Source organism: Microbacterium sp. OR21 (assembly GCF_047306785.1).
Lineage (GTDB): Bacteria > Actinomycetota > Actinomycetes > Actinomycetales > Microbacteriaceae > Microbacterium > Microbacterium esteraromaticum_E.
Genome location: NZ_JAZEXJ010000001.1, coordinates 841,904 through 898,303, shown reverse-complemented (window position 1 = coordinate 898,303; position 56,400 = coordinate 841,904). Strand labels below are relative to the sequence as shown.

The following is a 56,400-nucleotide window of genomic DNA, read 5'->3' as shown; positions in this document are numbered from 1 at the left end:
GCCTGCAGCCGCGACAGGCTGAGGATGCGCCCGGTGAGCTGGCCGAGCCGGGCGGCCTCGGCCGAGATCCGCGCGGCGAAGATGCGCACCTGCTCGGCGTCGTCGGCCGCGGATTCGATCGCCTCGGCGAGAAGACTGACCGACGCGACCGGCGTCTTCAGCTCGTGGCTCGTGTTCGAGACGAAGTCGGTGCGCATCTGATCGAGTCTCTCGCGCTCGGTGACGTCGCGGATGATCAGCAGGGTCAGCTGCGGCCCGACCGAACTGGCGCGTGCCGATACCAGACGAGGATCCAAGGACGCGCCGCCGGTGAGCCGGATCGTCTCGGTCGTGCTGGCGCCGCCGTCGCGCACCGCACGCACCAGCCGTCGCAGATCGATGTTGTCGAGCACGGCCCCGTCCCGGATGCCGAAGCGCGCCGCCGCGTTGGAGCTTGCGACCACCAGGCCGGAGGCATCGAGGACGCAGGCGGCGTCGTCCATGCTCGCGAGCACGTCCGCGACGCCCGGCGGGACCGCCGCGGACGTCTCCTGCAGGGCGATCGCGCGCACCCGGTAGGCCCAGTTGACCAGCAGCACGGCGCCCGCTCCGATCAGCGCTCCCACGGCGAGGGCGAACAGCGCGAGCTGGGCGGGATCCATGCCTCCACAGTAGAGGCCCGCCCGCTCACTGACCGCCGCACACCGCGCCGTGACGCGACGAAGAGGTTAGTATTCACGTTCCCGGCACCGTTCGTTAACCTTCACCGCGGACAATCGTTCCGGCCGCGCGAGCGTGTGCCCTCGGCATGCCGTGCCGAACCCCCGACGAAAGGTTGCGCCGATATGCGCGAAGTCTTCCATCAGTCCCTCGAAGAGCTGCAGTCGCGTCTCGTCGAGATCGCCGACCTGGTCACCGTCGCGATCCAGAAGGCCACCACGGCGTTCGCCGAGAGCGACGTGGCGCTGGCCGAGGAGGTGATCGCCGACGACGCGAAGATCGACGAGCTCGCGGTCGCGCTCGATGAGCAGGCGATCGAGATCCTCGCCAGGCAGCAGCCGGTCGCCCGAGACCTGCGCATCGTGATCACCGCGCTGCGCGTGAGCGCGTCGCTGGAGCGCATGGGCGATATGGCCGAGCACATCGCCCAGCTCGCTCGCCTGCGCTTCCCCGAGCGCGCCGTGCCGAAGGGCCTGAAGGGCACCTTCCGGCGGATGGGCGAGCTCGACGTGCAGATCTCCGGCACCCTCGCCGACCTGCTGCGCACGCAGGACCTGCGCTTCGCCGACGAGATCCGCAACGCCGACGACGACGTCGACGAGCTGCACGCCAGCGTGTTCGAGAAGGTGCTCAGCGACAACTGGAAGGGCGAGGCGACCGCGACCGTCGATGCGACGCTCGCCAGCCGCTACCACGAGCGCTTCGCCGACCACGCCGTCGCCGTCGCGAAGAAGGTCGTCTACCTCGCCACCGGCGACTGGGCGGTGCAGGAGGAGGACATCGCGCTGGCAGCCTCCGCCCAGTCGACGCAGTCCGGCCCGGCGGCGTCCTGATCGGCTCGTCGGGCGTCTGATCGCCGACACCCCGTGACATCGCCGAGACCCCGTGCTGCAGACGTCAGCAGCACGGGGTCTCGGCGGTGAGTCGGGGTGTCGGCGTTACTTCTTGCCCTGCGCGGCGACGGCCGCGGCGCCGGCCGCGGCGGCCTCGGGGTCGAGGTAGCGGCTCGGTCCCGTGGGGACGTTGTTCTCGTCGAGCTCGTACACCAGCGGAATGCCCGTGGGGATGTTCAGCCCGGCGATGTCGTCGTCGCTGATCCCGTCGAGGTGCTTGACCAGACCGCGCAGCGAGTTGCCGTGCGCGGTGACCAGCACCGTCTTGCCCGCCTCGAGGTCGGGCACGATCGAGTCGTTCCAATACGGCAGCAGACGGTCGATGACGAGCTTGAGGGATTCGGTGCGGGGCACCTCGCCGTCGATGTCGGCGTAGCGCGCGTCGCCCACCTGACTGAACTCGCTGTCGTCGTCGAGCGGGGGCGGCGGCACGTCGAACGAGCGACGCCACAGCTGGAACTGCTCAGGCCCGAACTCCTCGAGCGTCTGCGCCTTGTCCTTGCCCTGCAGCGCGCCGTAGTGGCGCTCGTTGAGGCGCCACGAGCGGGTCACCGGGATCCACAGGCGATCGGCGGCGTCGAGGGCGATGTTCGCAGTCTGGATCGCGCGGCTGAGCAGCGACGTGTGCAGCACATCGGGCAGCAGACCCGACTCGGCCAGCAGTTCGCCGCCGCGGCGGGCCTCGGCCTTGCCCTGATCGGTCAGGCGGACGTCCACCCATCCGGTGAAGAGGTTGAGCTGGTTCCATTCGCTCTGGCCGTGGCGGAGCAGGATCAGGGTGCGCGTCATGGCTTCCACTTTATCGATCCTGGCGGTGGGTGACGGGCTGCGTGACCTTGTCTTCATTCGCAGAGTGGGGCCCCTCCGCTTCGCTCCTCCCCAATGCTCATTCCGACAAGGCCACTCCGCCCTTGACTGCTTGCGTGAGGCACGAGCGAGGAGGAGGGAGTGAGGAAGAATGAGGGAGATGAGCGCACCTGTGGGGAATCCGACGCGAGGTACGACGGGGACGAACCGGCTGCGGCGCAACGATCGGTGGATCGCGGCGTCGGAGGCCCTCCGCAGGGCATCCGATCCGCTCGTCGTCGACCTCGGCTACGGCGCCAGCGGCGTCACGGCATTTGAACTCGCGACCAGGCTGCGGCGGGCGCGAGCGGATGCCGAGGTGCTGGGCCTCGAGATCGACCCGCAGCGGGTCGCGACGGCCCGCGCCCAGCTCGACGAGCTGCGGGCGGGCCGCACCCCCTTCGCCGCCGACCTGCCGGTCGCGTTCGCCCACGGCGGTTTCGAGGTGCCGCTGGGCGGTGGACGACGGCCCTCGGTGATCCGGGCGATGAACGTGCTGCGCCAGTACGACGAAGCCGACGTGCACGACGCGTGGCAGCGCGTCGCATCCCGACTCGCACCGGGCGGAATGCTCGTCGAGGGCACCTGCGACGAGATCGGCCGCATCGCCAGCTGGATCGATGTCACGAGCCAGGGCCAGCCTGTCAGGTTCACGATCTCACTCCGGCTGGCTCAGCTCGAGCATCCGGGGGTCGTCGCCGAGCGACTGCCGAAGGCTCTCATCCATCGCAACGTGCCCGGCGAGCGGATCCACGACCTTCTCTCCGCGCTGGATCGCGAGTGGGACCGCGCAGCCGCACTGTCGACCTTCGGGCCGGTGCAGCGATGGCTCGCCGCCGTGTCGGCGCTGCGTGCGCAGGGGGTACCCGTGCAGGGCGCGAAGCACCGTTGGCGTCTCGGTGAGCTCACCGTCCCCTGGTCGGCCGTCGCCCCGGTCGACTGACCTGCTCCCCTGCTCCCCTCTCCCCTCTCCCGTTGTCGATCGACGTGCAGAGGAAGGGGAGCTGCGGGTCAGCGGGGTTTGCGCGGGTCCTCGCCGGCGGGGCGGCGAGAGAGGCGGGTCAGACGCGGCACCTCGGCGGTGGCGCCCGCGTCGGCGGGCACGATCACCTGCTGGGCCGCCGCGATCAGGGTCTCCCCCGCACGCACGATCAGCTCGCCGGCGGGCGCACGACGCGACAGGATCGCGAGCGCGATCGGCCCGTCCTCGTGGTGCATGGCGACGGACGTGATGTGGCCGACCTCGGCATCCCCCGCCAGCACGACGTCGCCGGGCGAGGGCATGACCACGTCGCTGCCGTCGAGCAGAAGCGCGGCGAGGCGGCGAGGCGGGTGCCCGAGGTTGTGCACCTTGGCGACCGTCTCCTGCCCGCGATAGCAGCCCTTGCTCAGGTGCACGGCACTGCGGATCCAGTCGGACTCGTGCGGGATGCTGCGATCGTCGACCTCGCGAGCCCAGCGCGGCCGCCAGGCGGCGATGCGCAGCGCCTCCGCGGCGAGCGCACCGGCGAATGGCGCGGTGACGGAGCGGGCGTCGTCGACGACGGCGACGCTCCAGGCCCAGTCGGCCGCGGGATGCTCGGGGGTGACGGCGTACTGGTGACCGCCGGGCTGCACGCGCGCCCACGGATCGCGCCAGATGAGCGGCACGCCGTGCGGAGCGGCTGCCGTGATCCGCGCCTCGGCGTCGCCGCCGGCGAAGAAGCCGACCAGCGCCGCATCCGCCCGCACGGTCACCGTGACCCGCGAGCGGAAGACCATGCGCTGCAGCCAGGTCGCCAGCTTCTCGGCATCCCCGTCGTCGGCGATCAGCCAGACCGATGAGCCGTCCTCGAAGACCCCCGCGGCATGCTCGACACGGCCCTGCGGGTCGAGCACGAGCAGCTCGGTGCTCTCGCCGGCGCGCAACCGCGCCACCGACTGGGAGGTGATCGAGTCGAGCCAGGTCAGCCGGTCGTCGCCCGCGACCTCGATGAGAACCCGGTCGACGAGCGGGGCGAGCGCATCACCGGACACCAGGCGGCGCTGCTCGACGAGCGGGTTGCCGAAGTGCACGATCAGCTCGCCCTCGCGCACGGCGCCCGGGATGCCGTCGAACGTCGCCATGTCAGGCCTTCGCCAGTCGCGCCGACGCATGCGACTTCAGCTTCTCGCCGAGGGCGGTGATGTCCCACGCCCACAGCAGATGGCCGTCGACCAGACCGTACATGCGGCTCGCCGCCGAGTACGCCCTGCTGCCCGCAGGGCGCACGACGGCATCGGTGGCGATGTCGATGCGCGGGCCGGAGATGCGGCCGAGATACAGCTCGAGCGTGCCGTCGGAGTGCGCCACCGACACCTGCAGCGGGAACCCGTCGTCGGTGCGCAGAGCCTCGACGTCGTCGACCGTCCGCGGCTCGGCCGACGCGACCGGCGGCAGCAGAGCCGGGCCGGGATCGGCATCGGTGACGGGGCGCGCGAGACGCCAGAAGCCCGTCTCGGCGAGGAGGGCCACCGGCTCGTCGGCCCCCTCGGCGCCGAGGAAGGAGGCGGAGGCGGCGTAGTTCAGGAACGGTCCGCCGTCATGGCTGAAGCTCACGCGGTGCGAGAACTCGCCCTGGTAGCGCCGCTCGCCCGCGGTGTACTCGATGACGCCGGTGCCCTCCCAGACACCGAGCAGCCACGACAGCGGTGCGAGGTCGGCCGGAAGATCGGTGGGCAGCTCGATCACGACGACGTCGGGTCAGCGCTGGCCGCGGAACAGGTTGACGAGCACGACGCCCGAGACGAACACGATCGCGAGGCTCGCAAGCCCCAGCAGACCGAGGAAGAAGAATTCGAGCGCGACGAGGTCCATGCGTCCACTCTACCTCGCGGCAGGCGGTGCGGTCAGATGGCCGAGGCGAGCGTGGCGATGCCGAACGCCGCCGACACCAGGCCCATCACCACCAGCGCGCCGACCACGCTGCCGGCGACGCGCACGATGAACCCCTGCGCGCGCCCGTAGGCCAGCTGCACGGCGAACGACAGCAGCACGACGCCGCCGAAGGCGATCAGCAGCCAGCCGACCCTGACCTCGTCGGGCAGGACGATGCCGAGCGTCACCGCGATGACCAGCGACGCGATCCAGACCGCGACGACGCCGTGGAAGGCGTTGCGCGGGGCGATGGCCGGTTCAGACATGGTGCCATCGTAGTGGCCGTGTTCTGCGCCACCTGGGAAGCCCGTCATCAGCTGCGGGCTCGCCGCTAGCATTGACGCGTGGTCCTCGTGCTGGCACTCACCTCCGCTCCCGAAGGGGATCCCGCCCTGCCCGCGCTCGAGCTGCTGTCGCACGGCATCCGCCGCCACCCGCTGGACGCTGCCCGCCTGCTGGACCTCCCCGACTGCGACGCCGTGCTCGTCGACGCGCGCGGTGATCTCGTCGCGGCGCGCGCCGCCTGCCGACTGCTGCGCACGGCCGGCACCGAGGCGCCGGTGCTGCTGGTCGTGACCGAGGGCGGCATGAGCGCGATCGCCGCGGACTGGGGCTTCGACGACGTCCTCCTGAACACGGCCGGACCGGCCGAGATCGACGCGCGACTCCGGCTCGCCCTGGCGCGGGTGGATGCCGCGGCGCCCGTCCACGTGCAGGCCTCCGGCATCACCATCGACGAGCAGTCGTACAGCGCCCGGCTGCACGGGCGCCCGCTGGATCTCACGTACAAGGAGTTCCAGCTGCTGCACTTCCTCGCCACGCACCCCTCGCGGGTGTTCACCCGCGAGCAGCTGCTGAGCGACGTGTGGGGATACGACTACTTCGGCGGCACGCGCACGGTCGACGTGCACGTGCGACGCCTGCGCGCCAAGCTCGGCGAGGCGGAGCAGATCATCGGAACCGTGCGCAACGTCGGCTACCGCTTCAATCTGCACGACGAGCAGTCCACATCGGCCGGCTGAGTTCGCTTATCCGTCACCGACGGGTGCAAAGATGTACCCCATGATGGAACCCGCCCTTGTCGACACCGGCCTCGGAGATGCAGAGGACGACGACTTCGATGCGCATGAAGCCCCTGACGCGGTGCTCCCCGACCACCGCTACCACGACCGCGAGCTGAGCTGGCTGGCGTTCAACCAGCGCGTGCTCGAGCTCGCCGAGGACCCGTCGCTGCCGGAGCTCGAGCGGGCGAACTTCCTCGCGATCTTCGCGAGCAACCTCGACGAGTTCTTCATGGTCAGGGTCGCAGGGCTCAAGCGGCGCATCCTGACGGGCCTGGCGGTGCCGACGAACGTCGGACGCGCTCCCAGCGACGTGCTCGCCGACATCTCCCGAGACGCGCACGCTCTGCAGTTGCGGCACGCCGCGGCGTGGAATGACCTCGTGAGACCTGCTCTCGCCGACGCCGGCATCGAGATCACCGAGTGGGACGACCTCACCGATGCCGAGCGCGGTGCGCTCGGGGAGTACTTCCAAGCGCAGGTCTTCCCCGTGCTGATGCCGCTCGCCGTCGACCCGGCACACCCGTTCCCCTACATCTCGGGCCTGTCGCTGAACCTCGCGATCCGCATCCGCAACGCGCGCACCGGCAGGCAGGACTTCGCGCGTCTGAAGGTGCCGACCATGCTGCCGCGCTTCGTCGAGGTGCCGGGTGTCAGCGCGATCACCCGGTTCATCCGCCTCGAGGAGCTCATCGCCAATCACCTCGACGACCTGTTCCCCGGCATGGAGGTGCTCGACCACCACGCGTTCCGCCTCACCCGCAACGAGGACGTCGAGATCGAGGAGGACGAGAGCGAGAACCTCATCCAGGCGCTCGAGGCCGAGTTGCTGCGCCGGCGCTTCGGCCCGCCGATCCGCCTCGAGATCACCGACGACATGGACGAGGTGACGCTCGAGCTGCTGATCAAGGAGCTCGACATCACCGATCAGGAGGTCTACCGACTGCCCGGACCGCTCGACCTGCGCGGACTGTTCGACCTGGGCCGTCTCGATCGTCCCGATCTGCGCTATCCGCCGCATCTGCCCACCACCGCGGTGGCGTTCCAGCCCGGCGACAGCAACGAGCGCGCCGACATCTTCCAGTCGATCCGCAAGGCGGATGTGCTCGTGCACCACCCGTACGAGTCGTTCGCGACCAGCGTGCAGGCGTTCCTCGAGCAGGCCGCCCGCGACCCGCATGTGCTCGCCATCAAGCAGACCCTGTACCGCACGTCGGGCGACAGCCCGATCGTGCAGGCGCTCATCGATGCGGCCGAAGCGGGCAAGCAGGTGCTCGCGCTGGTCGAGGTGAAGGCGCGATTCGACGAGGCGAACAACATCGTCTGGGCGCGCAAGCTCGAGAAGGCCGGCGTGCACGTGGTCTACGGGCTGGTCGGGCTCAAGACGCACTGCAAGCTGGCGCTGATCATCCGCGAGGAGGACGGCGTGCTGCGCCACTACTCGCACATCGGCACCGGCAACTACAACCCGAAGACCAGCCGCATCTACGAGGACTTCGGCCTGTTCACCGCCGACCCGCAGGTGGGCAAGGATCTGACCCGGCTGTTCAACGAGCTGAGCGGCTACGCGATCGAGAAGAAGTTCAAGCACCTGCTCGTCGCACCGCGCCACCTCCGCAAGGGGCTGCTGCGGCACATCGACGCCGAGCGGCGCAACGCCGAGGCCGGCAAGCCGGCGCGCATCCGCATCAAGGTCAACTCGATGGTCGACGAGGAGATCATCGACGGCCTGTACCGCGCCAGCATGGCCGGCGTGAAGGTCGACGTGTGGGTGCGCGGCATCTGCAGCCTGCGCGTCGACCTGCCCGGCGTCAGCGACAACATCACGGTGCGCAGCATCCTGGGCCGCTATCTCGAGCACTCCCGGCTGTTCATGTTCGAGAACGACGGCGCGCCGATCGTCTACATCGGAAGCGCCGACATGATGCACCGAAATCTCGACCGCCGCGTCGAGGCGCTGGTGCGCCTCCGCGATCCGGCGCACCTGCAGGAGCTGCATGCGCTGTTCGACCTGGCGATGGACCCGCACACGAACTCCTGGCATCTCGGCGAGGGCGGTGAGTGGAAGCGCGTCGCCGAGGTCGACGGAGCACCGCTGGTCGACCTGCAGGATCTGACCATGGCGGCCGTGCAGGGTCGGCGGCGTCGCAGCAAGCGCACGATCCGATGAGCGACTCGGCGGTCTACGCGGCCGGCGCCGTCGTCTGGCGCCTCGTCGACGACAAGATCCGGGTGCTGCTGATCCATCGGACGAAGTACCGGGACGTGACGCTGCCCAAGGGCAAGGTCGACCCCGGCGAGATGCTCGCCGAGACCGCCGTGCGCGAGGTGCGCGAGGAGACCGGCATCCGGGTCTCGCTGGGGGTGCCGGTCGGCGTCAGCAAGTACTGGATGCGCCCGAAGCGGCAGAAGGTCGTGCACTACTGGGCCGCCGAGGCGACCGACGACGCGATCCGCGCCTCGACGTTCGTGCCCAACGGCGAGATCTCCGGCGTCGAGTGGGTGAGCCTGAAGAAGGCGCGCAAGCACCTCAGCTACCCCGTCGACGTCGAGATCCTCGACAACTTCATCCGGCTCGTCGACGACGGCGTGCTGCGCACCTTCCCCGTCATCGCGCTGCGGCATGCGAAGGCCGTCTCGCGCTCGGACTGGCATGAGGCGGATGCCGCGCGCCCGCTCACCGACAAGGGACTGCTGCAGGCCAAGGCGATCGTCGGCCCGCTGCGGGCCTTCGGCGTGCGGCGGATCGTCACCAGCGACGCGGTGCGCTGCACGCAGACGGTCGCACCGCTGGAGCGCAAGCTCGGCCGGATGGCGCGGGTGACCGCGAAGCTCAGCCAGGACGCCTGGGAGGCAAATGCCGCCGACGTACGCTCGGTGGTCGGACGCCGGGTGCGCGCACGCAAGGCGACCGTGCTGTGCAGCCACGGACCGGTGCTGCCCGGCATCCTGTCGGAACTCGCGCTCGCCACCGGGACCGTGCACGGCTCGTACGTCGAGAGCGCCAGCGCCCTGAACGTCGCGGCGTTCAGCGTGGTGCACCTCTCCGCCACCAACCCCGGCTCGGGGATCATCTCCATCGAGACGCACGAGCCGAAGATCTGACACCCGCGCGGGCGGACGCCGTGCCGACTGTCCGCACCTCGTTCACCTGCCGTTCACCTGTCGGGGAGAGTCTCGTTAACCGAGGCTTCTAGCGTCACTGTGTGCCCTGCACCGGGCCGTACACATTCCCCGATCGAACGGATCCACAGTGAAGATCACCCGCATCGCTCGTATCAGCGCCGTCGGCGCTGTCGCCGCCCTCGCACTCGCCGGCTGCGCCGCGAACGAAGCCCCCGCCGGCGACTCCGACGCCGCCGTGGCCTCGAACCTCGAGGGCACGCTGAAGGCCACCGGCGCATCGTCCCAGGGCGCCGCACAGGAGGCCTGGGTCGCCGCCTTCCAGACCGCGAACACCGGCGTCACCATCAACTACGAGCCGACCGGGTCGGGAACGGGCCGTGAGAACTTCATCGCCGGCGCGAGCGACTTCATCGGCTCGGATCGCGCGTTCAAGCTCGACGAGTTCGCCGACGGCTTCAAGACCTGCTCGTCCGAGGGCATCGTCGAGGTGCCGCTGTACATCTCCCCCGTCGCCGTCGCGTTCAACCTCGAGGGCGTCGACGAGCTGAACCTCGACGCGAAGACGATCGCCGGCATCTTCGCGGGCTCGATCACCAACTGGAACGACGAGGCGATCGCCGCGCAGAACGAGGGCGTCGAGCTGCCTGACCTGGCGATCTCGCCCGTGCACCGCTCCGACGACTCGGGCACCACCGAGACGTTCACCGCATACCTGAACGCGACCGCTCCCGATGTGTGGACCGCCGAGGCCGACGGCGTGTGGCCTCTCCAGGGCGGCGAGGCCGCACAGGGCACGTCGGGTGTCGTGCAGGCGATCAAGGCCGGCAACGGCGCGATCGGCTACGCCGACGCCTCGCAGACCACCGGTCTCGGCCAGGTGAAGGTGGGCGTCGAGGGCGAGTACGTGGCGTACTCGGCCGAGGCCGCAGCCGCGCTCGTGGAGGCCTCGCCGCTGGAGGAGGGCCGCGGCGACGCCGACCTGGTGTTCGACGTCGACCCCGCCGCAGCCCCCGCCGGCTCGTACCCGATCGCACTGGTCAGCTACCTGATCGCCTGCGAGCAGTACGAGGACCAGAACAAGGCCGAGCTCGTGAAGACGTACCTCGAGTACGTCGCGAGCGAGGAGGGCCAGCAGGCCGCTGCCGACAACGCCGGCAGCGCCCCGATCTCGGACGGGCTGCGCGAGAAGGTCCTCGCCGCCATCGACACGATCAAGGTCGGCTGACCGATCACGACCAGCTGACCCCGGTGCCCCCGCGTCCGATCCGGCGCGGGGGCATCAGAGAGTCCGCCTCATTCGACCTTCGACCCGAAACGGAGACCATGAGCACGACGACCAGGCAGGCACCCCCTGCCCCGATCAGAGCCAAGCAGCGCCTCGGCGACCGGGTGTTCTCGGGCAGCGCGCTGGGCGCCGGCATCATCATCCTCGTCGTGCTCGCCGCGGTGGCCGCATTCCTCCTGGTGCAGAGCCTGCCGGCGTTCGCCCCCGACACGACCGACAACCACATCCTCGAGGGCCGCTCCTTCTGGGAGTACGTCGGACCGCTCGCGTTCGGCACCGTCTGGGCATCCTTCCTCGCCCTGCTGATGGCCACACCCGTCGCGATCGGCATCGCCCTGTTCATCTCGCACTACGCCCCGCGTCGCCTGGCCGGCGTGCTCGGGTACGTGATCGACCTGCTCGCGGCCGTGCCCTCGGTCGTGTTCGGCCTCTGGGGCGGACTGGTGCTCGCGCCACTGCTGCAGCCGGTGTACGCCTGGCTGAACGAGAACGCCGGGTGGATCCCGATCTTCGGCGGCCAGGTCTCCTCGACCGGCAAGACCATCATGACCGCCGCCGTGGTGCTCGCCGTCATGGTCATCCCGATCATGACCGCCATCTGCCGCGAGGTGTTCCTGCAGACCCCGAAGCTGCATGAGGAGGCCGCGCTCGCGCTCGGCGCCACCCGCTGGGAGATGGTGCGCATGGCCGTGCTGCCCTTCGCCCGCGGCGGAATGGTCTCGGCGGTCATGCTCGCCCTCGGCCGTGCGCTCGGCGAGACCATGGCCGTGACCATGGTGCTCTCCCCCGCCGCCGTCTACAGCTTCCTGGTGCTCACCGCCACCAACCCCACCCCGATCCCCGCGAACATCGCCCTGGCGTTCCCCGAGGCGCACGACACCGGCGTGAACACCCTGATCGCCACCGGCCTGGTGCTGTTCGTCGTGACCTTCGCGGTGAACGCGCTGGCCCGCTGGATCGTGGCCCGTCGCGCCGAGTTCTCTGGAGCGAACTGACATGACCACGCTCACCGCCGCCCCTGCCTCGACCTCCCTCACCGCCGGCCGGCTCGCCCCGTGGGCGCCGTGGGCGCTGCTCGGGGCATCCCTCGCCATCTCGTTCACCGTCTTCGCCCTCGGCGCCATCGGCGCCGACCCGGCCGACTTCAACATCGCCGGCGCCGTCGTCGTCGGGGTGCTGATCTACATGGTTCTCATCACGGTCGTCTCGTCGATCGCCGAGAGCCGGCGCAAGGCCGTCGACCGCCTCATGACGGCGCTCGTCAGCTCGGCGTTCGTCGTCGCGCTGCTGCCGCTCATCTCGCTGCTGTGGACCGTCATCGCCAACGGCATCGGCCGCTTCGACGTCGAGTTCTTCACCTTCTCGATGCGCAACATCGTCGGCGAGGGCGGCGGCATCGTGCACGCCATCTGGGGAACCGTGCTCGTCACGCTGGCTGCGACGCTGATCGCCGTCCCGATCGGCCTGATGACCTCCATCTACCTCGTCGAGTACGGCCGCGGCCGCATCGCCAAGGGCATCACGTTCCTCGTCGACGTGATGACGGGCATCCCGTCGATCGTCGCCGGTCTGTTCGTCTACTCGGTCTTCGCGCTGCTCGTGCGACCGGGCATCTCGATGGGGTTGATGGGTGCTCTCGCGCTGGCGGTGCTGATGGTGCCGGTCGTCGTGCGCGGCAGCGAGGAGCTGCTGCGCATCGTGCCGAACGAGCTGCGCGAGGCCTCGTACGCCCTGGGCGTGCCGAAGTGGCTGACGATCCTGAAGATCGTGCTGCCCACCTCGATCGCCGGCATCACCACCTCGGTGATGCTCGCCATCTCGCGCGTCATCGGCGAGACCGCGCCGCTGCTGCTGACCGCGGGGTACACCGCGAGCCTGAACACGAACCTCGTGAACGGCCAGATGATGACCCTCCCGGTGTTCGTCTACAACTCCTACATGAATCAGGGAACTGCGGCCGATGCCTCCGTCGCACGCGCCTGGGCGGGCGCGCTCACCCTGATCCTCATCGTCATGCTGCTGAACCTGCTGGCGCGTCTGATCGCGAAGCTGTTCGCCCCGAAGACCGCCGGCCGCTGAGCCGCACCCGAACCCGAAGGAACCCGACATGTCCAAGAGCATCGAAGTCAACGACCTCAACGTCTACTACGGCGACTTCCTCGCCGTGGAAGGCGTCTCCCTCGAGATCCAGCCGCGCAGCGTGACCGCCTTCATCGGCCCGTCCGGCTGCGGCAAGTCGACCTTCCTGCGCACCCTGAACCGCATGCACGAGGTCATCCCCGGCGCGCGCGTCGAGGGCGAGGTGCTGCTCGACGGGAAGGACCTGTACGGCGCGGGGATCGACCCGGTGCTCGTGCGCCGCCAGGTGGGCATGGTCTTCCAGCGCCCGAACCCGTTCCCCACGATGTCGATCAAGGAGAACGTGCTCGCGGGGGTGAAGCTCAACAACGGCAAGATGTCGAAGAGCGATCAGGACGCGCTGGTCGAGAAGTCGCTGATGGGCGCGAACCTCTGGAACGAGGTCAAGGACCGTCTCGACAAGCCCGGCTCCGGCCTGTCCGGCGGCCAGCAGCAGCGTCTGTGCATCGCTCGCGCGATCGCGGTCTCGCCCGAGGTGCTGCTGATGGACGAGCCGTGCTCGGCCCTCGACCCGATCTCGACCTTCGCGATCGAGGAGCTCATCCAGGATCTCAAGAACGAGTACACGATCGTCATCGTGACGCACAACATGCAGCAGGCCAGCCGCGTGTCCGACAAGACGGCGTTCTTCAACATCGCCGGCACCGGCAAGCCGGGCAAGCTCATCGAGTTCGACGACACCTCGACCATCTTCACGACCCCGGCCGTGCAGGCCACCGAGGACTACGTCTCGGGCCGGTTCGGGTGAGTCACGCGCTCTGAGCTGTCGGAGTTCTCGAGCGCCCGGACCGCCCGAGAAGCGGATCAGCGCGGTGAGAGCAGGAAGGCGTTCAGCTCGGCGGTGAGTTCGGGATCGGATGCCAGAGGCGCGCCGTCGACGGCGGTGATCGCGGCGGCGAGGCGGATGCTCGAGACGAGCCAGGCCGCATCCGCCTTCGTCAGGTCGGTCGCCGTCAGCGTCGCGTAGCGCGTGGTGAACCCGCGGGAATGCAGGTGCTCGAAGACGCTGAGCTGCGTGGTGCCGTGCAGGATGCCGCCCGCCGGGGCCGGAGTGAGGAACTCGTCGCCCGAGCGCAGGATCAGCGAGGCAGTGGGAGCCTCGAGCACGTAGCCGTCGCGGGTGACGAAGATCGCATCGTCGGCACCGCGGCGGCGCGCCTCGCGCAGCGCCGCCATGTTCACCGCGTACGACAGCGTCTTCGCCCCGAGCAGCAGCCACGGCGCCCGCTCCCCCGCGCCGAGGTCGTATCCCCGGTCGAGAGTGACGACCTTCACACCGTCGCGTCGCACCGCGCTGAAGTCGGGGGCTGCGGCGACGGTCGCCCAGGCCGTGGGGGCCGGACCGTGCTCGACGCCGCGGCTGAGGATCAGCTTGATGACCGCCTCACCCGCCGGTGCGTGCGCCGCGACCGCGTCGATGGCCTGCCGCCACTGTGCGAGGTTCGGCGCGGGCAGATCGCACAGCCGCGCGGAGTGCGCGAGACGCTGCACGTGCGCCTCGATCTCGTTCGCATGCCCGTCGACGACCCCGATCGACTCGAACACCCCGTCACCCCGCTGCGTGCTGAGCTCGCCCACGCTGAGCGCGGGAGCCGCGACATCCATCGCGGTGAAGGTGTCGGTGAAGTCGGCGCGGTCGTCGTCGGCGTCGGCCGGGGCGATCATGAGGGCGAAGCGCTGAGCCATGTGCACAGCTTAGAGCGGGCGGGAATACCCGCGCCGGAGACGCGTTACACTTGATCGGCCGGGCCGCATAACCCCGGGCTCCAATATTCGCCGCTGCGAGCGGCCTTCCGCCGAGAGGCGTTCTTGCGGTCCGGCTTTTCTTCTGCTTCTGCGCGGTTCAGGTCAGCATGCCGCGCCGCCACGACGCCGCCGACGCGGAGAGGTCCTCGGCGTAGGTGGTCAGCCGCAGCGCACGGCGGGTGAGGTCGCTCGCCCGCCGCGGTTCGGTCTGCTCGTAGTCGTCGGCCGTGTGGGTCGCACCGGATGCCTGCACGCGGCAGTACGCGGCGGCGCGCTCCAGCGCCACCGAGAAGTCGCCGCGGAACACACCGCGCAGGATCGCGTCGACGAGATCGACCAGCTCACCCGGGTCGGCCGGCGCGGGAGCACCGGCGATAGCCGCGTCGGCGGTGTGCAGCTCGACCCGCCCGCGCTCGTACAGCAGCGCTGTGAGCGGGGCATCCGCGCGGATCGCGATCTGCAGCAGGTACAGCCGCCAGAGCGCACCGGGCAGCGAACGCGCCGGGGCGTGCGACCACAGCTCGGCGATCTCGTCGATCCCGTGCTCGGAGGCGAAGGCGAGCAGCCGTTCGGTGACCGCTCCGGATTCATCGCTGCGCGCACGCTCGAGCAGCGCGGACGCCGTGGCGTGGGCGACGCGGGACTGCTCGGCAGGGTCGGCCTCGCCGATGATGTTGTCGAAGGCCGCCGGCGGCCTGCGGACGGGACGATGGAACTGCTCGGGCATCCGTCCAGGGTACGCCTGGTGGCGGGCGCTCAGGCCGTCGGGATGACGATGATCGGATCGGTCGTCGGGGAGCCCGACGGCGATCCTCCGGCCTGTTCGATCGTGACGGCGATGACGTCGCCGGCGTGCATCGGCACGTCGAGCAGGGCCGTCGCCTCTCCGTCGTCGGAGTCGAAGACACCCGCCGCGATGGGCTTGTCACCGCGCACGAACCAGAGCTCGTAGCTCTTGTCGGCGTCGAGATCGTCGAGTCCGGATGCCACGAGAACCGCCTTGCCGACCTCGCCCGACCAGTGCGCCGTCGCGGTGGCACCGGAGGGGAGCTCCACCTTGGCCTGTTCCGCATCGGGCGCGGAGCGGATCTCATCGAGCGCGACGACCGATGCCGGTCGCTGCAGCTGCGAGACCACGGTCGTGGTCGCGACACCGACGCCCACCAGCAGCGCGAGGCCGGCGGCGAGCACGAACATCCTCCGTCGCCACGGCGCACTCGATGACGTCGAGCCCGCAGCCGCACGCTCGTGGTCGCCGGCATCCGGTCCCGCCGCTGGAGCGGATTCCGCGGGAGCGACGCTCTCCCCCTGGGGCAGCGTCGTGATCCGTCGCAGCAGGTCCGCGCGCAGCGCGGGCGGTGGCGCGACGGGAACCAGACCGTCGGCGAGGTTCGCGACGGTGTCGTGGTCGTCGTCGGCGATGGCCTGCCACTGCGGGTGCTCGGCGAGCGCGTCAGCGAAGCGACGCTCATCGGCATCCGACAGCGCACCGAGGGCGTGGGCGGCCGCGAGCTCGGCGAATTCCTGCTCGTTCATGCTGCTGACACCCCCATCTCCCCGCGCAACCGCGTCAGTCCGTCCCGCATTCTCGTCTTGATCGTTCCCAGTGGCACTCCCGTGAGCGCCGAGATCTCGCTCTGGCTGTACCCGCCGTAGTAGGCCAGCACGAGCGCTTCCTGCTGAGCCTCGGGCAGGGCGGCGAGCGCAGTCACGACCCGCTCGCCTTCCAGCTTCGACTCGACTGCTTCCTGCACCATGTCTCGCTCACCGCCGAGGTCGCGCACCCCGACGCGCATGTCGCGGTCGGTGCTCGACTGCGAGGAGCGCACCCGGTCGACGGCCCGACGGTGTGCGATCGTGAACACCCAGGAGCGTCCCTGACCTCTGTTCGGAGCGAAGCGCGAAGCGGATTGCCAGATCTCCAGGAAGACCTCCTGCAGCACCTCCTCGCTCTGAGCGCGGTTGACGACGACCTTGAGGATCAGCGCGAACACACGCGGCGAGAGCAGATCGTAGAGTTCCGCGAACGCCCGCTGGTCGCCGTCGGCGACGCGGACGAGAAGGTCGGCAGCGAGGTCGCCGGACGACCCGTCCTCGAGGACCTCGACACCATCGATCACCATCTCGACAAGCATGCCGCATCCCTCCTCTCTCGCGCGACCGCCACCCCGTCGATGTGCGGACGGGCGCGCGGGGCATGACCAGCCTCCCGACACCGGTCCTTCGGCTCGGGAAATCGATTCGGATTGGTTCCCATCCGATTCGGAGGGGGTTCCGAACAACCGTCGACGCCGCGGGAGGTCCGCGGCTCGGAACCCCGGAGGTTGAAATGCTCAGCACCAAGAAGAAGATCACCGCCGCTCTCTCGCTCGGGTTCGCCGGCGTGCTCGTCCTGTCCGGATGCACGATGGGAGGCGACTCGAACACGTCGTCGGATTCGGAGTCCATGGCACCCGAGACGTCCGAGACGTCGGAGGCCCCCGAGACGATGGATCCCGCCGCGAACCTCGTCGGTCCTGGCTGCGAGGCCTACGCCGAGCAGGTGCCGGACGGCGACGGCTCCATCGAGGGCATGTCGGAGGACCCGGTCGCCGTGGCAGCATCGAACAACCCGCTGCTCACCACCCTCGTCTCCGCGGTCAGCGGTGAGCTCAACCCCGACGTGAACCTCGTCGACACGCTCAACGGCGACGAGTTCACCGTCTTCGCCCCGGTCGACGACGCCTTCGCCAAGATCGACGCAGCGACGATCGAGGGCCTGAAGACCGACGCCGACACGCTGACGTCGATCCTGACCTACCACGTCGTCCCCGGTCAGATCGCGCCGGCCGACATCGAGGGCATGCACAAGACGGTCCAGGGCGCCGAGCTCGAGGTCACCGGCTCGGGCGACGAGTGGATGGTCAACGACGCCAACGTCATCTGCGGTGGCGTGCAGACCGCGAACGCCACGGTCTACCTCATCGACTCGGTTCTGATGCCCCCGGCACAGTGACCCCGTGACCGCCGTGCAGGAGTGACGCGGTGAGATCGGCCTGTGTGGGGATCCGCGGGCCGACGGAAGCGCCCGCCGACGAGAGTCGGCGGGCGCTTCTGCGTGCGGTGGAGAGTCGGATGCCCTCACTACAGTCACTCGGAACGGAAGGACTCCGCATGACGATCGAAGAGGTGCCCCCGGGGAATTCCGACATCCCGACCCACCGGTTAAAAGCCGGTTGCTCTGCCTCTGAGCTACGGGGGCCGATGCCGCGTGAAAAGCGCTGCGGCACCTGCCAGAAGTCTAAACCACTCACCGATTTCAACCGGAAGTCGGCCCGTCAGGACGGCAGGCAGGAGGTCTGCAGAGAGTGCAACCGCGCCTCGTCACGCGAGTACTACCGGAAGAACCGGGAGCACCACATCCGCGTCATCCGGGCGCGTTCGGATGCCCAGCGGCGCGCATCTCAGACCTTCATCGCCGACCATCTGCGAGAGCATCCCTGCGTCGACTGCGGTGTCACAGACAGGCACGTCCTCGACTTCGACCACCGCCCGGATGCGATCAAGCGGGCCGGCGTGATGCAGATGGTGCGGGACGGGTTCAGCATCCGGATCATCTCGGAGGAGATCGCGAAGTGCGACGTTCGATGCCGCAACTGCCACGCCATCGCGACATATGAGCGGATGCCGCGGACCTGGCGCACCGACGCGGTCAGACCGGCTTCCGACTCTGACGCAGAAGGATCAGCTGGATGATCCACTCGACGACGAGATAGACCCAGCCGGCGATCCAGAGGAAACCGCAGATCAGGGCGAACACCATCGACACCCCGTTGGCCTCGGCAGAGCCGGTCACGCCGAACAGCACGGTCATCGCCGATTCGGAGCCTCCGTCGTCGCCTCCGTCGATCAGGAAGAATCCGACGCCGAGAACTCCCACGGAGGTGATCCATGCGGCGGTGAGCGCGCGCCACGCGCCCCTCGCGTGGCGCAGTACGCCGCTCGGGCGCAGCAGCGCGCTGGCGGCGATCACGACCTGGATCACATATCCCGGGATCAGCAGCCAGCTGCTCCAGATCGCGAGCACGAGCATCCACCCCGGATAGACGAGCTTCACCGCGAAGCCGAACAGCGGGAACAGGATCAGCGCGAGGCCGGCGAGCACCGCAGCGGACCTCGACACTCGCGCGTTCATACGGCGATTCTCGCATGCCCCGACCATGACGCCGCGAGCCCGTATGGGAGGATTTCTACGCGCGCGCCGGGCTGCCGGAACACGCACGCAGACGCTTCGGAGGACGAATGACCGCCATGGACGACGCCCTGACCCAGATCGACGACTGGCAGGTCGGCAGCGCCGCGGTCGTCGTCATCGGCCCCGACGGGTCGCCTCTCGGCTCGCGCGGCGACCTCGACCGGGTCTACCGGCTGGCCTCCGTCACCAAGCCGCTCACCGCGTACGCCGCTCTCGTCGCGGTCGAGGAGGGCGTCTTCGAGCTCGACGACCCTGCGGGCCCCCCGGGGTCGACGGTGCGGCACCTGCTCGCGCACACCTCCGGCCTCGACTTCTCGGAGGACAAGGTGCGCGCAGAGCCCGGCACGCGCCGGATCTACTCGAACCGCGGCTTCGAGGTGCTCGCGCAGACGCTCGAGGCGCGGGCGGAGATCCCGTTCTCGACCTACATCCACGAGGCCGTCTTCGCGCCGCTCGGCATGTCGTCGACCAGGCTCACCGGGTCGGCAGGCGCGGGCGCCGAGTCGACTGCTGCCGACCTCGCGCGCTTCGCCGCCGAGCTGCAGCGCCCCGCGCTGCTCGCCCCGCAGACCCTGGCGCTCGCCACGACCGTGGCGTTCCCCGGCCTCGACGGAGTTCTGCCGGGCTACGGCGTGCAGCGCCCGAACGACTGGGGGCTGGGGTTCGAGCTGCGCGACGGGAAGTCGCCGCACTGGATGTCGGGCGCCAACTCGCCCGACACCTTCGGGCATTTCGGCCAGAGCGGAACGTTCCTGTGGGTCGACCCGCAGGCCCGGGCCGCGTGCGTCGCCCTCGCCGACCGGGACTTCGGCCCGTGGGCGATCGAGGCGTGGCCCCCGCTGTCGGATGCCGTGCTCGCCGCCCTCGCCGGCTGACCCGACCTCGCCCGCTGAGAGCTCACTGCCCCGCGCCGCGCGGCACGTCGACAACCCGCTCCACACCGGTGGCGATCGCGACCACCTCGCCGGCCGAGAGGGCCGCGATCTCGGCCTGCAGTCCGGCCACGGCATCGCCCGGTGCCCACACCACGAACTCCGCCTCCGCCGCGTACGAGGTCTCGCCCAGCACCGCGCCGCTGCGCCCTGTCCAGTCGCGAAGCAGATTGTCGAAGCGCCCGGCATCCGCATGCGACAGCGTGACGCGCACCTGCTGCAGCACCCGACGATCCACCAGCGACGCGAGATCCAGCGCCCCCGACACCGCTGACGAGTAGGCCCGGACCAGCCCGCCCGCTCCCAGCTTGATGCCGCCGAACCAGCGGGTCACCACGGCGACGACATCCGTCAGCTCGCGCCGACGCAGCACCTCGAGCATCGGCACCCCGGCGGTCCCCGACGGCTCGCCGTCATCCGATGACCGGGCCCGGTCACCGAGCAGTCCCGTCACCTGCGCACTGCAGTGGTGACGGGCATCCCAGTGTCGCTTCCTCGCCGCAGCGATCACCGCGTCGGCCTCATCCGCGGAGCCCACGGGAGCCACCAGCGTCAGGAACCGCGACTTGCGGATCACCAGCTCGTGCTCGATCGGGGCGGCGATCGTCGCCGGGGGCGGACGCGAGGGCACGGTCATGCATCCAGGGTATTCAGCCTCCGCCGTATCACGCACCGCGGAGAGCCGCCATCCCCTGCCGTGACGAGCAGACCCGTCGCAGAGTGGCTGCACCCCATCCCCAGCGAAAGGACGCATCATGACGAGCATCTCCGACACGAAGGTCGCCTTCCTCGCGATGAGCGGCTTCGAGGACAGCGAGCTGACCGAACCGTGGCGTGCGGTGACCGACGCAGGCGGCGCGGCGACCATGGTCTCGCCCGAATCCGGCGAGATCACCGGCAAGAACGGCCACGCGCAGCCGGTCGACCTGGCGGTCGCGTCGGCCTCCGCCGACGACTTCGACGCGCTCGTGCTGCCCGGTGGCGTGGTGAACGCCGACCACCTGCGCATGGACCGCGACTCGATCGACTTCGCGCGGGTGTTCTTCGAGCAGCATAAGCCGGTCGGCGTGATCTGCCACGGCGCCTGGATCCTCATCGAGGCCGGTGTCGTCGACGGCCGCACCCTCACCAGCTACCCCAGCCTGACGACCGACCTGCGCAATGCGGGCGCGAACTGGGTCGACGAAGAGGTCGTGGTCGATGCGGGTCTCGTCTCGAGCCGCACCCCCGACGATCTGCCGGCCTTCTGCGCGAAGGTCGTCGAGGAGATCGGCGAGGGCAGGCACCGCGAGCAGCACGCCTGAGGTCGCAGCGGGCGCGCTTCAGGTGCGCTTCAGGATCCTGCCGCCAGACTGTGAGCATGCGGATCCTGCTCGTCGACGATGAAGTGCGACTCGCCGACGGCATCCGACGCGGGCTCGAAGCCGAGCGCATGGTCGTCGACGTCGCCCACGACGGCGTCGACGGCCTCGCTCGCGCACGCGACAACGACTACGACGCGATCGTGCTCGACGTGATGATGCCGGGTATGAGCGGCTACCGCGTGTGCCAGGCGCTGCGGGCCGAAGGCGACTGGACCCCCGTTCTCTTCCTCACCGCGAAGGACGGCGAGTGGGACGAGGTCGAGGGGCTCGACACCGGCGGCGACGACTGGCTCACCAAGCCGTTCTCGTACCCGGTGCTGGTCGCGCGTCTGCGCGCCCTCGTCAGGCGCGGCGTCAGAGAGCGCCCGGCGGTGCTTCAGGCCGGCGACCTGCGGCTCGACCCCGCTGCTCGCCGCGTGTTCCGCGGCGACACCGAGGTCTCGCTCACCGCCCGAGAGCTGGCGGTGCTCGACTTCCTGCTTCGCCGCCGCGACGAGGTCGTCACGAAGGCCGAGATCATCGCCAACGTCTGGGGCGCGGATTTCGACGGCGATGCGAACATCGTCGAGGTGTACATCGGCCACCTGCGCTCGAAGGTGGATCGCCCCTTCGGCCGGGACAGCATCCAGACCGTGCGCGGAGCCGGCTACCGCCTGGTCGGGCGGGATGCCTGAGCATGCCGTCGCCGCTCCGCTCCATCCGCTCGCGCCTGACCATCGGCGCGCTGCTGGTCGTGGCCGTCGCGCTGATCGCGGGATCATTCGCGGCAGTGCAGGTGCTGCGCGCCACTCTGACCGAGAGCGTCTCATCCGCCGTGCAGCAGGACCTCGACACGATCTCGACGCAGCTGGATCGCGGTCCGGGACGGGTGGATGCCATCGACGACGACGTGCTCGTGCGGCTGCAGGGTGCGGGCGACGATCACGGCGACGACGACCACGACGATGACGACGATCGCCCGGCTCCCGCACCCGCACCGGATCAGACCAACGACGACGATGCCAGGGCTCTGCCCGCCCTGGACGACGGCAGCGTGCAGCGCGTCGAGGTCGACGGTGAGCCGTACCTGGCGGCGAGCGAGCACACCGACCGCGGCACGCTGACGGTCGCGCGGCCTCTCGCCGGCGTCAACGAGGCGGTGTCGGCCTCGTCTGCGCTGCTGGCGGTCGCCGTGCCCCTCGTGCTCGGCCTCGTCGGGCTGGTGATGTGGGTCGTCGCGACACGAGCGCTCGCTCCTGTCGAGCGGCTGCGCCGGCAGGTGGATGCCATCGACGCCGCCGGCCTCGACCGACGGGTGGATGCCGCGCGAGACGACGAGCTCGGCGCGCTGGCGCACACCATGAACCGGATGCTGGATCGCCTGGAGCAGTCGCAGATCACTCAGCGCCGGTTCGTGAGCGACGCGTCGCACGAGCTGCGCTCGCCCCTCGCGACCATCCGCCAGCATGCGGAGCTCGCCGCCGCGCACCCCGAGGCGAGCTCCCTGCCCGTGCTCAGTCGCGTCGTCCTCGACGAGGGAGAGCGCATGCAGGAACTCGTCGAGGGACTGCTGCTGCTGGCCAGGCTCGACGAGGGCCGTGGTGCGGCGATGGCACCCACGGACGTCGATGACATCGCCCTCGCCGAGGTGCAGAGGCTGCGTGGAATGGGCATCGCCGTGGACGCGCGGGGCATCGGCCCGGGCCGTGTCACCGGCAGCGCGTCTCTGCTCGCGAGAGCGGTGCGCAATCTCGCCGACAACGCCGCGCGCCACGCCGGCCGGCAGGTGATCGTCCGCGTCTTCGAGCGCGACGACCGGGTGATTCTGCAGGTCGAGGATGACGGCTCTGGCATCCCGGCCGAGCAGCGCGAGCACATCTTCGACCGCTTCGTCCGCCTCGACGAGGCGAGGGCACGGGATGCCGGTGGCAGCGGCCTCGGGCTGGCGATCGTCCGTGAGATCGCGCTCGCGCACGGCGGCACGATCACGGCATCCGACGGCGCGTCAGGCGGCGCTCTGATGACTCTGTCGCTCCCCCGCGCAGCCGAAGCCTGAAGACGTCTTCAGGCGGCTTCAGGAGCCCTTCACCCCCCGCGGAGCAGAGTGGAGACATGGACACTGACGAGAAGACCCCCGCCCCCTCCGACGACCGCGACCGCCGCGACGCCGCGCAGGCCGACGGCACGCAGGCCGAGAGCACGGGCGCCGAGACTCCTACCGAGCGTCTCGATGAGGCATCCGCTCCCGCCGCTGCACCGACGGCATCCGCTGATTCCGCCACGCCCGCGACCGACGCCGGCCGGCGCAGCCGGCGAACCCGCAACACCCTGATCGGCGTGGGCGCGGGCGTCGCCCTGCTCGCTTTCGGCGGCGGCGCGTTCGCGATCGGCAACGCGGTGGGCGACGATGACGACGACGACCGGCCCCGCATGCACGCTCCGGCTGCTCCGGGCGGCGACGCCCGCGGCGAACAGCCCGGCCACGGCGAACCGGGCGACGACCACGGCGGCGACCGCGACGGTGACCGCCGAGGAGACGACAGCGCGGGCGCATCCGCGCCGGCCGACGCAGCAGCGCTGCGCGCAGCGGCAGAGGCGGCCATCGCGCACGCATCGGCCGAGGGAATCACCTCGATCGAGATCGAGCGCGGCGGCTATGACATCGACGCCCGGCTCGCCGACGGCACCGAGCAGGACCTTTTCGTGACGGCCGATGGCGCGGTGCGCGAGCGCGGGAACGACGACGACGACGTCGAGACGGACGACGACCCGCTGATCGATCTGGCGGAGCTCGGCGACATCCTCGCGGCGGCGCAGTCGGCTGCGACAGACGCGGGAGCCACCGAGACCACCTTCCACGCGCTCTCGACGAGCACCTCCGGCGCGCTGTACGAGGCCGAGCTGCGCCAGGGCGCCCGGGACGAGGTCGAGGTCGAGCTCGACGCCGACCTCAGCACCGTGCGCGTCGACATCGACGGCTGAGACTCGCTCTCAGGGCCCGGGCCGGGCATCGTCCGGCCCGAGCCCGTCTGGCGCCCGGGTCAGTCGACAGTCGCGGCTCAGTCGGCCGCCGTCAGCCGTACGAGAGTCCGCAGCGTGTTGCGGTTGCGTGCTGTTCCCGCCGTGCCCAGCGCGCGATCGAGCACCGGGCGGGTGAGCTTGGTGGAGGCGACACCGCCGGGCCCGTAGTCGATCCATAGGTCGCGGCCGACGAGGGCGATCCGCTCCCCCGGCTGCAGCCGGGCGCGAAGCTGCTCGACGGCGCCCGCGGCCGGGTCCCCTTCGAGGAACATCGTGTGCACCATCTTGTCGAGCGGCGCGTCGGCGAACGGGTCGTCGCGCTCGGCCCGTGCGAGCTGGCCGTGCGTGCGGGCGATGACCGGGGTGTCGACCCCGAACTCCTCGGCGATCAGCGCTCGTGCGCTCGCGCAGGCCGCGTCGAGGGCATCCGGCGCATCGCAGATGACATTGCCGCTGGCGATGTACGTCGACACGTTCCGCAGCCCGCCGCGAGACTGCAGCAGCGCCCGCAGCTGCGCCATCGGCACGCGATTCGCCCCCGAGACGTTCACCGCGCGCAGCAGCAGAGCGCACCGCTCGCTCATGCGCCGGCCGTCGTCAGTTCGGCACCCGCGTGCGCGAGCTCGGCGAGCGCCGCCGCGCTCGACTCGGCCGCGACGCCGGCGACGAGGTCGGTGAACACGCGCACCCGGATGCCGTGGCCGATGGCGTCCAGCGCCGTGGCGCGCACGCAGTGGTCGGTGGCGATCCCGACCACATCGGCGTCGGTCACGCCGTGCGCGGCGAGGATCTCTGCGGTGCGCTCCCCGCTCTCGGTCACGCCCTCGAACATCGAATACGCCGGGACGCCCTGCCCCTTGCGCACGTGATGGGTGATCCCCGCCGTGTCGAGCAGCGGGTCGTACTCGGCACCCGGCGTTCCGGCGACGCAGTGCACCGGCCACGTGGCGACGTAGTCGGGCTGCGGTGAGATGTGCCCGCCGTTGTCGCTGTCGGGATCGTGCCAGTCACGCGATGCGACGATGACCTCGTAGTCGGCGGCGTGCCCGGCGAGCAGCGCGGACACCGCGGCGGCCACCGCGTCGCCTCCCGCCACGGCGAGCGCACCGCCCTCGGTGAAGTCGTTCTGCACGTCGACGATGAGAAGAGCCCTGGTCATGCACCGAGCGTACGCGCCAGGATGGGTCGGGAGGTGCTCTCCTGACGTGGGTGTGGAGCGGCATTTGACTTGCCCGGGCCGATTGCTACCGTGGAGAAGCGGGCCGGACACGCTCGCAGCGCTGCCGCCCGCTCACGAGCGCACGCCCGCCTGAGGATCCGAGATCCATCGACGGGCGCGCCACGACGAACCGCCTGCGTCGTGAGCAGCGCACGTCCTCTCCGGCTCGCGCGGTGGCTTCGGCCGTCCGCGCACGCGCGCGTCACCTCCTCGGCGAGAGGGACCTCTGCGCGCGTGTCCACCGAGAGAAGGAACCGTATGCCGGCCATCGCCCGACCCGCCCTCACGCTCCCCGTTCGTCTGCACACCGGCCCCATCAAAGCCACACTCCCCTCCCGTTAGCGCTCTCTCGTCCTGATATCCGGCCCTCACGCCGGTCCCTTCGACAAGAGAGAGAAACGTGGACAACCTGCAAACCCTCGCCGGACCCGTCGTGGTCCTGCTCATGCTGCTGTTCTTCGGCGGCAGCCTGTACATGTCGCTGCGCATCCGCAAGCGCACCGAGAACGCCGACGGCTACATGACCGGCGGCGGAAAGATCGGATTCGGCATCTCGGCGGCCTCCATGACCGCCACCTGGATCTGGGCGGCGTCGATGTACGCCTCCGCCACCTCCGGATACACCTACGGCATCTCCGGACCCATCCACTACGGCCTGTGGGGCGCGCTGATGATCCTGCTCATTTACCCATTCGGCCGACGCATCCGTCAGGTCGCGCCGAAGGCGCACACCATCGCCGAGGTCATGTTCGCCCGCCACGGACGCTCCAGCCAGCTCATGCTCGCCGGATCGAACGTGCTCGGCAGTGTCATCAGCCTCACCTCCAACCTCATCGCCGGCGGCGCGCTGATCGACATGCTCTCGCCCTTCACGTTCACCCAGGGCATCCTGGCGATCGGCGCGGGCGTGCTGCTGTACACGCTGTGGTCGGGATTCCGCGCCTCGGTCCTCACCGACTTCGCCCAGGTGTGCGCGATGCTGGGCGCCGTGATCGTGATCATCCCCGTGGTGTTCTTCGCCGCGGGCGGTCCGAGTCTGTTCGAGACCGGTGCGTCGAACCTCACCCCTCAGCAGGCCGACTTCTTCTCGTCCGACGCGTTCTTCAACCAGGGCGCCCCATACATCGCGGCCGTCCTGGCCTACGCCATCGGCAATCAGACGATCGCGCAGCGCCTGTTCGCCGTGCGTGAGGACCTGATCAAGAAGACCTTCATCACGGCGACCTTCGGGTACGGGGCCACGATCATCGGCATCGGGATGCTCGGTGTGATCGCCCTGTACGCCGGGATCACGCCGGTGGGCGGCGACGTGAACAACCTGATCCCGCAGATGGCCGCCACCTACCTGTCGCCGCTGCTGCTGTGCATCTTCTTCGTCATGATCATCGGCTCGCTGTCATCTACCGCTGACGCCGACCTGACCGCCCTGTCGTCGATCGTGATGGCCGACCTCTACGGTCAGAACATCGCGGGAAAGAAGAAGGCGAACCCGCGCACGATGGTGCTGATCGGGCGCATCACCATGATCGTCGCGATGGTGGCCGGACTGTACTTCGCCGGCAGCCAGTTCAACATCCTCGACCTGCTGGTCTTCGTCGGTGCGCTGTGGGGCGCGCTGGTGTTCCCGGTGATCGCGAGCTTCTACTGGAACCGCGTGACGAACCTCGCCTTCTCGGTCTCGGTGGTGGTCGCTCTCGCCACGTTCCTGCCCGTGCGCTTCGAGTGGATCGACCTCGACGGTCCGCTCGGCCTCGTCGCGGACGTGCTCTCCACCGTCGGCATCGGCGTCGTGCTGGGCCTGATGGCCTTCGGCTTCTTCGGCAAGCGCGTGGCGCTGATCGTGGGCACCGTGGCGACGCTGGCATCCGCACCCTTCGCGATCGGATTCCTGCACACCTACCCGGTGCTGTCGGGTTCGCTGATCGCGTACGCCGTGTCGACCATCGTCTGCGTGGCGCTGACGCTGCCGAGCCGGAAGCCGGACTTCGACTTCGAGCTGATCAAGCAGCGCACCGGCGACTTCGACTCGGTCGACACCGACGAGCTGAACGCCGAGCTGGCGCAGCTCACCGACGCCGACCGGCCGCTGACCGCCGATGAAGAGAGGAGATGACATGGAGATGTCGACCATCGCACTGACCGCCTACCTGCTTGTGTGGCCGCTGATCGTCGCGGGCACCCTCACCGTGATCGTCCGGGCCTTCGTGAAGGAGGCCAGGGCGGCGAAGTCCGAGGGCCGTTCGATCATCTGATCGTCGCCCGTGCACGCCGAAGGGCCCGGGATGCATCATCCCGGGCCCTTTCTCGAGCCACCTGTCAGGATCGAACTGACGGCCTTCCCATTACGAGTGGGATGCTCTACCACTGAGCTAAGGTGGCGTGCGCAGCGGACTGCGGCACAAGCAATGATCCTACTACGACGATCCGGCGTGCGCGAAACCGAGCAGGGCCCGGACTGCGGTCACTCGCACCGCAGCCCGTCGTCGGGAACCGTCCCGTCGATGAGGAAGCCCTCGACGGCCGTGTCGACGCAGCTGCTGCCCTTGTTGTAGCCGGTGTGCCCCTCGCCGACCCGTGTGACGAGCACTCCGTTCTCGAGCTGCTCGGCGAGCGACTGCGACCACTCGTACGGCGTCGCCGGATCGTTGGTGGTGCCGACGACGACGATCGGTCCGGAGCCGGATGCGGCGATCGCCTCGCGGACGCCGACGGGATCGTGCGGCCAGACCTCGCAGGGGTCGGGGCCCTGCCAGTACGGCGCGAACGTCGGCGCGAGCTTCTCGATCTTCGCCATCGCCGCGTCCTCGGCGGCCTGATCGTCCTCCACGGGATAGTCCATGCAGTTGTACGCCCGGAACGCCTCGGATGAGTTGTCGGCGTAGGTCCCATCGGGCAGGCGCCCGTTGTAGCTGTCGGCGAGGGCGAACAGCCCGGACGGGTCCCCCTGCAGAACCGAGGTGAGCCCCTGCGTCAGATAGGGCCAGCTCTCCTCGCTGTACATCGCGGTGATCACGCCGGTGATCATCGTGTCGACGGTCAGCATGCGCCCGTCGCCGTTCTCGAGCGGCGTGCGCGCGACGACGGCCAGCAGCGCCTGCAGATCGGCGGTGGCCTCATCGACCGAGCCGTTGAAGGGGCAGTCCGAGTTCGCGACGCAGTCGGCGAGGTAGGCGCGCAGCGCCGATTCGAAGCCGACGGCCTGCGTCGTGCCGACCTCCAGTCCGGGAACAGCCGGGTCGATCGCACCGTCCAGCACGAGCCGCTGCGCGCGCTCGGGGAACAGCTTGGCGTAGGTCGCGCCGAGGAAGGTGCCGTACGAGTAGCCGAGGTAGTTCAGCGTCGTGTCGCCGAGCACCGCGCGGATCAGGTCCATGTCGCGTGCGGAGTTCACCGTGGTGATGAAGGGCAGCAGTCCGTCGCTGTTCGCCTCGCACGCATCGGCATACTGCTGATTGCGCGCCGTGAGCTCGGCCTCCCATTCGGGGGTGCCGCGAGGAGCGTCGATGACGCCGTAGTTGTACTCGTCCATCTGCTCGTCGTCCAGACAGGCGACGGCGCTGGAGCGACCGACCCCACGGGGGTCGAAGCCGATGACGTCGAACCGCTCGATGAGGTCGGCGCCGACCGCGTACTCGAGGCTGTCGGCGACGAAGTCGTATCCGCTCGACCCCGGTCCGCCCGGGTTGATAAGCAGCGACCCCTGGAATTCGCCGGTGGCCTGGTGACGGACGATCTCGAGCGCGAGGTCGCCCGCCGACGGGTTCTCCCAGTCGCGCGGCGCGGTGATCTCGGCGCAGTCGAAGCGGGCGCCGCATACCTCCCAGGTGATCTTCTGCGAGTAGTACGGCAGCAGCTCATCCGACACCCCTGTCGTGTCGGGCTCGCGGACGACCGAGCTGCGCGCGTCGGGGATCTGCGAGTAGAGGCAGCCGGTGAGCCCGACGGATGCCGCGGCGAGGCCGGCGAGCACGGCCGCGGCACGGCGCAGCAGGCCGGTCGATCGAGACCGGGATGAGGATCGGCGGTTCACGGGGTCCTTCCGCTGGAGACGGTCACGAGAAGGCTCTCGACGGCGAGCAGCGGAGCGACGTTGCGCTCCAGGGATTCGCGGGTGTCGGCGACGGCATCCAGCACGAGGATGGTGCGCTCGACCGGCCACGCCTGCGCGATCCGGCTGAGCTCATCACGCAATTCGACGTTGATCAGTCCGTCGCCGCGCCCGAACTGCAGCATGACGACATCCCGGTACAGCGACTGCAGGTCGGTGAGCACCCGGTCGATCCCGTCGCGCAGGCTGCGCGTGGCGCGCTTGCGCTGATCGTCTTCGAGGGCGCTGACCTGCGCGCGCAGCGCCTGCGGAACCGCCTGCCCCTCGGCGATGCCCAAGGTGCGCAACAGGGCCGCGCGTTCCGCCGCATCGCGCTCGGCGGTGAGCGCCTTGGCGTCGTCGGTCGCCGCCTGGATGATTCTGCCCGCCACTTCGACGGCCGTGCTGACGCCGCGGACGCCGAGCACCGCGCGGAGGGTCTCGTCGCGCCGACGGCGAGCGTCGTCGTCGGTCGCCAGACGCTGCGCCATGCCGATGTGCCGCTGCGCATGCCGGGCGGCCTGCTCGGCGACGACGGGATCGGCGCCGGTGCGGGCGGCGATCAGGCGCGCGACGTCGTCGACGTCGGGCTCGCGCAGGCGCAGGGCGCGCACGCGTGAGCGGATGGTGGGCAGCAGATCGGCTTCGCTGGGGGCGCAGAGCACCCATACGGTCTTCTCGGGCGGCTCTTCGAGCGCCTTGAGGAGCACGTTCGAGGTGCGCTCGACCATACGATCGGCGTCTTCGACGACGATCACACGATAGCGTCCGGCGGAGGGGGCGAAATACGACCGCTCGACCAGCGCCCGCGCCTCGGCGATCGTGATGATGACCTTGTCGGTGCGCAGCGCCGTGACATCCGGATGCGTGCGCGCCAGCACCTGACGCATCGTGGCCTCGTCGTCGGGTGCATCGGCGATGAGGGCCGCTGCGAACGCGTACGCCAGCGTCGAGCGCCCCGACCCTGGCGGTCCGGTGATCAGCCAGGCGTGCGACAGCGACGCCGGGTCGGCAGCAGCCTGACGCAGAGTCTGCACCGCGGCATCCTGACCCCACACGTCCGTCCAGGGGAACGGCGCGGTCGCGAGGGCTGTCATGCTCTCCAGCCTAACCGCGGGCCCGACATCGGCCGGTCGATCGGCCGGGTCCCGAAGCGGCTCAGACGAGCACCGACATGCGCGCGCGGATCAGCACGGCGATGTCGTCGGGATCGAGCGACGCGTCGACGACGAGGAACCGCTGCGGCTCGGCGGCAGCGAGCTCGAGGTAGGCCGAGCGCACGCGCGCGTGGAACTCCTCCTTCTCGGCCTCCAGCCGGTCGAACGGCTTGTCGTCGGCGTCCAGGCGGCGACGCGCGGTCGCAGGATCGAGGTCGAGCAGCACCGTCAGGTCGGGAAGCGCGCCCTCGGTGGCCCACAGCGACAGATCGCGCACCTCACCGGCGTCGAGCACGCGGCCGGCGCCCTGATAGGCCACTGACGAGTCGAGGTAACGGTCCTGGAGGACCACCTCACCGCGCTCCAGCGCCGGGCGCACGACCGTCGCGACGTGGTGCGCCCGATCGGCCGCGTACAGCAGCGCCTCGGCCCGCGGTGCGATGTCGCCGCGGTGGTGCAGCACGATGTCGCGGATCAGCGCTCCGACCTCCGACCCGCCGGGTTCGCGGGTGCGCAGCACCGTGCGCCCGCGCTGCTGCAGCCAGTCGGCGAGCAGACGCGCCTGGGTGGTCTTGCCGGAGCCGTCGCCCCCCTCCAGCGTGATCCACAGGCCGGAGCGCCCCGAGGTCACGAGCCTGCCCGGCTCGCGGCGCGCGCTGCGTCGGCCTTCGCGATGGCGTTCGCCTTGCGGGTGGCGGCCGCCTTCTTCGCCGCGGCCGAGCGAGCGGCCGCCTTGTCCTCGTCGGTCACTTCGTCTCGCTGCGCTCGCTCAGTGCGCCGCTTCGCGGGTGCCTTCTTCGCTGCAGTCTTCTTCGCCGCAGACTTCTTGGCTGGGGCCTTCTTCGCGGGGGCCTTCTTCGCGGCCCCGCGCTTGGGCGCAGGGCCCTTCGCACGCTTGTCGGCGAGCATCTGCACGGCGATCTCGAAGGTGATGTCGTCGGGTGTCTGACCACGCGGGATGGTCACGTTGGTCTCACCGTCGGTGACGTAGGCGCCGAAGCGGCCGTCGCGGATGCGGATCGGCTTGCCGCTGACCGGGTCCGCCTCGAACTCCTTCAGAGCGCTGGACGCCTTCCGCGCGCCGTACTTCGGCTGCGCGTACAGCTCGAGAGCCTGCTCGAGGGTCACGTCGAAGATCTGCGATTCGCTCTCCAGCGAGCGCGAGTCGGTGCCCTTCTTCAGATACGGCCCGAAGCGACCGTTCTGCGCGGTGATCTCCTCACCCGTCGCGGGGTCGGTTCCGACGACGCGCGGCAGGCTGAGCAGCTGCAGCGCCGTGTCGAGGTCGATCGTGTCGACCGACATCGAGCGGAACAGCGACGCGGTGCGGGGCTTGGGCGCCGCCTCCTTCTTCGACTTCTTCTTGGGCTTGTCGACGACCTCGCCCGTCGCCTCGTCGACCGCGTCGTCGTCCGACACGGGATCGTTCTCCTGCACGTACGGTCCGAAGCGACCGTCTTTGACGACGATGACCTTGCCGTTCTCGGGGTTCTCGCCGAGAACGCGGTCGCCGGCGACCGGCGCATCGATCAGCTCGCGGGCCTTGGCTGCGGTGAGCTCGTCGGGCGCGAGGTCTTCGGGCACGTTCACGATGCGCGGCTTGGCGTCGGGGTTCGCCGGGTCGACGACCTCGAGGTACGGGCCGTACTTGCCGAAGCGCAGGGTGGCGTCGTCGGTTATCGGCGTCGAGTTCAGCGCGCGCGCGTCGATCTCGCCGAGGTTGTCGACGACCTGACGCAGACCCACCTGCTTCTCGGACCCGTAGTAGAAGGACTTCAGCCACTCCACGCGCTTCTGCTCGCCGCGCGCGATCGCGTCGAGGTCGTCTTCGAGGGCAGCGGTGAAGTCGTAGTCGATCAGGTCGGCGAAGTGCTGCTCGAGCAGACGCACGACGCTGAACGCGAGCCACGTGGGCACGAGCGCCTGACCGCGCTTGGTCGCGTATCCGCGGTCGATGACCGTGCCGATGATGCTGGCGAACGTCGAGGGGCGGCCGATGCCGTGCTCCTCGAGCGCCTTCACCAGCGATGCCTCGGTGTACCGCGGCTTGGGTGTGGTGCGGTGGCCCTTCGCGACCGACTCGCTCATCGCCAGCTCGTCGCCGACGGCGACGGCGGGCAGCGACTGATCGGCCGAGCTGTCCTGCGCGTTGCGCTTCTCGTCGCGACCCTCCTCGTACGCCTCGAGGAAGCCCTTGAACGTGTAGACGGTTCCGGAGGCGGTGAACTCGACCCGCTTGCCGGCGGCCTGCGCCTCGAGGGTGACCGTGGTGGTCTCGTACTTGGCATCCGACATCTGGCTGGCGACGGTGCGCTTCCAGATCAGGTCGTATAGACGCTGCTCCTCCCGGTCGAGACCGGAGGAGACGGATGCCGGGGTGCGGAAAGTCTCACCCGACGGGCGGATGGCTTCGTGGGCCTCCTGCGCGTTCTTGCTCTTGGACTTGTAGACCCGCGGCTTCAGGGGCACGGCAGCGTCGCCGTACAAGGCGACGGCCTGGCTGCGCGCCGCCTGGATCGCCTGCGTGCTCAGCGCGACCGAGTCGGTGCGCATGTAGGTGATGTAGCCCTTCTCGTACAGGCGCTGGGCGACGCTCATCGCCTGCTTGGCGCTCATCGAGAGCTTGCGTCCGGCCTCCTGCTGCAGGGTGGAGGTGGTGAACGGGGCGTAGGGGCTGCGGGTTCCCGGCTTCGCCTCGACCTTGGTGACCGTGGCGGCGCCTGCCGCGTCGACCGCGGCGGCGAGCGCCTCGGCGTCTGCCTCGGAGAGCACAACGACGGCCTTCTTCAGCTTTCCCTCGTCGTCGAAGTCGGTTCCGCGGGCGAGCTGCCCGCCGTCGACGCGGACCAGGCGCACACCGAACGCGGCGCCGGCAGAGGATGCCTGCGACTCGACATCCCAGTACTCGGCGGAGACGAACGCCATGCGCTCGCGCTCGCGCTCGACGACCATGCGCGTCGCGGCCGACTGGACGCGGCCGGCCGACAGGCCGGACTTGACCTTGTACCAGAGCACGGGCGAGACGTCCCAGCCGTAGAGCCGGTCGAGGATGCGACGGGTCTCCTGGGCGTCGACGAGGGCGAGGTCGAGCTCACGGGTGTTGCCGACGGCGGCCTGGATGGCGTCCTTGGTGATCTCATGGAACACCATCCGCTTGACGGGGACCTTGGGCTTGAGCGTCTCGAGCAGGTGCCAGGCGATGGCCTCACCCTCGCGGTCCTCATCTGTGGCGAGGAGGACCTCGTCGGCGGACTTCAGGGCGCGGCGCAGCTCGGCGACCGTCTTGGTCTTGCGGTCGGACACCACGTAGTACGGGTCGAAGTCGTTCTCGACGTCGATGGAGTACTTGCCGTACGCCTTCTTGTCGTCAGCGGGGATGTCCTTCTTGTCGGCGAGGTCGCGGATGTGACCGACCGAGCTGAGCACCTGGTACCCGTCGCCGAGGTATCCCTGGATCGACCGCATCTTCGTCGGGGACTCGACGATGACGAGCTTCTTGCCTTCTGCCAAGGGGCGTCCTTTCTTCGAAGCACACCATACACACCGCCATCCCGGCGTGAGCCGAGAGATCCGCATGACGAATCATCGGCGAAGACGCGCGGGCGGTGCGAGGGGCGTCGCCCAGTCAGCTGTTCGGGGGTCCCGCTCGGGCACGGGCGACGGCGACCAGTCCAGAGTACGCGGATCTGACCTCGACCGTCGCCGTGAGGGCGTCGAGCGTGCAGGAGACGAGCTCTGACCGGGATGCCTGCGCCACCCGCGCGGCGACGACGCAGGGCGCCCCGCCGGTGGCGACCGCGCCGGATGCGGCATCCGCCGCGGCGAGCGCCGCCGCGTCCGCCGCGCCCGCAGCGCGCTGAGCGGTGGCGGCCGCGCCGCCCACCGCGGTCAGGCCGAGGGAGAGGGTCGCCGCGACGACGACCACGCCCGCGGCGAGTGCGGTCCCACTCATGTGACGCCCCTTCCCCGTGTCACGGCGTGCTGCGCGACCGACATCACAGGCCACCCGCCAGCGCGCAGCTCGACGCGCGCAGCGGCACCGAGACGAGTCGTCCTATCCGCATGTCGAGCGCGGCGGTGACGCACACCAGGTCGCCGCTGGTGCGCGACGACGATGACGCGCCGTCGACGGCATCGCGGACGACCCCCGCTGCCCTGGCCGGGCTCTCGCCGCGCCCGAGCAGACGCGCGGAGTCGGCCGCAGCGTCCTGCAGCGAGACCTGCGTCGCCGCCGCGGCGAGGGCGCCGATGCCGAACGCGATCGCGATGAGCGCCGCCGGCAGGGCGACCGCGAGCTCGGCGGCGACCGACCCCCGGTCGCCACCGAGCACGCATGTCGGACGGTGCCCTGCACGCATCCCTCGGCGCATCAGGCCACCGTGAGCGCCCGCCGGACGAGGTCGGTGAGGATGCCCCGCACCTCGTCCGAACGCATGATGACGACGAGCAGCCCGGCGAAGGCCACGGCGGCCATGGTCGTGATCGCGTACTCGGCTGTGGCGGCTCCGGTCTCGTCGGTGAACAGCTCGGCTGCGCGGGTTCTGGTCAGCTCGGGCAGGGGCTCTGCATGGGATCCAGTCATGGTGTTCCTTCTTTCTCGGTGCGAGGCGACGATCGCCCCGGCGTTCAGATCGGCAGCGGGGTCGAGGCGAGCACGCTGAGCATGAGCGGTGCGACCCCGAGCAGGAGGAAGGCCGGCAGGGTGCAGACGCCCAGCGGCAGCAGCAGCTTCGATGACAGACGTGCCGCGCGCACGCGCCCCTCGACCCGTGCGTCGTGGCGCTGCTGCGCGGCTGAGGCGCGCAGCAGCTCGCCCGCCGGCACTCCTGCCGAGCGGGACAGCTCGAGAACGGCATCCGTGCTGCGGCGGTCCTCTTCCAGCGCCGCGGGACTGTGCTCGACCAGGCGCAGAGCCCGCGGGATGCCCGCGCCGCCCGCCAGAGCGACCGCGACGAGCTCGGCGTGCATGCCGGGCGTGCCGGCGCGGGGCTGAGCGGCGCGCACCATCCGCGCGGTCCACCAGCGGGCGAGCAGCACGAGACCGGTGCCGAGCACCACGCACGCGATGCCGAACGGATTGCCGACCAGCACGCCCAGCGTGTCGAAACCCAGCGCGAAGCCGAGCAGCAGCCCGGCGAAAGGCAGCCACAGCAGCAGTCGCGCCGTCCCGGTGGGCTCTGCCAGCGCGACGCGCACATCGTCGGCCGCCGCTGCGGCATCCTGCAGCGACTCGGCCAGGGCCCGCAGCACGAGGGCCAGCGGAGCGCCGACCGTCGTCGCGATCTCCCATGCCGCGGCCACATCCGACCAGGCGCCTCCCTCGGCGTCGATCGCACCGGCGAGGTCTGCGCCGGCGTCCAGGCGGGCGACGATGCGCACCGCGACGGGGTCGTCCGTGTCGGCGAGGTGGCGCCAGGCGGCGAGCGGGCGGGACCCCGCCTGCAGCAGCACGGCGAGGGTGCGCACCGCTGTGGCCGCCCGCGCCGGTCCGTCCGGATCGGGCCGTGCGCTCGATCGCCTCACCACGGCTGCACCTCCTCCATCCCGAGGCGGTCCGACTCGAGGACGAACCGGCCCGCGCAGGCGATCCGCCGACGGCCGTCGGATCCGCGCTCCAGATGAAGCACGATCGTGAACGCGCTGACCACCTGACGCGCGAGTGCCGCGGCGTCCATCCCGGCGAGCGCGCCGAGCGCCTCCATCCGCGCGGGCACGTCGGCCAGACCGCTGGCGTGCAGGGTTCCGGCTCCCCCGTCGTGCCCGGTATTGAGCGCGGTCAGCAGCTCGCGCACCTCCTCGCCGCGGCATTCGCCCACCACCAGCCGATCGGGGCGCATGCGCAGCGATTCGCGCACGAGCATCGCGAGGGTAATCCGCCCGGCGCCTTCGAGGTTCGCCTGACGGGCCTCGAGCGAGACGTGGTGAGCGTGCCGCGGCCGCAGCTCCGCGACGTCCTCGATGGTGACGATCCGCTCGGCAGCGCCCACCTGCGACAGCAGCGCGGTGAGCAGCGTGGTCTTGCCCGTGCCCGTTCCGCCGGTGATCAGCACGTTCGCACGCTCGCGCACCAGCCGCTCGAGCCAGGCCCGCTGCGCCCGGTCGAACGTGCCCGTGCCCTCGAGTACGGCGAGGTCCGCGCCGAGCACGCGCGGCACGCGCACCGACAGGGCGGTGCCGCTGACCGAGACCGGCGCGAGCACAGCGTGCACGCGGATGCCGGAGTCGAGGCGCACATCGACGCACGGGGACTGGTCGTCGAGATGCCGGCCGCCGGCGGCGACCAGGGCGACCGCCAGGTCGCGGACCTCGCGCTCCGACGCTCGCCACGCGGCGATGCGCTCCGCCCCCTCGCCGCGGTCGACGTAGAGCTCGTCCGCACCGTTGACGAAGATGTCGGTGACCCGCTCATCGCGCACGTGCTCGGCCAGCGAGCCGAACGCCGGATCCACCTCGGCGACGGTCGCACTCTCGCCCCCGCGCTCGGCGCGGTGGCGGGGTCGGAGGACGAACGGTTCTGGCATGCGACGACGCTAGGTGCCCCGCACGGTGTCGCAGTGCGGGTTTCCCAGTCGTTGTGCACAACTGCACGAACAGGCGTTCTGTGCAGAGCGAAGCGCGCGCATCGCGGCCGGACAGAAGAGGCGGCACCTCACGGGGGGAATGAGGTGCCGCCTGCGCGCAAGCCCGGTGAGGGGATGCCGGGCGCGCTGAAGCCGTATTCGAAATCGGCTGAGGTCAGTGTATGCATCGCTTCTTGACGGCGCCAATCCGACTCACTACCTACTTTCGACAGTAGGCTTCACTTTCCGCTCGGACTAGATTCGCCGAGTCACGGTCGTGCCTGACACGATCCCCCCACGCCGCAAAGGAGCGAGTGCATGAGCAGTCAGATCGACCACCTTCTCGACGAGGCCCGGAGGTTCCCGCCGTCGGAGGAGTTCGTCGCCCAGTCGATCGACGACCCCGCCCTCTACGAGCGCGCGAAGGCCGACCGCATCGCCTTCTGGAGCGACCAGGCCCGGGAGAGCGTGCACTGGCACAAGCCGTTCACGCAGGTGCTCGACTGGTCGAACCCGCCGTTCGCCAAGTGGTTCGACGACGGTGAGCTCAACGTCGCCTACAACTGCCTCGACCGGCACGTGGAGGCAGGCAACGGCGACCGCGTCGCCATCCTGTGGGAGGGCGAGCCGGGCGACGAGCGCCGCATCACGTACGCCGAGCTCACCGATGAGGTCAAACGCACGGCCAATGTGCTGCAGGACCTCGGGGTCGGCCAGGGCGACCGCGTCGCCATCTACCTGCCGATGATCCCGGAGGCCGTCATCTCGATGCTCGCGGTGGCGCGCCTCGGCGCGGTGCATTCGGTGGTGTTCGGCGGCTTCAGCGCCGACAGCCTGCGCTCGCGCATCGACGACGCGGGAGCCAAGCTGGTGATCACCGCCGACGGCGGGTACCGCAAGGGACGGGTGTCCGCCCTCAAGCCGGCCGTCGACCAGGCGCTCAGCGACCGCAACGGCGAGGGTGAGCAGCAGACGGTCGAGCACGTGCTGGTCGTCAAGCGCGGCGGCAACGACGTCGACTGGAACGACGAACGCGACATCTGGTGGCACGACGTCGTGCCACAGGCATCCGGTGAGCACGAGGCGCAGGCGTTCCCCTCCGAGAACCCGCTGTTCATCCTGTACACCTCGGGCACCACCGGCAAGCCGAAGGGCATCCTGCACACCTCGGGCGGCTACCTCGTGCAGGCGGCGTACACCCATAGGTACGTGTTCGACCTGCACCCCGAGACCGATGTGTTCTGGTGCACGGCCGACATCGGCTGGGTCACTGGGCACAGCTACGTCACCTACGGCCCGCTCGCCAACGGCACCACGCAGGTGCTCTTCGAGGGCACGCCCGACTCCCCGCACCCGGGTCGCTGGTGGGAGATCATCGAGAAGTACGGGGTGACGATCTTCTACACCGCGCCGACCGCGATCCGCTCGTTCATGAAGCTCGGACGGCAGATTCCGCAGAAGTTCGACCTGTCCAGCATTCGGCTGCTCGGATCGGTGGGCGAGCCCATCAACCCCGAGGCGTGGATGTGGTACCGCGAGGTCATCGGCGCCGGCAAGGCGCCCATCGTCGACACCTGGTGGCAGACCGAGACCGGCGCGATCATGGTGTCCCCGCTGCCCGGCATCACCGCGACCAAGCCCGGCTCTGCACAGGTGCCGATCCCCGGCATCTCGATCGACGTCGTCGACGACGACGGCAACGAGGTCGGCCATGGCAACGGCGGCCTGCTGGTGATCACCGAGCCGTGGCCGTCGATGCTGCGCGGCATCTGGGGCGACCCGGAGCGCTTCAAGGAGACCTATTGGGAGAAGTTCCAGGACAGGGGCTACTACTTCGCCGGCGACGGCGCCCGGCTGGACGACGACGGGGACCTGTGGCTGCTCGGCCGCGTGGACGACGTCATGAACGTCTCGGGTCACCGCCTGTCGACCACTGAGATCGAGTCCTCGCTCGTCGCGCACGAGGCCACCGCCGAGGCGGCCGTGGTCGGTGCGACGGATGAGACGACCGGCCAGGCGGTGGTCGCGTTCGTGATCATCAAGCAGAGCTACCTCGAACTGCATTCGCCCGAAGGCCTTGCGGCGCTGCTGCGCAGCTGGGTCGGCGAGCAGATCGGCCCGATCGCCCGTCCGCGCGACGTGTACATCGTCGGCGAGCTGCCGAAGACCCGCTCGGGCAAGATCATGCGCCGTCTGCTGCGCGACGTTGCCGAGGGCCGCGAGGTCGGCGACACGACCACGCTCGCCGACACCATGGTGATGACCACGATCACCAGCCAGGTCAAGTAGCCCAGATGCGCGAAGCGGCCCCGCCGATCTCGATCGGAGGGGCCGCTTCCGTCACTGCGAATGCCGCAGCGGACTCACGCGAGGATGAAGGTCACCTCGACCTCGACGGGGGTGTCCAGCGGCAGGCTCGCGACGCCGACGGCGGCACGGGCGTGCTTCCCCGCGTCGCCGAAGATCTCGCCGAGCACCTCGCTGGCGCCGTTGACCACGGCCGGCTGCCCGGTGAAGGCCGGATCGGATGCGACGAAGCCACCCACCCGCAGCACGCCAGCGATCCGATCGACCCCGCCGACGGCCTGTGCTGCGGCGGCGAGGGCGTTCAGCGCACACGTGCGGGCGTAGCCCTGGGCATCCGCCGCCTCGACCTCGGCCCCGACCTTGCCGGTCGCGGGCAGCGCGCCGTCGACGAACGGCAGCTGGCCGGAGGTGTACACGAGTCCTCCGTGCACCACGGCGGGGACGTACGCCGCGACGGGTGCGGCGACGGCGGGCAGCTCGATGCCGAGCTCCTGCAGACGTGCAGCGATGCTCACTGCTGCCCTCCTTCGAACTGACGCGACGCTTCTGCGGCGGCGGCGAGACCCGCGTTGGCCGTCGCGTCGTCGGTGACAGGGCGCTTCAGATAGGCGACCAGTCCCCCCTCAGGACCCTGGACGACCTGCACGAGCTCCCAGCCCTGCTTGCCCCAGTTGTTGAGGATCGCCGCCGTGTTGTGGATCAGCAGCGGCGTGGTCAGATACTCCCACGTGGTCATGGCACTCCTGTGCGTCGGCGACGAGCGGCACCGGATGCCGTGCGTCGAGGCTCTTATTCAGGGAACTCCCTTAACATCAAGCGTATGCCTCAAACCAAACGCACGCTGAAGGGTGTGCTCGGCGGTCTGCTCGGCCTGCTGGGTCTCAGCGCCGTCGCCGGAGTCCTCGTCACCGCGGCCGTCACCCCCGCCATCGCGGTCGCCGGAGTGACGGGATCGCAGGCCCTGACGATCTTCGACAACCTGCCGAACAGCCTCACGCCGGGTGCCCCGATGGAGCCCACGACGTTCTACGGCACCGGCACCGACGGAAAGCCCTTCCAGCTGGCGAAGTTCTACGACCAGAACCGCGTGCCGGTGACGTTCGATCAGGTGTCCCCGCTGCTGTACGACGCCATCCTCTCCAGTGAGGACAAGAGCTTCTACGAGCACGGCGGCGTCAACCTCGGAGCCACGGTGAAGGCCGTCATCGACAACGTCCGCGGCACCTCGTCGCGCGGCGCGTCGACGATCAGCCAGCAGTTCGTCAAGAACGTGCTGATCCAAGAGTGCGAGTGGAACGTCAAGCCGACCCTGAAGAACGGCAAGACCAACGAGAAGTACGGCGAGCAGCTGCGCGCGTGCTGGACTGAGGCGACCGAGGCGAAGGGCGCCGACGGCATCGAGCGCAAGCTGCAGGAGATGCGCTACGCCATCCAAATCGAGAAGGACTTCTCGAAGAACGACATCCTGCTCGGCTACCTGAACGTGGCGAACTTCGGCGGCCAGACCTACGGCATCGAGGCCGCCGCCAACCGCTACTTCGGCACCAGCGCGAAGAAGCTCACCCTCGGGCAGGCCGCGACCCTCGCCGGCATCGTGCAGAACCCCAACCGGTTCCGCATCGACCTCGAGGGCGGCACGTACACCGATAAGGACGGCGTCGCCCACAACGGCAAGGCCGACGGGTACGCCGACACGAAGTTCCGCCGTGACTACGTGCTGAACCGCATGTTCCAGAACGGCCAGATCACCGAGGCGCAGTACAAGGAGGCATCCGAGGCGCCGATCGTCCCGAACATCAAAGCCACCACGCAGGGCTGTGCGGCAGCGGTCGACCAGGCGTACTTCTGCCAGTACGTGCGCGCGGTCATCGAGACCGACAAGGCGTTCGGCGAGACTGAGAGCGAGCGGCAGGAGACGCTGCGGCGCGGCGGCCTGCGGGTCTACACGTCCCTCGACATGCGGATCCAGCAGCCCGGCAACGACGCCATGCACCAGTACGCGCCCGCCTCCGTGCCCGGGGCGACCTACGCCGCCAGCGGTGTGACGCTCGAAGCCGACACTGGGCGCATCCTCGCGATCGTGCAGAACACGAAGTTCAAGGACAGCGAGGGCGCGAAGGCGGGTGAGACCAGTCAGGTCTACGCCGCCGACCGTGCGCACTACGGTGCCAGCGGCTTCGGCCCCGGTTCGACGTACAAGCTGTTCACCCTGCTCGACTGGCTCGAGAAGGGGCACTCCGTCAACGAGACGCTCAACGGCGTGGTGCGCTCGAATGGCACCTACAAGCTCACCGTCTGCGGCAAGCCGTCCACCATCCCCGCGAAGTCGGCGGGTGGCAACTACAAGAAGAACCGCGGCTTCGTCGGCACGCCGATGCGCTTCACCGCGCAGTCGCTGAACACCGGCTTCTACGCCATGGCCGAGCAGCTCGACCTCTGCGACATCAACAAGATGGCCGCCCGGCTCGGCGTGCACCAGGGCAGCATGGTTCCCGTCACCGACAGCAATCAGCTGTTCGAGACGGTGCTCGGCAACAAATCGATCGCACCGATCCAGATGGCCGCGGCCTTCGCGACGGTCGCCAACAAGGGCGTCTTCTGCGAGCCGCGCGTGATCGACAAGGTCGTGAGCACCGAGGGCAAGGAGCTGCCGGTGCCGAAGCAGAGCTGCACGAAGGTGCTCGAGCCCGAGGTCGCGGCGACCGCAGCGCACGCGCTCCGCGGCGTGATGAACGCCACCGGCAGCGCAGCACGCCTGGGCGACGGTGTGCCCGTGTTCGGCAAGACCGGCACGAACGAGTCGTATGGTACGGCCATGGCGACGGCGACCACCCAGACCTCGACGTTCATCTTCTCGGGCTTCGACCGCGACATGAACGACGACAGCATCCCGTGGAACGAACGCCAGACGCTCGAGCGCACCTACGGCCCGAGCGGCATGCAGCTGAGCCAGATCCGCTTCCCGCTCTCGCGCGCCATGCAGGGCGCGGCGAATGCGGCGTACGGCGGAGATCAGTTCCCCTCCCCCGATCGCAGCCTCACCCGCACGGTGCTGCGCGACCTGCCCGATGTCGTCGGCAAGTCGATCGATGAGGCGCGCGGCATCCTGGAAGGCGCCGGCTTCTCGGTCGCCGTCGGCGACTCGATCGACAGCGAGATCGGCCAGGGCCTCGTCGCCGCCCAGAGTCCCGGCGCGGGTCGTGCCCCCTCCGGTGCGACCATCACGCTCAGCCCGAGCAGCGGCAAGAAGCCGGGCGAGGAGAAGCCGGAGAGCACGGTGCCCGACGTGACCGGCGCGAAGTACAACCAGGCCAAGGCCGCCCTCGAGAAACTCGGCTTCGGCGTCTCCGAGGACGGCTGCCGGGGCGGATCGACGGTCAGCGCTCAGGATCCCGCCGCTGAGACCAAGGCGCCCGCGGGCACCGAGGTGACCCTGAGCTGCGAAGGCGACGGGTGACCCGGAGCTCGGCCGCGCGCACGGCCCTCACCGCGCTCGGCGCGGTGGGGGCCGTCGGCGTCGGCGCGGCGATCTGGGGCGTGGGAATCGAACGGCACCTGTACACCGTGCGTGAGGCGAGCGCGGCGGCGCTGGCCCCGGGCAGCGCACCGGTGCGCGTGCTGCACATCTCGGATGCGCACATGGCGCCCTGGCAGCACCGCAAGCAGCGCTGGCTCGCGTCGCTCGCCGCGCTCGAACCCGATCTGGTCGTGAACACCGGCGACAATCTCGGACACCGCGACGGGCTGGCCGGCATCCGCCGCGCCCTGACCCCCTTCGAGGGGATCCCCGGCGTGTTCGTGCACGGCTCGAACGACGTGCAGGCGCCCGCACCGCGCAATCCGCTGAAGTACTTCACCGGGCCGTCGAAGGGTCACCATGATCCGGAACCGCTCGACACCGCGGCGATGGACGCCTTCTTCACCGACGAGCTCGGCTGGCATGGCCTGAACAACGCCGCCACGCGTCTGGACGTCGCAGGCAACAGCATCGAGTTCATCGGCGTCGACGACCCGCACCGCGGCTGGGACGACGGGGAGGCGCTGCGCCGCGAGGTCGCATCGCTCGGTGATCCAGACGAGCGCTCATCCCGCATCGCCGTGGCCCACGCCCCGTACCGTCGGGTGCTCGACGACTTCATCGACCTGGGCGCGGATGCCGTGTTCGCCGGCCACACGCACGGCGGCCAGGTCTGCCTGCCCGGCTTCGGCGCCCTGGTGGCGAACTGCGACATCCCGCTGAAGCAGGCGAAGGGACTGAGCCGCTGGTCGCATGCCGGCCGGACGGTGCCGCTGAACGTCAGCGCGGGCTGCGGCCACTCGATCTACGCCCCGGTGCGCTTCGCCTGCCGCCCCGAGGCGACCCTGCTGACCCTCACGGCCCGCGACTGACGCGCCCGGTGCCCGACCGATTCGGCGTTGCGTCGCGGTGCATGTAGACTTGAACGGTTGCAATCACGGGGTGTGGCGCAGCTTGGTAGCGCGCTTCGTTCGGGACGAAGAGGCCGCAGGTTCAAATCCTGTCACCCCGACAGCACACGAGAAGGGATCCGCTCAGGCGGGTCCCTTCTCGCATCCGGATAGGCTGGAGCCATCATGACGCACCCCCGCCTGGTCGCCTTCGACCTCGACGACACGCTCGCCCCCTCGAAGGGCCAGATCGACGACCGCATCGCCGACCTCCTGCGCGAACTGCTGCGTCGCGTCGACGTGGCGATCATCTCCGGAGGCAACGAGCAGCAGTTCCGCAGCCAGGTGATCGCGCGGCTGACCGATCTGCAGCCCGCCGAGCAGCTGCGACTGCACCTGCTGCCCACCTGCGGCACGCGCTACCTGCGCCATGACGGCGAGGCGTTCACGGCCGTGTACGCGCACGATCTGAGCGACGACGAGAAGTCGTCCGCCCTCGCCGCGCTGCGCGAGGAGGCCGAGCGGCTGGGCCTGTGGGAGCCGGAGCCGTGGGGCGACATCCTCGAGGACCGCGGGTCGCAGATCACCTTCTCGGCGCTCGGTCAACAGGCACCCCGAGACGCCAAGCACGCCTGGGACCCGACGGGCGAGCGCCGTGCGGCGCTGCGCGACGCCGTGGCGCCGCGCCTTCCTGGACTCGAGGTGCGCTCGGGGGGCTCGACGTCGATCGACATCACCCGTGCAGGCATCGACAAGGCCTACGGCATGCAGAAGCTCGTCGAGCACACCGGCATCCGCCTCGACGAGATGCTGTTCTACGGCGACCGCCTCGATGAGGGCGGCAACGACTACCCGGTGCGTGCGCTCGGGGTCGTCTCGATCGCCGTGGAGGGGTGGCAGGACACCGCCGACAAGCTGGATGCCCTGATCGCCACCCTCCCCGCGCCGATCGCGCGCTGAGCGCGCGCTGAGCGCGCCCGTTCAGCGTCGGATCGGCGCCAGACGGGTCAGCTGCGTCACGTGCGCCGGCGTGAGCTCGGCGAGAGTCGAGACGCCGAGCAGTCGCATCGTGCGCTCGATCTCGGACCGCAGGATCGCGATGGTGCGGTCGACGCCGGCTCGCCCGCCGGCCATCAGCCCGTAGAGGTAGGCCCGGCCGATGAGCGTGAAATCGGCGCCGAGCGCCACGGAGGCGACGATGTCCGCGCCGTTCATGATCCCGGTGTCGATCATCACGGTGAACTCGTCGCCGACCGCTTTGCGCACATCCGGCAGCAGGTGGAACGGGATCGGCGCCCGGTCCAGCTGGCGACCGCCGTGGTTCGACAGCACGATGCCGTCGACGCCGGCGTCGCGGAGCCGCACGGAGTCCTCGACCGTCTGCACGCCCTTGATGACGATCCTGCCCGGCCACAGGTCGCGGATCACCGCGAGATCGTCGTAGCTGATGGTCGGATCCATCGCGGCATCCAGCAGCTCCCCCACCGTGCCACCGGTGCTGCTCAGCGATGCGAACTCGAGCTTCGGGGTGGTGAGGAAGTCGAACCACCACCACGGCCGGGGGATCGCGTTGACGATCGTGCCGAGGGTCAGCTGAGGGGGGATGCTGAAGCCGTTGCGCTTGTCGCGCAGGCGAGCGCCGGCCACCGGGGTGTCGACCGTGAAGTGCAGCGTATCGAAGCCCGCCGCCGCGGCGCGACGGGTCAGCTCGTACGAGATCTCACGATCGCGCATCACGTACAGCTGGAACCAGTTGCGCCCGTGCGGGTTGGCGTCCCGTACGCCCTCGATGGAGGTGGTGCCGAGCGTGGAGAGGGTGAAGGGGATCCCAGCGGCGGCGGCGGCCCCCGCACCCGCGATCTCCCCCTCGGTCTGCATGAGTCGCGTGAAGCCGGTCGGAGCGATCCCGAACGGCAGGGCGGAGCGCCCGCCGAGGATCTCGACGCTCGTGTCGACCTCCGGCGCAGGCGTGAGGATGCCCGGGTGGAACTCGACGTCCTGGAACGCCTGCCGCGCACGCGACAGCGAGAGCTCGCCCTCGGCGGCGCCGTCCGTGTAGTCGAAGGCCGCCTTCGGCGTCCGCCGCTTCGCGATGGCGCGCAGGTCGTCGATCGTGAGAGCAGCCTCCAGACGGCGCTTCCGGCCGTCGAACTGCGGCTTCTTGAACTGCATCAGCTCGAGCAGCTCGGCGGGCTTGGGCAGCTGGCGGGTGACCATCGGCTTTCCTCTCGGGTGGGTTGTTCAGGGGCCGACGAGGCCCGCGGCGGCGTAGTAGCCGGTGATGTGGTCGTGGATGAGGGCACGAGCGGTGTCGGCGGCTCCGCGCTCGACCGCGTCGACGATGCGGCGATGCTCGTCACGCAGCCGACAGACCATGGCGTCCCAGTCGGCGATGCCCGCGGCCCCGGCGACGACATACGACTCGATCGCCTCGCGCAAGCCGGCCATGGTGGCGGCGATCACGGTGTTCCCCGACGACTCGGCCAGCATGAAGTGCAGCTGCGCATCGAGGGCCAGGAACTCGCCGACGCTCAGACCGTCGGCGTCCATCGCGTCGAGGATGCGATGCACCTCGGTCAGAGTCGGGCCATCCGCAACCGCCAGCGCGCCGACCACGGCGTCCTCGAGCACGAGACGGGTCTGCACCACGTCGGCGAGGGGGAAGCCCCGGGCGGCCACCTGCAGCCGCATCAGCGTCGACATGCCGCCGGTCGGCGCCGCGACCACGATCGCCCCTGCCTGCGGACCGGAGCCGGTAGCGGTGCGGATGAGTCCCATCACCTCGAGAACGCGGAGGGCTTCACGGACGCTCGAGCGCCCCACCCCCAGGTCGGCCGCGAGATCGCGCTCGGACGGCAGGCGGTCACCCGGGCCGAGCACACCGCCGAGCAGGTCGCTCTCGATCCGCTCGAGCACGGTGCGCCACGCACGCTGCGTCTCCGACATCCCGCCTCCTGTGGTCAGACCACAGCGTACGCGCATGTGGTCTGACCACGCAAGGCGGACGTCTCAGTCCAGCGCGCCGTGCGACTCCTGCAGATAGCAATCGCCGCACAGCGACTCGTACGTCACCTCCGCGCCGTCGATCGCGACCTGGTCGCCGTCGAACACGAAGCGCCCGTCGATCAGGCGCCCGTTGAAGACGGCCTTGCGGCCGCAGCGGCAGATCGTCTTCAGCTCTTCGAGCGTGTGCGCGATCGCGAGCAGCCGGGCCGATCCGGGGAAGGCGTGCGTGCGGAAGTCGTTGCGGATGCCGTAGGCCATGACCGGGATGCCGTCGAGCACCGCGATGCGGAAGAGGTCGTCGATCTGCTCCGCCGAGAGGAACTGCGCCTCGTCGACGAGGAGACAGGCGACATCACGCGGCTCTGCGGGCAGCAGCTCCTCGGCGCCTTCGGCGAGCACACGCTCGCGCTCGCTCGTGAACAGCGCTCGCGCGTCGTCGCGTGGCCCGATGAGGAAGTCGACCTCACGCGTCATCCCGAGCCGGCTCTCGATCTGCGAGGCGCCCTTCGTGTCGATCGCGGGCTTCGCCAGCAGCACCCGCTGCCCGCGCTCCTCGTAGTTGTACGCAGCCTGCAGCAGAGCGGTCGACTTGCCCGAGTTCATCGCGCCGTAGCGGAAGTACAGCTTCGCCACGGTCGCGGGATCAGGCCGTGAGAGACAGGGTCGACGCCGTGGCGCTCATCGATTTCTCGGCGGCGCTCGGATCATCGTTGAGCCGGTGGCCCATGGTCGGGATGAGGTCCTTCAGCTTCGGCTCCCACCCGGCGTACTGCTCGGGGAAGCAGCGCGCGAGCAGACCGAGCATGATCGGCACCGCCGTCGACGCGCCGGGAGACGCGCCCAGCAGGCCCGCGATCGAGCCGTCCTCGGCCGCGACGACCTCGGTGCCGAACTGCAGGATGCCGCCCTTCTCGGGGTCCTTCTTCATCACCTGCGCCCGCTGGCCGGCCTGGATGAGCTCCCAGTCCTCGTCGCGCGCCGTCGGCACGAAGGTGCGCAGGTTATCGACCTTCTTGCCGTGGCTCTTGACCAGCTCGCTGATCAGGTAGGTGATCAGGTCGGGGTTCGCGAAGGCGACCCGGAGCATCGGCCACAGGTTGTGCGGACGCACCTGGGTGATGATGTCGAGCATCGAGCCGTGCTTGAGGAACTTCGGGCTGAAGGTCGCGAACGGCCCGAACATCAGCGACTTCTCGCCGTCGACGACCCGGGTGTCGAGGTGCGGCACAGACATCGGAGGTGCGCCGATCGCCGCCTGCGAGTACACCTTCGCCTGGTGCTGTGAGACGAGCTTCGGATCGGTGGTCTTCAGCCACTGTCCGCCGATCGGGAAGACGCCGTAGCCCTTGATCTCGGGGATGCCGCTGTTCTGCAGCAGCTTGAGGGCCCAGCCGCCCGCGCCGACGAAGACGAAGCGAGCCTTGACCTGCCCCGGTGTGCGGCCGATCACATGGCGGTACTTCACCAGCCAGCTGCCGTCGCTCTGACGCTTGAGATTGCGCACCTCGTGCTCGGTGCGCACCTGCACACCGGAGGACGCGAGGTGGCTGAAGAGCTGACGGGTGAGCGAGCCGAAGTCGACGTCGGTGCCCGACGGAACCCGGGTGGCGGCGAAGGGCTCGCCCTTGCGGCGCTTCTGCATGAGCAGCGGCGCCCACTTGTTGATGACCCGGGAGTCCTCGCTGTACTCGATGCCCTCGAAGAGCGGCTGCTTGCGGAGCACCTCGTAGCGGGCCTTTAGGAAGGCGACGTCCTTCTCGCCCCGCACGAACGTCATGTGCGGCACGGAGTTGATGAAGGTCGAGGGCGCGTCGAGGACCCCGCGCTCGACCAGGCTCGACCAGAACTCGCGGCTCTGCTGGAACTGCTCGTTGATCGAGATGGCCTTCGCCGGGTCGAGCGTGCCGTCCTTGCCCTGCGGCATGTAGTTGAGCTCGCACAGCGCCGCGTGCCCGGTGCCCGCGTTGTTCCACGGGTTCGAGCTCTCCTCGGCGACCCCGCCGAGGCGCTCATAAGCGACGATCTTCCAGTCCGGCTGCAGTTCGTGCAGCAGAGTACCCAGCGTGGCGGACATGATGCCCCCACCGATCAGAACGACATCGACGGTTTCGGTCACCAGAACAGTCTAGTCGTCCGCACAGGGCCGGATTTCCGGCCGAGGAGGGCGTCTGAGCGCCCTTGTGGCCGCCTCAGACGGCGGCCGGCGTAAGTCGCCGGGTCAGCTCCTCGGCGATCTGGACGGCGTTCAGCGCGGCCCCCTTGCGCAGGTTGTCGTTGCTGATGAACAGCACGAGCCCCTTGCCCTCCGGGGCGGACTGGTCGGCGCGGATGCGGCCCACGAAGCTCGCGTCCTTGCCCGCCGCCTGCAGCGGGGTCGGCACCTCGTCGAGCGCGACGCCGGGCGCGGATGCCAGCACCTCGCGTGCCCGTTCGGGGGTGATGTCGTCCGCGAACTCGGCGTGGATCGAGAGCGAGTGTCCCGTGAAGACCGGCACGCGCACGCAGGTGCCGGCCACGCGCAGGTTCGGGAGCCCGAGGATCTTGCGGCTCTCGTTACGCAGCTTCTTCTCCTCATCGGTCTCGTTGTCGCCGTCGTCGACGACCGAGCCCGCGAGCGGGATGACATCGAACGCGATCGGCGCCACGTACTTCTCGGGCTGCGGGAAGTCGACGGCTGCGCCGTCGTGCACCAGACGCAGGGTGTCACCCTGGGCGAGAACGCTCTCGACCTGACCGAGCAGCTCCTGCGCGCCGGCGATGCCGGAGCCCGAGACGGCCTGGTAGGTGCTGACGATGAGCCGCTCCAGTCCCGCCTCGGCGTGCAGCGCCTTGAGCACGGGCATGGCCGCCATGGTGGTGCAGTTCGGGTTCGCGATGATGCCCTTCGGACGCTCGTCCATGGCATCCGGGTTCACCTCGCTCACCACGAGCGGCACCTCGGGATCCATCCGCCAGGCGCTCGAGTTGTCGACCACGACCGCACCGGCGGCGGCGAACTTCGGCGCGTACGCGCGGCTCGCCGTGGCGCCGGCCGAGAACAGCGCGATGTCGATGCCGGACGGGTCCGCCGTGTCGACGTCCTCGACGATGACGTCGACCCCGCCGAAGTCGATGGCCGTGCCCGCAGAGCGGGCCGAGGCGAACAGCCGGAGCTCGCGCACCGGGAACGAGCGCTCGGCGAGGATGTCGCGCATCACGGTGCCGACCTGGCCGGTCGCGCCGACGATGGCGATCGAGAATCCGGATTCGGAGATACGGGTCATGGGGGATCCTTGGCGTGGAGACGATGCGCCAGGCTCAGCCCCAGGGTGCGGATGCTGCGCCTGGCACCGATGTCAGGGTTGCCGTGAGTCTACCCGCTCGCCACGACGCCCAGGCCGGCCGTTTCAGCCTGCGGAGGGCGGGGCGATGTACGTGTGGAACGGAGCTCGCGACGCGATGCGCTCGTAGAGTCGCTGTGCGTCCACGTTCGACTCGGAGGTGATCCAGCGCACCTCCGCGAGACCCTCGTCGGCGGCGATCCGCTGCAGCCGCGCGATCAGCGCCGAGCCGACCCCCGCGCCTCGCGCATCCGGAGCGGTGAACAGGTCGTCGAGGAAGATCGCCGTCGCGCCGCGCGACGGACGCGCGAAGCGCCGCCAGTGCGCGATGCCGATCGGGATGCCGTCGCGCACCGCGACCAGGCCCTGCAGCTCGTGCGCAGGGTCGCCCAGCCATTCCCAGACGGTCTCGACGACCGCTGGGTCGGCGTCGAGCCGATAGAAGGCGCGGTATGCGGCGAACAGCTCACCCCACGCGTCGCGGTCGGCCGGCTGCACCGCGCGGATGGTCGGCGGGTGCACGGTGTGCGGATTCCGCATCATGCGCCTGGCGATCAGCGACCCGTGCCTGCGTGCACGACCGCCTCGATCTCGCTGTCGAGACCGTAGGCGCTGTGCACGGTGCGCGCGGCCTCGGCGAGGTCGTCGCCGCGGAGGACGACCGAGATGCGGATCTCGGAGGTCGAGATCATCTCGATGTTGATGCCGCCCGCGCTGAGCGCCTCGAAGAGGATCGCCGAGACGCCGGAATGCGTGCGCATGCCTGCGCCGACGACCGACAGCTTGCCGATCTGGTCGTCGTGCAGCAGGCTCTCGAAGCCGACCTCGCCCTGCTCGGCCGCGAGCGCCTTGAGCGTCGCGGGGGCGTCGGCCTTGGGCAGCGTGAACGAGATGTCGGTGCGGCCCGTGGATGCTGCCGAGACGTTCTGCACGATCATGTCGACGTTCGCGCCGGCCCTCGAGACGATCTTGAAGATCTCGGCGGCCTTGCCCGGCACATCGGGCACCCCGGCGACGGTGATCTTGGCCTGGCTGAGGTCGGTGGCGACCCCGGCGACGATCGGTTCTTCCATGGCTTCTCCCTCGGTGGCGCGCGGGTTCTTCATTCCCTCGCCCAGGACGTAGGTGCCCTCCGACGACGAGAACGTCGATCGGGCGTGGATGAGCACGCCGTGACGACGGGCGTACTCGACGGCGCGGATGTAGAGCACCTTGGCACCGTTGGCCGCGAGCTCGAGCATCTCCTCGCTGGAGACGTGGTCGAGCTTGCGGGCGCGCGGGATGACACGCGGGTCTGCGGTGAAGATGCCGTCGACGTCGCTGTAGATCTCGCAGACGTCGGCGTTGAGGGCTGCCGCGAGAGCGACGGCCGTGGTGTCGGAGCCGCCACGGCCCAGGGTCGTGATGTCGCGGGTGTCGCGATTGAAGCCCTGGAATCCGGCGACGATGACGATCGCGCCCTCGTCGAGCGCCTCGCGCAGGCGCACCGGGGTGACGTCGACGATGCGCGCCTTGCCGTGCGCCGAGTCGGTGATCATGCCGGCCTGGCTGCCGGTGAACGAGCGCGCCTCGAAGCCCATCGAGTGGATGGCCATCGCCAGCAGCGCCATCGAGATGCGCTCACCGCTCGAGAGCAGCATGTCGAGCTCGCGGGGCGCGGGAATCGGGGCGACCTCGTTCGCGAGGTCGAGCAGCTCGTCGGTGGTGTCGCCCATGGCGCTCACCGCGACGACGACGTCGTGCCCGGCACGACGGGTGTCGACGATGCGCTTGGCGACGCGCTTGATGCTCTCTGCGTCGGCGACGGACGAACCGCCGTACTTCTGCACGATCAGGGCCACGATCACTCCCGGGGACGGTGGGCGGATCCGCCCACGCACATTCTACGGATCACGCCCATGCCGCCTTCTGCATGTGACGCGCGAACGCGGCCTCAGCTGCGGTCTTCGGGCTCCGGCTTGTCCTGACCGTCGGGTCGGTCGGCGGTCTCGGGTCGGGCCGGGTCCGCGACGATGACCTGCGCGGTCTCGACGGTGGTCACCGGGCCGGTGGTCAGGTCGGGAGCGGACGGGCGAGGCCGCAGACGCCCGCCGGTCGCGGCGAACCAGCATCCGATCAGCACGATCGGGAAGCCGATGAGCAGGCCCGGCGTGAGCGGTTCGGCGAGCACGACGGCGCCGAGCACGATGGCGACGATGGGGTTCACGTAGGTGAACAGCGGGGCCCGCACCGGGCCGACCTCGCGGATGAGTGCGAAGAAGGCGACGAAGGCGAGCGCCGTGCAGACCACGCCGAGCAGCAGCAGCGACACCGTCGCACGGACCGTGGGCACGTCGTGCTGCGTGAGCAGGGCGGCAGGCAGGTAGCCGAGTCCGATGCCGAACAGGGCGAGGGTGATCGTGCCGAGCGATGGCACATCCTTCAGCTTCAGCGCGATGATGAACGGGGCGATCGCATACAGCACCGCGGTGAGCAGGACCTCGCCGATCGCGAATGCGCTGCTCGGCTCGTGCGGGAACAGTCCGGGCCCCGCCACGACCACCGCGACGCCGGTGAAGCCGAGCAGCAGGCCGCCGAGCCTGACCGGCGCGAGGGCGGAGCGGTCGCCGCGCAGCAGCGCGATGATCACGGCGAAGAGCGGAACGGTCGACACGAGCAGCCCGGTGAGCCCCGACGGCAGCTGCGTCTCGGCGTGGCTGAGCAGGAGGAAGGGCCCGGCCATCTCGACGAGACCGAAGGCGAGCACCCAAGGCCAGTGCTTCCACGCCGCAGCGAGTGCACCGGCGCGCAGCGCGAACGGCAGCAGGATCAGACCGCCGAGCAGGGTGCGTCCAGCGACCACGGCGGGCGGCGAGTACGAGTGCACCGCCTCCTTGATGAAGAGGTAGGTGATGCCCCACACGAACGCCATCACGGCGAACAGGATCCAGCCCCTGCGGGTGAACCCCGCGTGCTGCGCGCTCACAGCCGGCGACGCCCCTCGAAGGCGCGTCCCAGCGTCACCTCGTCGGCGTACTCGAGGTCGCCGCCGACAGGCAGACCGGATGCCAGCCGCGACACGGTGATCGACATGCTGGTCAGCAGTCGGCTCAGATAGCTGGCGGTCGCCTCGCCCTCTAGATTGGGGTTGGTGGCGAGGATGACCTCCTGAACGGTGCCGTCGGCGAGCCGGGTCATCAGCTGGGCGATGCGCAGATCGTCGGGCCCGACGCCCGCGATGGGACTGATCGCGCCGCCGAGCACGTGATAGAGGCCGCGGAACTCGCGGGTGCGTTCGATCGCCGCGACATCCTTGGCATCTTCGACGACGCAGATCAGCTCGGGATTGCGCCGCGGGTCACGGCAGATCGCGCAGCGGTCCTGCTCCGAGACGTTGCCGCAGACCTCGCAGAAGCGCACGCGAGCGCGCACCTCGGTGAGCAGCTCGGAGAGCCGCGCGACATCGAATGACGGGGTCTGCAGGATGTGGAACGCGATGCGCTGCGCCGATTTGGGGCCGATGCCGGGGAGCCGGCCGAACTCGTCGATCAGCTCCTGGACGATTCCGTCGTACATCAGTTGAACCTCGCCGGGGGCTGGTAGGGCTCTTCACGCACAAACCTCGCGCCGAGCACCTGTCGGATGACGGCTTCGCCGCGGCGCTCGACACCGTCGGAGGTGACGGGCCGGCCGGGCGTCGGCGGCGGCACCTCGCGGAGCGAGGGGCGGGCCGGTGCCTGCGCCGCCTTCGGCGGCGCGGCGGGACGGGCGGATGCCGCGCCGGCGGGCACCACGGGCGGGCCGGCCTGTCGACCGGGTTCGTCGTACTCGGGGTCGTACGGCGGCTCGTCGTCGTACGGCGGGTACTCGTCGTCGAGCGGCCCAGGCCCGTCCACCTCGCCGTCGCGGGGCGGCTGCGGAGCGGACGCCGCGGCCTCGACGTCGGCGGGCTCGTCGTCGACGGGGAACTGCGGCGGAGCGGATGATGCGACCGACGCCACGGCGACCGGCGCCGCACCCGCAGCCGCAGCGGAGACGCCCGAGGCGACCGGTGCGGACGAGGGGATCGGCGCGACGGCCCACTCGGTCACCGCGGCGGACGCCGACAGCGCGCCGCCGGAGGACGGGGAGGCCGGTGCGCTCGCGCCCTGCGGCGCCGCGCTGCCGAGGCTCTGCGGCCCGCTCATCGGATTGGCCCATCCGGCGGCCGGGGCGTCGTCGCCGCCGCTGGACGGCCGCGTCGGCGTGGTGGCGGGGCCGGAGCCCGAGGGTGCCGGCCCGCTGGGGGCCGCCGCGCCTCCCCCGCCCGGGGGCAGGGGCGCCGGGCGGTACTTCACGGTGACGCCGAGCTCCTGCTCGATGGCGGTGCGCAGGTGATCGGAAGTGCCCTTGCCGGGAGTGGTGCCCTTGAACCGCGGCACGTCACTCGGACTCGAGAAGCCGAGGGTCAGCACACCGCTGTCGGCGTCGAAGGCGAGCGGCTGGATGCCGGTGACGATCAGCCACGACGCACGGCTGATCGTCTCGAGGCGGGTCAGCACCTGCGGCCACGCGGCGGCGATGCGCTCGAACGTCACCGGTCCGGGGGGAGCAGACGCCCCGGGGGCCGCGGGGTCTGCGGGCTGCGGGGCCTCGTCCGGTCGGGGGGACGCCCCGCCGGAGGCAGTCGCGTCGCCTGCGGGATGCGAGGGCTGAGCCGTCGGCGCCGAGGAAGGAGCGCTCGAGACCGGCGCCGTGAGGTTCTCGACGATGACCGGAGAGGCCGTCTCGTCGTCGACGGCGGAGTCCGGGGCGGAGGAGGGCTCGGGGGCCAATGCGGAGGACGGCGGGGCGGACGGGGCCGGCAGGGCAGCGGGCGTCGGCCCGGGCGCGGCAGCTGGTGCCGGTACCGGTGCCTGCGCGGGCGCAGGGGCCGCCGCGGCGGCAGGAGCTGCGGTGGGCGCCGGCTGCGCGGCCTGCGCAGACGACGGGACTGCGGGTGTGGCGCGCTGCGCGGACGGCGCCGGCGCCGGCGCGATCTGCGGGGCCGCGGCACCGGCATCCTTCGGCGCTCCAGCGAGCACGCGCGCGACCATCAGCTCCAGGTGCAGCCGCGGCGAGGTCGCGCCGCTCATGTCGTCGAGCGCCTGGCTGACCAGATCGGCGGTGCGCGACAGGCGCACGGCGCCGAACGCGGCGGCCTGCGCCTGCATCCGCTCCATCTCGTCGGCGGGGATGCCGCGCAGCACGGCGGACGCGCCGTCGCCGACCGCCTCGATGACGATGAGGTCGCGCAGGCGCTCGAGCAGGTCGTCGACGAAGCGGCGGGGGTCCTGCCCGGTCTGCACGACGCGGTCGACCGCGGGGAACGCCGTCGCGGCGTCGCCGACGGCGAGGGCATCGACGATCTCGTCGAGCAGGGCGGCGTGCGTGTAGCCGAGCAGGGCGACGGCGCGCTCGTAGGTGACATTGCCCTCGTCCGACCCGGCGATCAGCTGGTCGAGCAGCGAGAGCGTGTCGCGCGGTGAGCCGCCGCCGGCGCGGACGACGAGGGTGAGTACGCCCGGCTCGACCTGCACGCCCTCCTCGGTGCAGAGCTTCTCGACGTACTCGAGCATGGCCGCCGGCGGCACGAGCCGGAACGGGTAGTGGTGCGTGCGCGAGCGGATCGTGCCCAGCACCTTCTCGGGCTCGGTGGTGGCGAAGATGAACTTCACATGCGCGGGCGGCTCTTCGACGAGCTTCAGCAGGGCGTTGAAGCCCTGCGGCGTGACCATGTGCGCCTCGTCGAGGATGAAGATCTTGAACCGGTCCCGGCTCGGTGCGAACGTCGCACGCTCGCGCAGATCACGCGCATCGTCGACGCCGTTGTGGCTGGCCGCATCGATCTCGACGACGTCGAGCGATCCGCCTCCGGCGCGGGACAGCTCGACGCAGCTCGGGCAGACGCCGCACGGCGTGTCGGTCGGCCCCTCGGCGCAGTTCAGGCAGCGCGCGAGGATGCGGGCCGAGGTGGTCTTCCCGCAGCCGCGAGGGCCGGAGAACAGGTAGGCGTGTCCGACGCGGTCGCCGCGCAGGGCGGTCATCAGCGGATCGGTCACCTGGGACTGCCCGATCATCTCGCCGAACGTCTCGGGCCGGTAGCGGCGGTACAGGGC

55 protein-coding genes and 3 tRNA genes (2 of these 58 only partly in view) are annotated in these 56,400 nt (G+C 70.1%); 22 read left to right on the top strand and 36 right to left on the bottom strand.

The window, feature by feature from the left end; all coding sequences use genetic code 11:
• Positions 1–641 carry the 5' portion of a sensor histidine kinase gene (locus V2S04_RS04400; RefSeq protein ID WP_340086348.1) on the bottom strand. It extends 580 nt beyond the left edge of the window, so only the first 641 of its 1,221 coding nucleotides appear in the window; its start codon is at positions 639–641; its stop codon lies beyond the left edge, outside the window.
• Between the two features lie 183 nt (positions 642–824).
• Between V2S04_RS04400 and phoU the strand changes: the two genes are divergently transcribed.
• Positions 825–1,532, top strand: coding sequence for a phosphate signaling complex protein PhoU (gene phoU, locus V2S04_RS04395; RefSeq protein ID WP_099196342.1), 708 nt, complete (start codon positions 825–827; stop codon positions 1,530–1,532).
• Positions 1,533–1,637: 105 nt separating this feature from the next.
• Here phoU and V2S04_RS04390 read toward each other — a convergent pair whose 3' ends face one another.
• Positions 1,638–2,381, bottom strand: a complete 744-nt coding sequence (locus tag V2S04_RS04390) for a phosphoglyceromutase (RefSeq protein ID WP_413637235.1) — start codon at positions 2,379–2,381, stop codon at positions 1,638–1,640.
• A 169-nt stretch (positions 2,382–2,550) separates the two neighbouring features.
• On the opposite strand from V2S04_RS04390, the gene V2S04_RS04385 reads away from it, so the two are divergent.
• A complete protein-coding gene (locus V2S04_RS04385) occupies positions 2,551–3,381 on the top strand; it encodes a class I SAM-dependent methyltransferase (RefSeq protein WP_413637234.1) in 831 nt (276 codons plus the stop codon).
• 68 nt (positions 3,382–3,449) lie between these two features.
• On the opposite strand, the gene V2S04_RS04380 is transcribed toward V2S04_RS04385, so the two are convergent.
• The 3 genes from V2S04_RS04380 to V2S04_RS04370 form a co-directional block, all read right to left on the bottom strand.
• Positions 3,450–4,544, bottom strand: a complete 1,095-nt coding sequence (locus V2S04_RS04380; RefSeq protein WP_413637233.1) for a YgfZ/GcvT domain-containing protein — start codon at positions 4,542–4,544, stop codon at positions 3,450–3,452.
• A 1-nt stretch (position 4,545) separates the two neighbouring features.
• Positions 4,546–5,148 (bottom strand): FABP family protein, encoded by a 603-nt coding sequence (locus V2S04_RS04375; protein WP_099196692.1) that lies wholly within the window; start codon positions 5,146–5,148, stop codon positions 4,546–4,548.
• Positions 5,149–5,306: 158 nt separating this feature from the next.
• Entirely contained in the window at positions 5,307–5,600 is a 294-nt protein-coding gene (locus V2S04_RS04370) for a hypothetical protein (protein WP_099196691.1), read from the bottom strand.
• Between the two features lie 78 nt (positions 5,601–5,678).
• Between V2S04_RS04370 and V2S04_RS04365 the strand changes: the two genes are divergently transcribed.
• The 7 genes from V2S04_RS04365 to pstB all read left to right on the top strand — a co-directional run bounded on the left by V2S04_RS04365 (position 5,679) and on the right by pstB (position 13,693).
• The gene (locus tag V2S04_RS04365; protein ID WP_413637232.1) at positions 5,679–6,356 is read left to right on the top strand and encodes a winged helix-turn-helix transcriptional regulator; all 678 of its coding nucleotides are present in this window, start codon (positions 5,679–5,681) and stop codon (positions 6,354–6,356) included.
• A 40-nt stretch (positions 6,357–6,396) separates the two neighbouring features.
• Positions 6,397–8,565 (top strand): RNA degradosome polyphosphate kinase, encoded by a 2,169-nt coding sequence (locus tag V2S04_RS04360; protein WP_413637231.1) that lies wholly within the window; start codon positions 6,397–6,399, stop codon positions 8,563–8,565.
• Positions 8,562–9,500 carry an NUDIX hydrolase gene (locus V2S04_RS04355; RefSeq protein ID WP_413637230.1) on the top strand — a complete coding sequence of 313 codons (939 nt, stop codon included), beginning with the start codon at positions 8,562–8,564 and terminating at the stop codon, positions 9,498–9,500. Before V2S04_RS04360 ends, V2S04_RS04355 begins: the two co-directional genes overlap by 4 nt.
• 148 nt (positions 9,501–9,648) lie before the next feature.
• Entirely contained in the window at positions 9,649–10,746 is a 1,098-nt protein-coding gene (gene pstS, locus V2S04_RS04350; protein WP_110555141.1) for a phosphate ABC transporter substrate-binding protein PstS, read from the top strand.
• A gap of 98 nt (positions 10,747–10,844) precedes the next feature.
• Positions 10,845–11,801 carry a phosphate ABC transporter permease subunit PstC gene (gene pstC / locus V2S04_RS04345; RefSeq protein ID WP_099197004.1) on the top strand — a complete coding sequence of 319 codons (957 nt, stop codon included), beginning with the start codon at positions 10,845–10,847 and terminating at the stop codon, positions 11,799–11,801.
• 1 nt (position 11,802) lies between these two features.
• The gene (gene pstA / locus V2S04_RS04340; protein WP_413637229.1) at positions 11,803–12,885 is read left to right on the top strand and encodes a phosphate ABC transporter permease PstA; all 1,083 of its coding nucleotides are present in this window, start codon (positions 11,803–11,805) and stop codon (positions 12,883–12,885) included.
• Between the two features lie 28 nt (positions 12,886–12,913).
• Complete coding sequence (gene pstB, locus V2S04_RS04335) at positions 12,914–13,693, top strand: phosphate ABC transporter ATP-binding protein PstB (protein ID WP_340086339.1); 780 nt, start codon at positions 12,914–12,916, stop codon at positions 13,691–13,693.
• 56 nt (positions 13,694–13,749) lie between these two features.
• Here the strand turns inward: pstB and V2S04_RS04330 are convergent, their stop codons facing one another.
• The 4 genes from V2S04_RS04330 to sigK all read right to left on the bottom strand — a co-directional run bounded on the left by V2S04_RS04330 (position 13,750) and on the right by sigK (position 16,826).
• A complete protein-coding gene (locus tag V2S04_RS04330) occupies positions 13,750–14,631 on the bottom strand; it encodes an aminodeoxychorismate lyase (RefSeq protein ID WP_413637228.1) in 882 nt (293 codons plus the stop codon).
• A 157-nt stretch (positions 14,632–14,788) separates the two neighbouring features.
• Positions 14,789–15,418 carry a DNA-directed RNA polymerase subunit beta gene (locus V2S04_RS04325; protein WP_413637227.1) on the bottom strand — a complete coding sequence of 210 codons (630 nt, stop codon included), beginning with the start codon at positions 15,416–15,418 and terminating at the stop codon, positions 14,789–14,791.
• A gap of 29 nt (positions 15,419–15,447) precedes the next feature.
• A complete protein-coding gene (locus V2S04_RS04320) occupies positions 15,448–16,227 on the bottom strand; it encodes an anti-sigma factor domain-containing protein (RefSeq protein ID WP_413637226.1) in 780 nt (259 codons plus the stop codon).
• On the bottom strand, positions 16,224–16,826 hold the full coding sequence (gene sigK / locus V2S04_RS04315; RefSeq protein ID WP_413637225.1) for an ECF RNA polymerase sigma factor SigK: 603 nt from the start codon (positions 16,824–16,826) through the stop codon (positions 16,224–16,226). The genes V2S04_RS04320 and sigK overlap by 4 nt, the downstream gene beginning before the upstream one ends.
• Before the next feature lie 194 nt (positions 16,827–17,020).
• On the opposite strand from sigK, the gene V2S04_RS04310 reads away from it, so the two are divergent.
• Positions 17,021–17,686, top strand: coding sequence for a fasciclin domain-containing protein (locus V2S04_RS04310; protein ID WP_413637224.1), 666 nt, complete (start codon positions 17,021–17,023; stop codon positions 17,684–17,686).
• 174 nt (positions 17,687–17,860) lie between these two features.
• On the opposite strand, the gene V2S04_RS04305 is transcribed toward V2S04_RS04310, so the two are convergent.
• Positions 17,861–17,932: transfer RNA gene (locus tag V2S04_RS04305), tRNA-Lys, on the bottom strand.
• Between the two features lie 450 nt (positions 17,933–18,382).
• Positions 18,383–18,865: a hypothetical protein gene (locus V2S04_RS04300; protein WP_413637223.1), complete on the bottom strand. Its 483-nt coding sequence runs from the start codon at positions 18,863–18,865 to the stop codon at positions 18,383–18,385.
• 107 nt (positions 18,866–18,972) lie between these two features.
• On the opposite strand from V2S04_RS04300, the gene V2S04_RS04295 reads away from it, so the two are divergent.
• Positions 18,973–19,800 carry a serine hydrolase domain-containing protein gene (locus V2S04_RS04295; protein WP_413637222.1) on the top strand — a complete coding sequence of 276 codons (828 nt, stop codon included), beginning with the start codon at positions 18,973–18,975 and terminating at the stop codon, positions 19,798–19,800.
• A gap of 22 nt (positions 19,801–19,822) precedes the next feature.
• On the opposite strand, the gene V2S04_RS04290 is transcribed toward V2S04_RS04295, so the two are convergent.
• Positions 19,823–20,494 carry an IMPACT family protein gene (locus V2S04_RS04290; protein ID WP_413637221.1) on the bottom strand — a complete coding sequence of 224 codons (672 nt, stop codon included), beginning with the start codon at positions 20,492–20,494 and terminating at the stop codon, positions 19,823–19,825.
• A 118-nt stretch (positions 20,495–20,612) separates the two neighbouring features.
• On the opposite strand from V2S04_RS04290, the gene V2S04_RS04285 reads away from it, so the two are divergent.
• The 4 genes from V2S04_RS04285 to V2S04_RS04270 are packed head-to-tail and all read left to right on the top strand — an operon-like array spanning position 20,613 to position 24,182.
• Positions 20,613–21,161 carry a type 1 glutamine amidotransferase domain-containing protein gene (locus V2S04_RS04285; protein WP_413637220.1) on the top strand — a complete coding sequence of 183 codons (549 nt, stop codon included), beginning with the start codon at positions 20,613–20,615 and terminating at the stop codon, positions 21,159–21,161.
• 56 nt (positions 21,162–21,217) lie between these two features.
• A complete protein-coding gene (locus V2S04_RS04280; protein WP_413637219.1) occupies positions 21,218–21,895 on the top strand; it encodes a response regulator transcription factor in 678 nt (225 codons plus the stop codon).
• Between the two features lie 2 nt (positions 21,896–21,897).
• Positions 21,898–23,256, top strand: coding sequence for a sensor histidine kinase (locus tag V2S04_RS04275; protein WP_413637218.1), 1,359 nt, complete (start codon positions 21,898–21,900; stop codon positions 23,254–23,256).
• Positions 23,257–23,312: 56 nt separating this feature from the next.
• On the top strand, positions 23,313–24,182 hold the full coding sequence (locus V2S04_RS04270) for a hypothetical protein (RefSeq protein WP_413637217.1): 870 nt from the start codon (positions 23,313–23,315) through the stop codon (positions 24,180–24,182).
• Positions 24,183–24,259: 77 nt separating this feature from the next.
• On the opposite strand, the gene V2S04_RS04265 is transcribed toward V2S04_RS04270, so the two are convergent.
• Together V2S04_RS04265 and V2S04_RS04260 are read right to left on the bottom strand one after the other, a co-directional pair.
• Positions 24,260–24,805, bottom strand: coding sequence for a DUF1697 domain-containing protein (locus V2S04_RS04265; RefSeq protein ID WP_413637216.1), 546 nt, complete (start codon positions 24,803–24,805; stop codon positions 24,260–24,262).
• Positions 24,802–25,380, bottom strand: a complete 579-nt coding sequence (locus V2S04_RS04260; RefSeq protein WP_413637215.1) for an isochorismatase family protein — start codon at positions 25,378–25,380, stop codon at positions 24,802–24,804. The genes V2S04_RS04265 and V2S04_RS04260 overlap by 4 nt, the downstream gene beginning before the upstream one ends.
• Before the next feature lie 505 nt (positions 25,381–25,885).
• Between V2S04_RS04260 and V2S04_RS04255 the strand changes: the two genes are divergently transcribed.
• Together V2S04_RS04255 and V2S04_RS04250 are read left to right on the top strand one after the other, a co-directional pair.
• Entirely contained in the window at positions 25,886–27,553 is a 1,668-nt protein-coding gene (locus V2S04_RS04255; RefSeq protein ID WP_413637283.1) for a sodium:solute symporter family protein, read from the top strand.
• Between the two features lies 1 nt (position 27,554).
• Positions 27,555–27,692: a putative transporter small subunit gene (locus V2S04_RS04250; RefSeq protein WP_413637214.1), complete on the top strand. Its 138-nt coding sequence runs from the start codon at positions 27,555–27,557 to the stop codon at positions 27,690–27,692.
• 55 nt (positions 27,693–27,747) lie between these two features.
• Here the strand turns inward: V2S04_RS04250 and V2S04_RS04245 are convergent.
• The 10 genes from V2S04_RS04245 to V2S04_RS04200 all read right to left on the bottom strand — a co-directional run bounded on the left by V2S04_RS04245 (position 27,748) and on the right by V2S04_RS04200 (position 37,205).
• Positions 27,748–27,819 (bottom strand) — tRNA-Thr (locus tag V2S04_RS04245).
• An 82-nt stretch (positions 27,820–27,901) separates the two neighbouring features.
• Positions 27,902–29,470, bottom strand: coding sequence for an alpha/beta hydrolase (locus V2S04_RS04240; protein ID WP_413637213.1), 1,569 nt, complete (start codon positions 29,468–29,470; stop codon positions 27,902–27,904).
• A complete protein-coding gene (locus V2S04_RS04235; protein WP_413637212.1) occupies positions 29,467–30,624 on the bottom strand; it encodes a DNA polymerase III subunit delta' in 1,158 nt (385 codons plus the stop codon). Before V2S04_RS04235 ends, V2S04_RS04240 begins: the two co-directional genes overlap by 4 nt.
• A gap of 61 nt (positions 30,625–30,685) precedes the next feature.
• Entirely contained in the window at positions 30,686–31,315 is a 630-nt protein-coding gene (gene tmk / locus V2S04_RS04230) for a dTMP kinase (RefSeq protein ID WP_340086323.1), read from the bottom strand.
• The gene (gene topA / locus V2S04_RS04225) at positions 31,312–34,194 is read right to left on the bottom strand and encodes a type I DNA topoisomerase (RefSeq protein ID WP_413637211.1); all 2,883 of its coding nucleotides are present in this window, start codon (positions 34,192–34,194) and stop codon (positions 31,312–31,314) included. Before topA ends, tmk begins: the two co-directional genes overlap by 4 nt.
• A gap of 115 nt (positions 34,195–34,309) precedes the next feature.
• Positions 34,310–34,636: a helicase gene (locus tag V2S04_RS04220; protein WP_413637210.1), complete on the bottom strand. Its 327-nt coding sequence runs from the start codon at positions 34,634–34,636 to the stop codon at positions 34,310–34,312.
• Positions 34,637–34,679: 43 nt separating this feature from the next.
• Positions 34,680–35,042, bottom strand: coding sequence for a TadE family type IV pilus minor pilin (locus V2S04_RS04215; RefSeq protein WP_413637209.1), 363 nt, complete (start codon positions 35,040–35,042; stop codon positions 34,680–34,682).
• A gap of 11 nt (positions 35,043–35,053) precedes the next feature.
• Complete coding sequence (locus tag V2S04_RS04210) at positions 35,054–35,266, bottom strand: DUF4244 domain-containing protein (protein WP_099194541.1); 213 nt, start codon at positions 35,264–35,266, stop codon at positions 35,054–35,056.
• A 44-nt stretch (positions 35,267–35,310) separates the two neighbouring features.
• Complete coding sequence (locus V2S04_RS04205; protein WP_413637208.1) at positions 35,311–36,210, bottom strand: type II secretion system F family protein; 900 nt, start codon at positions 36,208–36,210, stop codon at positions 35,311–35,313.
• The gene (locus tag V2S04_RS04200) at positions 36,204–37,205 is read right to left on the bottom strand and encodes a TadA family conjugal transfer-associated ATPase (RefSeq protein ID WP_413637207.1); all 1,002 of its coding nucleotides are present in this window, start codon (positions 37,203–37,205) and stop codon (positions 36,204–36,206) included. The genes V2S04_RS04205 and V2S04_RS04200 overlap by 7 nt, the downstream gene beginning before the upstream one ends.
• 357 nt (positions 37,206–37,562) lie before the next feature.
• Between V2S04_RS04200 and acs the strand changes: the two genes are divergently transcribed.
• Positions 37,563–39,533 carry an acetate--CoA ligase gene (gene acs, locus V2S04_RS04195; RefSeq protein WP_413637206.1) on the top strand — a complete coding sequence of 657 codons (1,971 nt, stop codon included), beginning with the start codon at positions 37,563–37,565 and terminating at the stop codon, positions 39,531–39,533.
• Between the two features lie 74 nt (positions 39,534–39,607).
• On the opposite strand, the gene V2S04_RS04190 is transcribed toward acs, so the two are convergent.
• Entirely contained in the window at positions 39,608–40,066 is a 459-nt protein-coding gene (locus V2S04_RS04190) for a RidA family protein (RefSeq protein WP_413637205.1), read from the bottom strand.
• Positions 40,063–40,287 (bottom strand): hypothetical protein, encoded by a 225-nt coding sequence (locus V2S04_RS04185; protein WP_099194545.1) that lies wholly within the window; start codon positions 40,285–40,287, stop codon positions 40,063–40,065. The genes V2S04_RS04190 and V2S04_RS04185 overlap by 4 nt, the downstream gene beginning before the upstream one ends.
• An 84-nt stretch (positions 40,288–40,371) precedes the next feature.
• Between V2S04_RS04185 and V2S04_RS04180 the strand changes: the two genes are divergently transcribed.
• The 4 genes from V2S04_RS04180 to V2S04_RS04165 all read left to right on the top strand — a co-directional run bounded on the left by V2S04_RS04180 (position 40,372) and on the right by V2S04_RS04165 (position 44,918).
• Positions 40,372–43,008 (top strand): transglycosylase domain-containing protein, encoded by a 2,637-nt coding sequence (locus V2S04_RS04180; RefSeq protein WP_413637204.1) that lies wholly within the window; start codon positions 40,372–40,374, stop codon positions 43,006–43,008.
• A complete protein-coding gene (locus V2S04_RS04175) occupies positions 43,005–43,940 on the top strand; it encodes a metallophosphoesterase (protein ID WP_413637203.1) in 936 nt (311 codons plus the stop codon). The genes V2S04_RS04180 and V2S04_RS04175 overlap by 4 nt, the downstream gene beginning before the upstream one ends.
• 66 nt (positions 43,941–44,006) lie before the next feature.
• Positions 44,007–44,080, top strand: a tRNA-Pro gene (locus V2S04_RS04170).
• A 64-nt stretch (positions 44,081–44,144) separates the two neighbouring features.
• Positions 44,145–44,918 carry an HAD-IIB family hydrolase gene (locus tag V2S04_RS04165; protein ID WP_413637202.1) on the top strand — a complete coding sequence of 258 codons (774 nt, stop codon included), beginning with the start codon at positions 44,145–44,147 and terminating at the stop codon, positions 44,916–44,918.
• Positions 44,919–44,939: 21 nt separating this feature from the next.
• Here V2S04_RS04165 and V2S04_RS04160 read toward each other — a convergent pair whose 3' ends face one another.
• From V2S04_RS04160 to V2S04_RS04115, 10 genes are all read right to left on the bottom strand, one after another.
• Complete coding sequence (locus tag V2S04_RS04160; RefSeq protein WP_413637201.1) at positions 44,940–46,175, bottom strand: alpha-hydroxy-acid oxidizing protein; 1,236 nt, start codon at positions 46,173–46,175, stop codon at positions 44,940–44,942.
• Positions 46,176–46,199: 24 nt separating this feature from the next.
• On the bottom strand, positions 46,200–46,904 hold the full coding sequence (locus tag V2S04_RS04155; protein ID WP_413637200.1) for a FadR/GntR family transcriptional regulator: 705 nt from the start codon (positions 46,902–46,904) through the stop codon (positions 46,200–46,202).
• Positions 46,905–46,967: 63 nt separating this feature from the next.
• Complete coding sequence (locus V2S04_RS04150; protein ID WP_413637199.1) at positions 46,968–47,597, bottom strand: thymidine kinase; 630 nt, start codon at positions 47,595–47,597, stop codon at positions 46,968–46,970.
• Between the two features lie 10 nt (positions 47,598–47,607).
• Complete coding sequence (locus V2S04_RS04145; protein WP_413637198.1) at positions 47,608–49,080, bottom strand: malate:quinone oxidoreductase; 1,473 nt, start codon at positions 49,078–49,080, stop codon at positions 47,608–47,610.
• 73 nt (positions 49,081–49,153) lie between these two features.
• The gene (locus V2S04_RS04140; protein ID WP_413637197.1) at positions 49,154–50,227 is read right to left on the bottom strand and encodes an aspartate-semialdehyde dehydrogenase; all 1,074 of its coding nucleotides are present in this window, start codon (positions 50,225–50,227) and stop codon (positions 49,154–49,156) included.
• A 123-nt stretch (positions 50,228–50,350) separates the two neighbouring features.
• A complete protein-coding gene (locus V2S04_RS04135) occupies positions 50,351–50,827 on the bottom strand; it encodes an N-acetyltransferase family protein (RefSeq protein WP_413637196.1) in 477 nt (158 codons plus the stop codon).
• A gap of 11 nt (positions 50,828–50,838) precedes the next feature.
• Complete coding sequence (locus tag V2S04_RS04130) at positions 50,839–52,125, bottom strand: aspartate kinase (RefSeq protein WP_413637195.1); 1,287 nt, start codon at positions 52,123–52,125, stop codon at positions 50,839–50,841.
• A 92-nt stretch (positions 52,126–52,217) separates the two neighbouring features.
• A complete protein-coding gene (locus V2S04_RS04125; RefSeq protein WP_413637194.1) occupies positions 52,218–53,249 on the bottom strand; it encodes a DMT family transporter in 1,032 nt (343 codons plus the stop codon).
• The gene (recR, locus tag V2S04_RS04120; protein ID WP_071643765.1) at positions 53,246–53,839 is read right to left on the bottom strand and encodes a recombination mediator RecR; all 594 of its coding nucleotides are present in this window, start codon (positions 53,837–53,839) and stop codon (positions 53,246–53,248) included. The genes V2S04_RS04125 and recR overlap by 4 nt, the downstream gene beginning before the upstream one ends.
• Positions 53,839–56,400 carry the 3' portion of a DNA polymerase III subunit gamma and tau gene (locus V2S04_RS04115; RefSeq protein WP_413637193.1) on the bottom strand. The gene runs 9 nt beyond the window's last position, so 2,562 of the gene's 2,571 nt are visible here — the last part of the coding sequence; its start codon lies off the right edge, out of view — the gene reads right to left on this strand; it ends in the stop codon at positions 53,839–53,841. The genes recR and V2S04_RS04115 overlap by 1 nt, the downstream gene beginning before the upstream one ends.

Coding starts and splice junctions, on each gene's coding strand:
- phoU (WP_099196342.1), top strand. CDS start 825: ATGCGCGAAGTCTTCCATCAGTCCCTCGAAGAGCTGCAGTCGCGTCTC.
- V2S04_RS04390 (WP_413637235.1), bottom strand. CDS start 2,381: ATGACGCGCACCCTGATCCTGCTCCGCCACGGCCAGAGCGAATGGAAC.
- V2S04_RS04385 (WP_413637234.1), top strand. CDS start 2,551: ATGAGGGAGATGAGCGCACCTGTGGGGAATCCGACGCGAGGTACGACG.
- V2S04_RS04380 (WP_413637233.1), bottom strand. CDS start 4,544: ATGGCGACGTTCGACGGCATCCCGGGCGCCGTGCGCGAGGGCGAGCTG.
- V2S04_RS04370 (WP_099196691.1), bottom strand. CDS start 5,600: ATGTCTGAACCGGCCATCGCCCCGCGCAACGCCTTCCACGGCGTCGTC.
- V2S04_RS04360 (WP_413637231.1), top strand. CDS start 6,397: ATGATGGAACCCGCCCTTGTCGACACCGGCCTCGGAGATGCAGAGGAC.
- V2S04_RS04355 (WP_413637230.1), top strand. CDS start 8,562: ATGAGCGACTCGGCGGTCTACGCGGCCGGCGCCGTCGTCTGGCGCCTC.
- pstC (WP_099197004.1), top strand. CDS start 10,845: ATGAGCACGACGACCAGGCAGGCACCCCCTGCCCCGATCAGAGCCAAG.
- pstA (WP_413637229.1), top strand. CDS start 11,803: ATGACCACGCTCACCGCCGCCCCTGCCTCGACCTCCCTCACCGCCGGC.
- pstB (WP_340086339.1), top strand. CDS start 12,914: ATGTCCAAGAGCATCGAAGTCAACGACCTCAACGTCTACTACGGCGAC.
- V2S04_RS04330 (WP_413637228.1), bottom strand. CDS start 14,631: ATGGCTCAGCGCTTCGCCCTCATGATCGCCCCGGCCGACGCCGACGAC.
- V2S04_RS04325 (WP_413637227.1), bottom strand. CDS start 15,418: ATGCCCGAGCAGTTCCATCGTCCCGTCCGCAGGCCGCCGGCGGCCTTC.
- V2S04_RS04320 (WP_413637226.1), bottom strand. CDS start 16,227: ATGAACGAGCAGGAATTCGCCGAGCTCGCGGCCGCCCACGCCCTCGGT.
- sigK (WP_413637225.1), bottom strand. CDS start 16,826: ATGCTTGTCGAGATGGTGATCGATGGTGTCGAGGTCCTCGAGGACGGG.
- V2S04_RS04310 (WP_413637224.1), top strand. CDS start 17,021: ATGCTCAGCACCAAGAAGAAGATCACCGCCGCTCTCTCGCTCGGGTTC.
- V2S04_RS04300 (WP_413637223.1), bottom strand. CDS start 18,865: ATGAACGCGCGAGTGTCGAGGTCCGCTGCGGTGCTCGCCGGCCTCGCG.
- V2S04_RS04295 (WP_413637222.1), top strand. CDS start 18,973: ATGACCGCCATGGACGACGCCCTGACCCAGATCGACGACTGGCAGGTC.
- V2S04_RS04290 (WP_413637221.1), bottom strand. CDS start 20,494: ATGACCGTGCCCTCGCGTCCGCCCCCGGCGACGATCGCCGCCCCGATC.
- V2S04_RS04285 (WP_413637220.1), top strand. CDS start 20,613: ATGACGAGCATCTCCGACACGAAGGTCGCCTTCCTCGCGATGAGCGGC.
- V2S04_RS04280 (WP_413637219.1), top strand. CDS start 21,218: ATGCGGATCCTGCTCGTCGACGATGAAGTGCGACTCGCCGACGGCATC.
- V2S04_RS04275 (WP_413637218.1), top strand. CDS start 21,898: ATGCCGTCGCCGCTCCGCTCCATCCGCTCGCGCCTGACCATCGGCGCG.
- V2S04_RS04270 (WP_413637217.1), top strand. CDS start 23,313: ATGGACACTGACGAGAAGACCCCCGCCCCCTCCGACGACCGCGACCGC.
- V2S04_RS04265 (WP_413637216.1), bottom strand. CDS start 24,805: ATGAGCGAGCGGTGCGCTCTGCTGCTGCGCGCGGTGAACGTCTCGGGG.
- V2S04_RS04260 (WP_413637215.1), bottom strand. CDS start 25,380: ATGACCAGGGCTCTTCTCATCGTCGACGTGCAGAACGACTTCACCGAG.
- V2S04_RS04255 (WP_413637283.1), top strand. CDS start 25,886: ATGCTGCTGTTCTTCGGCGGCAGCCTGTACATGTCGCTGCGCATCCGC.
- V2S04_RS04250 (WP_413637214.1), top strand. CDS start 27,555: ATGGAGATGTCGACCATCGCACTGACCGCCTACCTGCTTGTGTGGCCG.
- V2S04_RS04235 (WP_413637212.1), bottom strand. CDS start 30,624: ATGACAGCCCTCGCGACCGCGCCGTTCCCCTGGACGGACGTGTGGGGT.
- V2S04_RS04220 (WP_413637210.1), bottom strand. CDS start 34,636: ATGAGTGGGACCGCACTCGCCGCGGGCGTGGTCGTCGTCGCGGCGACC.
- V2S04_RS04215 (WP_413637209.1), bottom strand. CDS start 35,042: ATGCGTGCAGGGCACCGTCCGACATGCGTGCTCGGTGGCGACCGGGGG.
- V2S04_RS04210 (WP_099194541.1), bottom strand. CDS start 35,266: ATGACTGGATCCCATGCAGAGCCCCTGCCCGAGCTGACCAGAACCCGC.
- V2S04_RS04200 (WP_413637207.1), bottom strand. CDS start 37,205: ATGCCAGAACCGTTCGTCCTCCGACCCCGCCACCGCGCCGAGCGCGGG.
- acs (WP_413637206.1), top strand. CDS start 37,563: ATGAGCAGTCAGATCGACCACCTTCTCGACGAGGCCCGGAGGTTCCCG.
- V2S04_RS04185 (WP_099194545.1), bottom strand. CDS start 40,287: ATGACCACGTGGGAGTATCTGACCACGCCGCTGCTGATCCACAACACG.
- V2S04_RS04180 (WP_413637204.1), top strand. CDS start 40,372: ATGCCTCAAACCAAACGCACGCTGAAGGGTGTGCTCGGCGGTCTGCTC.
- V2S04_RS04165 (WP_413637202.1), top strand. CDS start 44,145: ATGACGCACCCCCGCCTGGTCGCCTTCGACCTCGACGACACGCTCGCC.
- V2S04_RS04160 (WP_413637201.1), bottom strand. CDS start 46,175: ATGGTCACCCGCCAGCTGCCCAAGCCCGCCGAGCTGCTCGAGCTGATG.
- V2S04_RS04155 (WP_413637200.1), bottom strand. CDS start 46,904: ATGTCGGAGACGCAGCGTGCGTGGCGCACCGTGCTCGAGCGGATCGAG.
- V2S04_RS04140 (WP_413637197.1), bottom strand. CDS start 50,227: ATGACCCGTATCTCCGAATCCGGATTCTCGATCGCCATCGTCGGCGCG.
- V2S04_RS04135 (WP_413637196.1), bottom strand. CDS start 50,827: ATGATGCGGAATCCGCACACCGTGCACCCGCCGACCATCCGCGCGGTG.
- recR (WP_071643765.1), bottom strand. CDS start 53,839: ATGTACGACGGAATCGTCCAGGAGCTGATCGACGAGTTCGGCCGGCTC.